The sequence below is a fragment of the Pseudomonas poae genome, from assembly GCA_028869255.1.
Classification (GTDB): Bacteria; Pseudomonadota; Gammaproteobacteria; order Pseudomonadales; family Pseudomonadaceae; genus Aquipseudomonas; species Aquipseudomonas poae_C.
In genome coordinates this window covers 3632809-3690331 of the sequence record CP110972.1, presented here as the reverse complement: position 1 = coordinate 3690331, position 57523 = coordinate 3632809, and the positions used below count along the sequence as shown (strand labels likewise).

The following is a 57523-nucleotide window of genomic DNA, read 5'->3' as shown; positions in this document are numbered from 1 at the left end:
TGACCAGGCGGTCAGCCTTTACCACGCCGTGCGTGAGGCGATTCGCTACAACCCCTACACGTTCAGCCGCGATCCAGACACCTTGAACGCCAGCTTTGCGCTGGCCGCCGGTGAAAGCTACTGCGTGCCCAAGGCCACCTTGCTTGCGGCCTGCGCCCGCCACTGCGGCATCCCGGCGCGCATCGGCCTGGCGGATGTGCGCAATCACCTGTCGACGCCACGCCTGATCGCGTTGCTCAAGAGTGACGTGTTTGCCATGCACGGCTACACCGAGCTTTACCTGAACGGGCGCTGGGTCAAGGCCACGCCGGCCTTCAACAGCCAGCTGTGCGAATTGTTCGATGTGCCGCCGCTGGATTTCGACGGGGTCAACGACAGCGTGTTCCATCCGTTCAATCGCCAGGGCCGGCGCTCGATGGAGTACGTTCTGGACCATGGGCAGTTTCCCGACGTGCCCGAGGCGTTTTACTTCAGCCATATTCAGCAGTGTTACCCGCACCTGTTCGGCGACGACATGCCGAGCCTGCTGGGCGATATGCAGAGCGATTTAAGCCGCGGGTGAACCGGCGTATGCTGCTGGGTTCATCAAGCCATGTTTATCAACAATAAGGCGCGGTCATGCTGAAAATCTGGGGTCGTAAAAATTCATCAAACGTCAGGAAGGCACTCTGGTGCGCCGAGGAACTCGGTCTGGACTATGAGGCAATTGATGCGGGCGGGGCTTTTGGGGTGGTCGACACGCCGCAGTACCGAGCGCTGAATCCCAACGGCCGGGTGCCGATGATCGAAGACGGCGACTTTGTGCTGTGGGAATCCAATACCATCGTGCGCTACCTGTGCGCCAAGCAGCAGTCGAGCTGGTACCCGAGCGATCTGAAAGTGCGGGCCAACGCGGAAAAGTGGATGGACTGGACCACCTCGACCCTGGCCGAACCGTTCAAGGCGGTGTTCTGGGGCATCCTGCGCACCCCTGCGGAAAAACAGAACTGGGACAGCATCAATGCCGGGCGCCAAGCCTGTATCGATGCGCTGAGCACGGTGGATAAAGCCCTCGCCGAGCAACCCTACTTGTCGGGCAACGAGATCGGCATGGGTGATATTCCTTTGGGCAGCTTTGCCTACGCCTGGTTTGAAATGCCTATCGAACGGCCTTCGATGCCCCATCTTGAGGCCTGGTACCAGCGCCTTCAGCAGCGTCCGGCCTACCGCAAAGCGGTGATGACCGCGTTGACTTAATACCCACTATTAATACGGGTGACTGTACTTGTGCGGCGTGGGCAAGCACCATGCTCGCCCTGCGCCGCCGTTGAACTACCTGGGCTGCGCCCTCATCTATTGTTTCTATTCCCTTCTTTGGTGCGTATTCCGATATGAGTTCCGCTCTGTCCATCCGGCAGCTAACCAAAACCTACGGCAACGGTTTCCAGGCCCTGAGTGGTATCGATCTGGACGTTGCCGAGGGTGACTTCTTCGCCTTGCTCGGCCCCAATGGCGCCGGCAAATCCACCACCATCGGCATCCTCTCGACCCTGGTCAACAAGACCAGCGGCAGCGTGAATATCTTTGGTCATGACCTGGACAAATCCCCGGCGGCGCTCAAGCGTTCCATCGGCGTGGTGCCCCAGGAATTCAACTTCAACCAGTTTGAAAAGACCTTCGACATCGTCGTGACCCAGGCTGGCTACTACGGCATCCCGGCGAAAATCGCCAAGGAACGCGCCGAGCAATACCTGACCCAATTGGGCCTGTGGGACAAGCGTGACGTGCCGTCGCGTTCGTTGTCCGGCGGCATGAAGCGCCGCCTGATGATCGCCCGCGCACTGGTGCATGAACCGCGCCTGCTGATTCTCGATGAGCCGACCGCAGGGGTGGACATTGAACTGCGCCGCTCGATGTGGACCTTCCTCACCGAGCTGAACGAGAAGGGCATCACCATCATCCTCACCACCCATTACCTGGAAGAGGCTGAGCAGCTGTGCCGCAACATCGGCATCATCGACCACGGCACCATTGTCGAGAACACCAGCATGCGTAACCTGCTGGGCCAGCTGCATGTGGAAACCTTCTTGCTCGACCTGAAGAACAACCTGTCGGTGCCCCCGCAATTGCTGGGCTACCCAAGCCGCCTGGTGGACAGCCACACCCTGGAGGTGCAGGTGGACAAAGCCATGGGCATCACCGCGCTGTTCACCCAGTTGGCGGCCCAGCAAATCGAAGTGCTGAGCCTGCGTAACAAAACCAATCGCCTTGAGGAGTTGTTCGTGTCCCTGGTGGAGAAAAATCTGGCGAAGGTGGCGGTATGAGTTCCGAACTGCAACCCAACATCGTCGCGCTGCAAACCATTGTCTATCGCGAAGTGAAGCGCTTTACCCGGATCTGGCCACAGACCCTGCTGCCGCCCGCGATCACCATGGTGTTGTACTTTGTGATCTTCGGTAACCTGATCGGCCGCCAGATTGGCGACATGGGTGGCTTCACCTACATGGAGTACATCGTGCCGGGCCTGATCATGATGTCGGTGATCACCAACTCCTACGGCAACGTGGTTTCGAGTTTCTTCGGCAGCAAGTTCCAGCGCTCCATCGAAGAACTGATGGTCTCGCCAGTGTCGCCGCACACCATCCTCATCGGCTACACCCTGGGCGGCGTGCTGCGTGGCTTGATGGTCGGGGTGATCGTGACGCTGCTGTCGCTGTTCTTCACCCACCTGCAAGTGCATCACCTGGGCGTCACCATTCTGGTGGTGGTACTGACGGCGACGATCTTCTCGCTGCTGGGGTTTATCAACGCCGTGTTTGCGCGCAATTTCGATGATATCTCGATCATCCCGACCTTCGTGCTGACGCCGCTGACTTACCTGGGCGGGGTGTTCTACTCCATTACCTTGCTGCCGCCGTTCTGGCAGACCGTGTCGCTGGCCAACCCGGTGCTGCACATGGTCAACGCCTTCCGTTACGGCATCCTGGGCGTGTCGGACATCAAGATCAGCGTGGCGATCACCTTTATGGTGGTGGCGACTGTGGTGTTGTATATCGGGTGTGCGCGGCTGCTGGTGAGCGGGCGCGGCATGCGTACCTGATCGAAAGCGAGCGAAAAAAACGGCCTCTTGATGAGGCCGTTTTTTATTGAGTACACACAGGACAATGTGGGAGCAGGCTTGCCTGCGATAGCAGTTTGTCGATTAGAGAATTGCTGACTGAACCACCGCTATCGCAGGCAAGCCAGCTCCCACATTTTGTACGATGCAAGGATTTAGACCTTCAGCGCCAGTTCGATCAGTGCGTGCAGCTCTTGCACTGTAAGCGGCGCCGTGGAAAACAGAATGCGGAACACCGTCGGCGCCGCCAGCAGGTTGATCAGGTGGTCCACGCTTGGCGGTGAGCCGTGCGGGTAGCGGTCCACAATCGCCTGAAGCTGTCCGCTCAAGATGCTCACGCAGTAGCCCGGGGTCACCATGCACTGCAAATCGCGCATCATGTTGCGCCCCGGCTCCGAACTCATTTCATCCAGGTATTGCTCGCCCCAGGCCCGCAAGTCACCGCGCAGGGTGCCGGTGTTGGCGGGCTCGCTGTCCGGGCGCAGGCGTTCCAGCGCCACGTCGGCGAGCAGGGCGGAGAGGTCGCCCCAGCGGCGGTAAATGGTCGAGGGTGTAACCCCGGCCCGCGCAGCAATCATCGGCACGGTGACACTGGAACGCTCATAGGCTTCCAGCAGTTCGCGCGCGGCGTTATGCACTGATTCTTGAACCCGGGCACTTCGGCCCCCGGGCGCAGGCCTTCTTTTATCGCCATGCGTAAAACCTTAACACAAAGAATTTGCTTTAAGCGCTTGCGGGTAGCACACTCCGCAAAAGCAAAATATTAGCTTTAGCGGAGTGTGCTCATGTCCAGCCCAGTGTCTCATCGTTCCAGCCTGGTGTTCCTCGCGATCACCTTGCTGACCTTTCTCGCCGCCTCCAGCGCGCCGACACCCTTGTATCACTTGTATCAGGAGGGCCTGCATTTTTCCGCGGGCATGCTCACGCTGATCTTCGGTGTCTACGCCATGAGCCTGTTGGCGGCGCTGCTGACGGTTGGTTCGCTGTCGGACCACCTGGGGCGCAAGCCGGTGATCTTTTCGGCACTGGTCCTGAATATGTTGGCGATGTTGCTGTTTATCAATGAGAGCAGTGTGATCTGGCTGATTGCCGCCCGCACTTTGCAAGGGTTTGCCACCGGCATGGCCACCGCCGTGCTGGGCGCGGCATTGCTCGATACCGATCGCCAGCAGGGCCCGCTGGTCAACAGCGTGGCGCCTTTGCTGGGCATGGCGTGCGGTGCAATGGGCAGCAGCCTGTTGGTGGAGTTCGCGCCATTGCCGACCCAATTGATCTACTGGACGCTACTGCTGCTGATGCTGTTGCAGGCCGCGTATGTATGGCGCCTGCCGGAAACCGTGGGCCGTATCCCCGGTGGACTGGCGTCGCTGCGCCCGACCTTGCATGTACCCCCGCAGGCGCGCCGGGCGTTGTGGTTGTCGTTGCCGGTGGATGTGGCGGTGTGGGCGATGGGCGGCTTCTATCTGTCGCTGGCGCCTTCGCTGGTGCGGGCCGCCACCGGTTCGACCTCCAACCTGATCGGTGGCGGCTTGGTGGCGGTGCTGACGTTGAGCGGGGCATTGATGATTTTCACCCTGCGCAATCGCCCGGCCGACAAGGTGCTGCGGCTCGGCGCCGGGTTGCTGGCGATCGGCGTGACGCTGATCCTCGCTGCCGTACACAGCGCCAGCCTGCCACTGTTTTTTATCGCCACCCTGATCGCCGGCAGCGGCTTTGGCGCGGGTTTTCTAGGTGCTTTGCGCAGTGTGGTGCCACTGGCCTTACCGCATGAGCGGGCGGGCTTGATGTCGGCATTCTATGTGCTGAGTTACCTGGCGTTCTGCCTGCCTTCGTTGCTGGCGGGCAATCTGATTCGCAGTTTTGGCCTGATCGCCACCACCGACGGCTACGGTGTAGTACTGATCCTGTTGGCCGTGGGGGCCTTGGCCGCGTTGATCTGGCAGGAGCGGCGCCTGACTTATATAGGTAAAACAGATAACAGTTAGAGATATTACCCGTTATATAGATATTCGATCAGATTCTATGATGGCTTCAACCTCATGCGAGGAAGAGGATTGCCATCATGACCTGCTCGAACACCCTCAGTTACAAACCCTTCAGTCACCTGACCCGTCCCCGGGAAGTGATTCGCCAATTCACCCCCAACTGGTTTGCCGCCACCATGGGCACCGGCGTGCTGGCCCTTGCCCTGGCGCAACTGCCGGTCAACCTGCCGGGGCTGCAGGCCATTGCCGAAGGGCTGTGGCTGTTCACCATTGGCCTGTTTGTGCTGTTCAGTGTTTTGTATGCGGCACGCTGGGTGATGTTTTTTCACGAGGCGCGGCGCATTTTCGGGCACTCCACCGTCTCGATGTTCTTCGGCACCATCCCCATGGGCCTGGCCACGATTCTCAACGGCTTGCTGCTGTTTGGCCTGCCACGCTGGGGCAGTCAGGTCATCCCGTTGGCTCAAGCCTTGTGGTGGCTGGACGTGGCGATGGCCGTGGCCTGCGGTGTATTGATCCCGTTCATGATGTTTACGCGCCAGGAACACAGCATCGACCAGATGACCGCCGTTTGGCTGTTGCCGGTGGTCGCCGCTGAAGTCGCGGCGGCCAGCGGTGGTCTGCTGGCACCGCATTTGGCCGACGCCCATGCGCAACTGGTAATGCTGGTGACCAGCTACGTGCTCTGGGCATTTTCGCTGCCGGTGGCGTTCAGCATCCTGACCATCCTGATGCTGCGCATGGCCCTGCACAAACTGCCCCCCGCCAATATGGCCGCGTCGAGCTGGCTGGCGCTGGGCCCCATCGGTACTGGCGCCCTCGGCATGCTGTTGCTGGGCGGCGACGCGCCGGCGATCTTCAGCGCCAATGGCGTGCAGGGCGTCGGCGAAATGGCCAACGGCCTGGGCCTGGTGGCCGGCATTACTCTGTGGGGCTTCGGTTTGTGGTGGATGCTGATCGCGGTGTTGATCACCCTGCGTTACCTGCGCGCCGGTATCCCGTTCAACCTGGGGTGGTGGGGGTTTACCTTCCCGCTGGGGGTGTATGCCCTGGCTACGCTGAAGCTGGCCGGCCTGTTGCAACTGGGGTTCTTCAGCGTATTCGGCTGCGTGCTGGTGGTGGCATTGGCGCTGATGTGGCTGATCGTGGCCACGCGCACCGTGCAGGGCGCCTATAAAGGCGAGCTTTTTGTTTCGCCCTGCATTGCAGGACTAGCGAATAAGTAAGCGGAGTTAGGTAAAGTCGTGGCCTGAACCAATAACAGGCCACGCAGGAACACGGACGATGAGCCACCCCTCACAATTCACCTTGCTGCGCACGCGGCGTTTTCTGCCGTTTTTCATCACCCAGTTGTTAGGCGCTTTCAACGACAACATCTTCAAGCAATCGCTGATCCTGGCGATTCTCTACAAGCTCAGCATCGACGGTGATCGCGCCATTTGGGTCAACCTGTGTGCGCTGCTGTTTATCCTGCCGTTCTTCCTGTTCTCGGCGCTGGCCGGGCAGTTCGGCGAGAAATTCAACAAGGATGCATTGATCCGCGCCATCAAGATCGGCGAGATCGTGATCATGGCCGTGGGCGCCACGGGATTTCTGTTCAACCACCTGGAGCTGATGCTGCTGGCCCTGTTTGCCATGGGCACGCACTCGGCGCTGTTCGGCCCGGTGAAGTATTCGATCATGCCCCAGGCGCTGCACGACGATGAGCTGGTGGGCGGCAACGGCCTGGTGGAAATGGGCACGTTCCTGGCGATCCTGGCCGGCACCATTGGCGCCGGGATCATGATGTCGTCCACCCACTACGCACCGGTGGTGGCGGTAGCGATTGTTGGCGTGGCGCTGTTGGGCTACCTGGCCAGCCGCAGCATTCCGCGGGCGGCGGCCTCTACGCCAGGCCTGCGCCTGAACTGGAATATTTTCAGTGAGTCCTGGGCCACCTTGCGCCTGGGCCTGGGCCAAACCCCGGCGGTGTCGCGCTCGATCGTGGGTAACTCGTGGTTCTGGTTTGTCGGGGCGATCTACCTCACGCAAATCCCGGCTTACGCCAAGGAGTGGTTGTACGGCGACGAAACCGTGGTAACCCTGATCCTCACCGTATTCTCGGTGGGGATCGCCCTCGGTTCGATGCTCTGCGAAAAACTCTCCGGGCGTAAGGTGGAAATCGGCCTGGTGCCGTTCGGCTCCTTCGGCTTGACCGTGTTCGGCCTGTTGCTGTGGTGGCACTCCGGCGGCTTCCCGCAGAACGTGCAGGCCAACGACTGGCTGGCGGTGCTCGGTTACGGCCAGGCCTGGTGGGTATTGTTCGATATTCTCGGTCTTGGGGTGTTCGGCGGCTTCTATATTGTGCCGCTGTACGCGCTGATTCAGTCGCGCACCGCCGAGAACGAGCGGGCGCGGGTGATCGCCGCCAACAACATCCTCAACGCGTTGTTCATGGTGGTCTCGGCGATTGTGTCGATCCTGCTGCTGAGCGTGGCCAAGCTGTCGATCCCCGAGTTGTTCCTGGTGGTCTCGCTGCTCAACATCGCGGTCAACACCTACATCTTCAAGATCGTCCCCGAGTTCACCATGCGTTTCATGATCTGGCTGCTCAGCCATTCCATGTACCGCGTGGAGCATCGCAACCTGGACCTGATCCCCGATGAAGGCGCGGCGTTGCTGGTGTGCAACCATGTGTCGTTTGTCGACGCGCTGTTGATAGGCGGTGCGGTGCGTCGTCCGATTCGCTTTGTGATGTACTACAAGATCTACCGTTTGCCGGTGCTGAACTTTATCTTTCGAACCGCCGGGGCGATTCCGATTGCCGGGCGTAACGAGGATATCCAGATCTACGAAAAGGCCTTCACGCGGATTGCCCAGTACCTGAAGGAAGGCGAATTGGTGTGCATCTTTCCGGAAGGCAAATTGACGGCTGACGGTGAGATGAACGAGTTTCGCGGTGGTGTGACGCGCATTCTGGAGGAGACGCCGGTGCCGGTGATTCCGATGGCGTTGCAGGGGTTGTGGGGGAGTTTTTTCAGTCGCGATCCGAGCAAGGGCGTGTTTCATCGGATCTGGTCACGGGTGACCCTGGTGGCCGGTGAGCCCGTGGCGGTGGGCGCGGCGACGCCTGCGCAGTTGCAGGAGCGGGTAGGGGTGTTGCGCGGGGCTGCCAGGTAGTTCTTTATTGCTTGTGCCGGCCCCTTCGCAGGCAAGCCAGCTCCCACATTTGGAATGCATTTCAAATGTGGGAGCTGGCTTGCCTGCGATAGCGGTAGTTGTTTAAGCGCTGATCTTAAGGCCGATAAGCCCGCAAATAATCAACGCCACACTGGCCAAGCGGAACAACGCCATCGACTCCCCAAACAGGATAATCCCGGCGATCACCGTGCCCACGGCACCCACGCCCGTCCAGATGGCGTACGCGGTGCCCAGCGGCAATTCCTTCATGGCCAGCCCAAGCAGGCCAAGGCTGATGGCCATGGCGGCGATCGTCAGGGCGGTGGGCAGTGGCTTGCTGAAACCGTCGGTGTACTTCAAACCGACAGCCCAGCCGACTTCAAACAACCCGGCAAAAAACAGAATGATCCAGGACATGCTGACTCCCCTCTATAGCTGGGGTCGTCCCCGGATTTAGCGCGTGAGAGCGTCGCGAGGTCGTCCCCGCGAAGCTCGGTAGAGTGCCGAAAATTGATCAGGTGATCAAGTTTGTGGCGTGTTCTCCAACACGCGGCGGTCTTCCTTTTCGCTCATCCGGCGGAAGTAAGTCGACAGCAATGCCCCGGAAATATTGTGCCAGACGCTGAACAGCGCGCTCGGCACCGCCGCCAACGGCGAAAAGTGCGCGCTGGCCAATGCGGCGCCCAGCCCGGAGTTTTGCATGCCGACTTCCAGCGCCAACGACTTGCGTTGGGCCAATGGCAGTTTGAACACGCGGCCGGTGAAGTAGCCCAGCAGGTAACCGAAGCTGTTGTGCAACATCACCACGGCCATGATCAACAGGCCGGATTCGGCAATCTTCGCCTGGCTGGCGGCCACCACCGCCGCGACGATAATCACGATGCTGACCACCGACACCAACGGCAACACTTCCACCGCATGCCGCACCCGTTCGCCGAGCAGGCGTTGCGCGACCACGCCGAGCACGATCGGCAGCAGCACCACTTGCAGGATCGACCAGAACAACTCCATGAACGACACCGGCAACCAGGCCGAGGCCAGCAGCCAGATCAGCGCCGGGGTCAGCAGTGGTGCGAGGAGGGTGGTGACGGCCGCGATGGCGACCGACAACGCCAGGTCGCCCCGGGCCAGCCAGGTCATTACGTTGGACGAGGTGCCGCTTGGGCAGCAGCCGACCAGGATCACGCCGACGGCAATTTCCGGCGGCAGGTGAAAAGCCTGGCACAGCAACCAGGCGACGCCCGGCATGATCACAAAGTGCGCGACGACGCCCAGCGCGACGCGCCACGGGTGGCGGGCGACCTCGGCGAAATCTTCGAGTTTGAGGGTCAGCCCCATGCCGAACATCACCAGGCCCAGCAGCGGGACGATGGCGCTTTTGAGGCCGATGAACCAGGCGGGTTCGAGGAAGGCGACGACGGCGAAAATCAACACCCAGTAGGCGAAGGTATTGCCGACAAAGCGGCTCAGTGCGGCGAGTGCGCGCATGGGGGTGTCCTTGTTATTGGATTCTTGAAGTGTAAACACATTATCAAATGTGGGAGCGGGCTCGCTCGCGAAGGCGGTGTGCCAGTCAATATATTTTCTGACTGATCCACCGCTTTCGCGACCCCTGGGGGATCTGTCGGTCAAGACACAACATGCAGTGCCGATCGTTCGCGTCGGCAACACAGATGTAGTGATTGGCCCTACGGAAGTCCGAACCTGTTTGTCTGGAAGCTCGGTGTAACTGGTTGCCACACCGTTTGGAATCAGTGGTAATCACCATCGACAGAGATCGCCACTGCGAAAACATTCGCTTGAACTGGAACCTTTAGAAATTTAGGCCCCGTGACCCCAGTGACAAGCTTTAGAAACGCGTTCGTAAGGGAAAATCAATTGCTCCAAACATACCTCACCTCATCCAACGTCACGCCACCACGCACCAGCGTGCGACGGCTGCTAGGCTCTTCTGTTCCACCAAGACCCTTATAGAAACGAACGGCCCTTTCGTTGCCAGATAAAACCCATAAGGTGATGCGTTTATAACCTTGATCAAGCAAACGCTTAAAACCCGTCTGCCACAATTGGGCGCCGATACCCTTGCTCCAATATTCTGCCAAAACGTAGATCGCCATGATTTCTCCCGATGCTGCTTCGGGCGTGTCTTCATCACGGCAAGGGCCCAGCGAAAGCCAACCAATAACGTCTCCCTCTACTTCGGCGACTAAAATGTCAGCGTCTTTGCCTTCAATTGTACGGGCCCAATAGGCCTCTCTTTGAGGCAATGTCGCGCTAAGCGAGGCTAAATAGTCAGCGGGCATCAGATCAAGATAAGCGTGTTGCCAGCTACTGACATGAACTTGAGCGATGCGCTTCGCATCCTGGGATAATGCATCACGAATCATAACCACCCCTCACTAGCGTTGTGTCTCGGATAAAAAATGTGGTTAATCCACCCCGCCCAAGGCCCGTTCTGCTAGTCCTGGCCACTTGGCTGTGGCCAGGAGTCAAGCAGCACTACGGTTGCGAATGACATAGGGAAGCCTAGTGAAGAATAGGGGGCAAAACAGAGTGCGAGAGCGACGCGTTGTCGTCAAACGTTTCTGATCGCGATGGGCTGCTTCTGGCCGATTTTTGCCTGTCGCCACCGTTTGCTTTGGGGCGAGTCCAGCCAGTCATTGAGATCATGTGCACTGGTCACGTCCGATGCAAACGACTGGTCAAGTCGAATGCAAATAGGGGGTCAAGTCCATGCAATTACTCATGTCTGATTCGTAGGGAGTATCACAGGCTTACCTTGATCACCTTTGGTGAAGCTAGCAGCAGGTCGATCGGGGAAGATGGCGTGTGTAAAATGGAGGTAAGCCTAGTTGGACACAGATCCAGATTGGCTCAATCCCCCCCAGCCTGAGCGACAGGGGGGAGGAGTTTTAGGCGTGACCAGTTCTTGGCTCCTAAAAGAAGTCCAAGAAAAAGCCTAGGTAAATCAGCTGCAATGACCCACTTACTAAGCTTTTAGGACTGAGCGGGGGTAGCTTACTGTGGAGTCTCTTCACCACCCAGTGCTTCGATCAGCGCCGGCAGGAAATCACCGAACGTCAGCATCATCAGGGTAAAGCTCGCATCCAGCTGGCCCAGGGCCTCTTCACCGCCGTCCTGTTCCGCCTGATCCTGCAGCAGGTCTTCGAACTTCAGGCGCTTGACGGTCATCTTGTCGTCGAGCATGAAGGACAGTTTGTCCTGCCACGCCAGCGACAGTTGGGTCACGACTTTGCCGGTGGTCAGGTGCAACTGGATCTCTTCGCTGGTCAGGTCCTGGCGTTTGCAGCGCACGATGCCGCCGTCTTCATGGGTGTCGCGCAGCTCACATTCGTCGAGGACGAAGAAATCATCGGCCGGTTTCTGGGTGGTGACCCAGTCGGTCATGATCGCCGTCGGTGCGGTTTTCACCGTCAGTGGGCGTACCGGCAGGGTGCCGATCACTTCACGCAGGGTGGAGAGCAGGTCTTCGGCGCGTTTCGGGCTGGCCGAGTTGACCAGGATCAGGCCCTGTTTCGGCGCGATGGCGGCGAACGTCGACGAGCGGCGGATAAACGCACGCGGCAGGAAGGCCTGGATGATTTCATCCTTGATCTGGTCGCGTTCCTTTTTATAGACCTTGCGCATTTGCTCGGCCTCGATTTCCTCGACTTTCTCTTTCAGCGCGTCACGCACCACGCTGCCCGGCAGGATGCGTTCTTCCTTGCGGGCGGCGATCAGCAGGAAGTCACCGCTGACGTGAACCAGGGGAGCGTCTTCACCTTTACCGAAAGGCGCGACGAAACCGTAAGTGGTCAACTCCTGGCTGGCACACGGGCGCGCCAGTTTGGTGGCCATGGCCGCTTCCAACGCCTCGGCATCAACAGGCAGATCTTGGGTCAGGCGATAGATAAGCAGGTTCTTGAACCACATGGGGTGAGTCTCTCCTTTATACAAAGGGGGGCATTATTCTCTTGATCACGCCGCAGGCCAACCCTGCCTAAGCCATTGGAAGCGCTGAAAAAAAAGATTTAAGAAAGTGCTTGCCAGACTTGGGGTCGCTCCGTAGAATGCGCGCCACACCGAAACGAAGGGTGATTAGCTCAGCTGGGAGAGCATCTGCCTTACAAGCAGAGGGTCGGCGGTTCGATCCCGTCATCACCCACCATTCGCTTCATGTGTTACGCGCAGCGGTAGTTCAGTCGGTTAGAATACCGGCCTGTCACGCCGGGGGTCGCGGGTTCGAGTCCCGTCCGCTGCGCCATATTCGGTAACCTGGAACGCTGAACGCCAGGTCACCACAGAAAGCCCGCTTAATCGCGGGCTTTTTTCTGCCCGAAATATGGCAAAAAATCGAGCGGTGAACTTTTTTTAAATAAAGTGCATTTAAATCAAGACATTACGATTTTTTGGTGTATGATGCGCCCACACCGAAACGAAGGGTGATTAGCTCAGCTGGGAGAGCATCTGCCTTACAAGCAGAGGGTCGGCGGTTCGATCCCGTCATCACCCACCATTCGCTTCAAGTGTTACGCGCAGCGGTAGTTCAGTCGGTTAGAATACCGGCCTGTCACGCCGGGGGTCGCGGGTTCGAGTCCCGTCCGCTGCGCCATATTCGGTAATCTGGAAAGCTGAACGCCAGGTCGCCACAAGAAGCCCGCTCATTGAGCGGGCTTTTTTTTGCCTGCGATTTGACCTCCCCCGCGCTGTTCTTCAGTTTTATCGGCCTGCGCCTGAGCATCCAGGGCATCGACTGGCGCTCATGACGGCTACTTATTGGTTTTTTCTTGCGCGGCTGGCGCGTGGCCAGGTGCTCAAAGCAAAACGAGGCGGTGCCGAACACGGCGATTATGGTCAGTACGAGCATGCCGAGGGTTGAGCTTTCCACGGTGACTTCCTACGTGATGGGGTAGGCGCTCACGGTAGAGGCGCGGCGAAAGCGGCTCAATAGACCCGACGCAAACCTTACGGCGCCGGGCCCATTGTTACGCACTCTTTACGGGGTGTTGCGGCTGTGACGGTAATCGCTGACCGCTTCGTACACCGCTTTGCGCAAGCGGTTGATGCCGCCGATGGGGCGATGCTCGGCCACGCCGAACCAGGGATTGAACGACTGGTTGTCGCATGCCAGGTTCTGTTCGGGCGTGTCGAAATCCTGCGCCGGAATGCGTACCTTGGCCACCGTTTCAAAGGGCGCATCGCTGTCTTTCCATTCGATGCTGGTGTCTTCGATCGGCATGAATTTTTGCGGGTTCTGGCGCTGAATCTGCAACACGAAGCACGCCGGTACATGGTCGGTGGACAGCTGCTGGCTCAAGGCGCTACGCAGAAAATTCGGCAGGTCCTGGTTCTGTTTGGGCAGCACGTACTCCGGGCAACTCTGCGGGTCGGGCGCGACACGAAACTTGGCGTTGGCCTTGCCAAACTTGTAGGGCGATACCGAAAAGTAAGTAGTCTGCGTCGGGCTGGCCGGTGCTGGCGCGAGGGTCGCCAAGGCGATAAACAAGTGGCGTACCTGCCAGCTGCGTGGGTCGAGGGTGGGGAAGAACGCCAGGACTTTCTTGCCATCTGCTTGTGCGCCGATGTTCTGCGCGTATTCCGCCACATCGCTGACAAAGAAGTTCGGGTGGCTGAACATCACGAAGTCCTGCTCGGTGCGCGTTTGCTGGTCGGCCAGCAGTTGTTTGCCCGGCACGTCGAGCAGCTTGAGCGCCATGCCCCGCGCATCACGGATGCTGTCGAACTGCGGGTAGGCGTTGCCGTTGGACAGCCGCATCAGCGCCGACCAGGCTTTGCCCGGCTCGGCAAACACGCCCTGGCGCAAGGCGGGGTCCAGGTCCGGCAGCACACTGACTTCGGCCTTCACGCAGCCATGCGCCTTGGCGTGGGCATCGCGCAGGTAGCGCGTGCCCTCGCGGTGCTGGTCCACGATGCGCACCGCGGTCTGGATAATGCCTTGGGTCATCGCCGCTTCACCCGCCGGTATCTGTTCGTTCGGCGACACCGGGCCGCTGTGCTGCCAGGCGTACCAGGCAGTGGCGGCCAGCCAGCCGAGCAAGCCCAGGCCGATCAGCCACAGCAGGGTCTTGCCGAGAAACGCGCCGAGGCGCAGCCAGAGCCGGACGAGCAGGGAGTGTTGGTTGTATTGGGATCGGATAATCATGGCAAGTGTTGCTCCAGCGGGCCGCCCAGCACTTTGAGGTATTCCAGCAGCGCCCAGCGTTCCTGCGGTAGCAGGCCACGGCCGATGACGCCATCGCCACGTTTGCCGGCACGGAATTCGTGGCCGCTGTTGTGGTTGCCGGTGATTTTGGTATCGAACAGGAAGGCATTCTTGAACCCCTGGGTTTCAAAGCCCAGGTGGCGCGGGTCGTAGTTGACGGTGCCTTTATAGAAGGTGGTGCTGCGTTCGTCCTGGGGCGAGAGCAACTGGTAGATCGTAGGCACTGAACCGTTATGCAGGAACGGCGGGGTCGCCCACACGCCGGCCAGTGGGCGCGCCTTGTAGGCCCGCAACTCGCGTACCCCGATCGGCAGGCCGTAGCCATCCAGGCGCGGGCGTTCGGCTGGGGTGACCCCGGCGGCGCGGTAGGCGTGGTCTTCGACGAAGGCCGTGACGTAGGCCAGGCCCTTGGCCACGGAGATATTTTTCAGGTCCAGGGGCTCGGTCGGCGTGGGGTGCAGTTCGACGTTGAGCTTGGCCAGCTCCGCCGGGTCCCATTGCAGGGCGCTGAGGTCGTAGCGTTGGTCGGCAATATTGCTGGCGGCTCCGGGATCGGTGCCGATGGTGTCCACCGGCAGCATTTTCAGGTGCTGCACCGGGCGACCGTTTTCCTGGGTGACGGTCGGCACGTGGCAGCCGGCGCAGTTCTCGGCGAACAACGCGCGGCCTTGGGCGGCCAGGGGCTTGTCGATGGCGCCGAACAGCTCCTCCGGCCAGGTGGGTGGTTTGAGGCGTTGCAGGGTTTCTTCGATCAGGTTGAGGTCGCGCACCCTCACGCTCGACGGGTAGCGCGCTGCGCCCTGGAGCGGCTGGCCGGCACTGTCGAAGAAGGTCAGGGTCGCACCCACGCCGAGGGATTCGCCGATATTGCGTGCCATCGGTTGTTGGGCCGAGCCGTTCCATTGCACCCAGTCGAAGGTCCAGATATTCCAGAGGAATGGGTAGTCCACCGGTGCATTGGCAATGCGATAGTTTTCCGGAGAAATGGCGTCGCCGAAACTGGCATTGGCGATGCGGCCGAACGCGTCGGTACGGCCAGGGCCTTCCTCAGTGGGGTAGAGGCCGCGATGGGTGTCGTTCCAGGCGACTTTGAGGAACTTGTTCAGCGACTGCTTGAAGTCCTGGCGCAGTTGGCTTTGCTCGGCGTCGTAGCGATCCCCCAGCACCTGGCGGGCGAAGCGCTCGAATTTCCACGGGTTGTAATAGGTTGCTGCAAGGCTGGCGACCAGGGCCTGGCCGAAACTGCCGCCGCGCAGGGTGGGCACACTGGAAGGCAGCACGTGTTGGGCCGAGCCGCCGTCGATACGCAGGGCCTGGCCTTTATAGCGCAGTTCGCCGGTGTGGCAGGCGGCGCAAGTGATATCCAGGTATTCGGCGTTGTCGTCGGCGTTTTTATGCCGGGCGAAACCCACGGGCAGGTTGCCGGGGTTTTGTGCGCTGGGCGCTTGCTTGGGGTCCACCAGGAAACCAAAGCGTGCCAGGTAGTCTGGCGTGGCAAAACGCTGGTTGGAAAACGGCAGTTCCAGGGCGGTGAACCAGTCGTAGTGCAGGCCTTTTACCTGGGTGCCCTGGGGCGTGAAGTAGTAGGTCTGGCGGTCGACGGCACTCCATTGATCCTGGTAATGCACTTGCTCCACGGGCACGTAGTCGGGGAGTTTGGGGTTGACGATGTAGTAGAGCACCACCGCCAGGATCAGACCGAAAATGACGAATATCGTCAATAAAACTCGGGAAAAAATGCGCAAGATAACTATCCTTGTCCAGTTGTGGCTTTCTTATGCCATTGAGTTGCAGGTGCGGCAAGTGGCCAGCAGTCTGCATGCACGCGGTCCGCGATCCATCGCGGACCGCCATAATGAATGAAAATGCGTTTAAACACGTGAACTTATCGGAAGTTTCCTGCTCACATGCCGGTAGCCATTGGTCGTGGCCGCCTGATAAGCTCGCGACTTTATTCGAATGCCCTATTGGCGCATGAACAAGGAAATAGCATGAAACAGCATCGGTTGGCGGCGGCGGTGGCCCTGGTTAGCCTGGTACTTGCGGGTTGTGATTCGCAGACCAGCGTAGAGCTGAAAACCCCGGCGCAGAAAGCTTCCTACGGTATCGGCCTGAACATGGGCAAAAGCCTTGCCCAAGAAGGCATGGATGACCTGGATTCCAAAGCAGTAGCCCAAGGCATCGAAGATGCCGTCGGCAAAAAAGAGCAGAAGCTCAAAGACGACGAGCTGGTTGAAGCGTTTGCCGCACTGCAGAAGCGTGCTGAAGAACGCATGACCAAAATGAGCGAAGATTCGGCAGCCGCCGGCAAGAAATTCCTCGAAGACAATGCCAAGAAAGACGGCGTAGTCACCACCGCTTCCGGTCTGCAGTACAAGATCACCAAGAAAGCCGACGGCCCTCAGCCTAAGCCGACTGACGTGGTGACTGTGCACTACACCGGTAAACTCACCAACGGCACCACCTTTGACAGCTCCGTGGATCGCGGTAGCCCGATTGACCTGCCGGTCAGCGGCGTGATCCCGGGTTGGGTCGAAGGCCTGCAACTGATGCACGTCGGCGAGAAGGTCGAGCTGTACATCCCATCCGACCTGGCCTACGGCGCGCAAAGCCCGAGCCCGGCGATTCCAGCCAACTCCGTGCTGGTTTTCGACCTGGAGCTGCTGGCCATCAAGGACCCAGCCAAGGCTGAAGCCCCTGACGCACCTGCTGCACCAGCCGCCAAAAAGTAATCGGCGCCTGAACACACAACGCCCCGTCTCGACGGGGCGTTGTTGTTTCTGACCCTCAGAAAACGCGCGCTTCCATGTAGGAGCCGGCATGCCGGCGAAAAACGCCCAGCCACTGAATTTCTCCAGGATGTCCGCCTAATCTTAATGTCCATCGCCGGCAAGCCGGCTCCTACAGAAATCTGATCGAACCCATGTTGCGCCGTGGAGTCTGATATAAGACTCGAGTACGGGTAGCCGCACATCAGCGCCAAGTCAATGAAATCTTGGGTTTTTTTAATGTGCGCAAAAAACGCCCGATCTGACTGCAAGCCTTGTAATCCGTGGCTTTCAGCCAGAAAAATAGGCTCTGTTCACAAGGTTATCCACAATTTGTGTGGATAACCTTTTATGTCGCCTGGAACTGGAGTGACAAATGAAACCACCCTTCAATTTCACCCGTTTCCTGCCTATGGCCGCACGCTTGCTGGGCCGTGGGCGTTTGCCGACGCTGCTGTTCGCCGTCGCCGCCAAGGGCTCAAGCCAGGGCAACCGCCTGGGCAAGCTCAAGGATGACCTCAAGCTGCTGCAGGCTTTGTGCCTGGCCTACTGGCGCGGTGAGTACCGGGCGATCAGCCCCAAGGCACTGATTTCGGTGGTGGCGGGGCTGATGTACTTCCTCAGCCCGATTGATGCGATCCCGGACTTTATCCCGATGTTCGGCATGCTCGATGATATCGCCGTGCTTGCATGGGTCATGAAGACCCTGGACGGCGAGCTGAGCGCCTTTCGCGCATGGCGTGAGGCGCAGCGTCCGGAAAAGCTGGCCGTGGTCGAGCGCCTGCCTGCGACGCCAGCTTTGCTGGCCAAGGAAACCTCGCAAAAAAACTGAAGACACGGTTTATCACCCTGCGACCTTTGTGGCTGTTAGGATTACACTCCTAAGGAAAGAGCTTACGTTGTAAGTGTTGTTATCCTACGGGGCACTCATGGATATTCAGATAATTTCACGCGATGGCGAACCCGAATACGCGGTTTTGCCATGGGCGCAGTACCAGGCGCTGCTAAAAGCTGCCGGTCAGCAACAACCCGCACCGCCTTCTTCTGCTACTGCCCAAGCCGCACCCGGCCAGGACCTGCGCCCGCTCGCAGACCTGCGCGGCTTGCGCGAAGCCAAGGGCCTGGCCATCGAGACCCTGGCCCGCACCGTGGGTATCAGCCCCTCGTATCTTGGATTGATCGAAAGTGGTGAGCGCCAGCCGGATGCCGCGATTCGCCGCAGCCTGGCTTGGGAATTGGGCGTTGCAGGTTGGAGGGAAGAATCTTGAGCCTACGTATCAGCCGTCAACACTGGGATGGCTTACTCAATGAGCTGGACCAGGCGCGCCGCCAGCGCCATCTGCTGACATACCGCGCGCTGCTGGAGCGCCTGCAGTTTCCTACGCCGGCCATGCAGACCCTGGCCGCCGCGCTGGAGCACCTGGCCGCGCTGGACGCCAAGGCCGAGCAGCCGTTGCGCAGCTCGCTGGTGATCAGCCAGGGCGCCAGCCGTCTGCCGCGTACCGGTTTCTTTGAGTGCGTGGAGCGTCTGGGGCGCTTCAGTGGGCCCTCTGATGGTGTGGCTGCAGCCTCCTGGCACGCCTCGGAAGTGGTGCGCGTATTCGAATACGAATACCCGGAATCCGCCGAGGCCTAAAGCGCCTGGGTCAGCACGTCCATGCTGTCGATCACATGGATGCTGTAGCCGGCTATGTCCTTGGCATGGTGCTTGGCCTGTGACGCCAGTTCCGCCAACTGGCTGGCATCCAGTTGTGCACAGGCCTGTGGATATAAATGCACCACGCCGATCGACAGCGACAGCAATGCAAACTCCTGGCGCACGCCCTGGCGGTTCAAGGCCACAAAGCACCCGGCATCGAGGTGCTCGGCGCGGTAGAAGCGTCGGCATTGGGTGTGAAAATCATCCAGCAACTGGTTGAGTCGCTTGCGCCAATCCTGCGGCCCCAGCACCAGCAAAAAATCATCCCCGCCAATGTGTCCGACAAAGTCGCGGCTTGGGTCGACGCGGTCGTTGAGGCACTGCGCCAGGCACAGCAACACCTCATCCCCACGCCCGTAGCCATAGATATCGTTGAACGGCTTGAAGCTGTCGATATCCACGTAGCAGATCACCGACTCCCGCTGTTGCTGCAATAACCGTGTGAGGCACTGCTGGATCGGCACGTTGCCCGGCAGCAGCGTCAGTGGGTTGGCGTAGCGGGCCTGCTGGATTTTCAGCTCGGTGATCAGCTTGAGCACGTCGATCACCCGGCCCAGGCCCAGGTAGTCGCCATTGAGCGTGATGATGAAATCTTCTTCAATGCGTTGCCGCGCACGGCTGGTCAACAAGCGGCTGACTTGTTGCAGGGATTGGCTCAGCTCCACGGCCAGAAAATCATCGCTCATCAGGCGGCTGATGGGCTTGCGCGCAAACAGATCGGTGGCGAAAGGCTTAAGCAGGGCGTCGGACAGCGAATGCCGATGCACGATGCCGACCGGGTGACCGCGCCCGTCCAGCACCGCCAGCGAATTGAGGTTGGCCTGGCGGCGGAACGACTCCAGCACCTGAGCGGTGGCCGTGTCCTGATCCACCGCCGGTTGTTCGTTGAGCAGGGCGCTGAGGTCGCTGCCTTCGTCGCTGAGGGCGATATTGGCGCTGTCCGGTTTGGGCAGCATCTGCCGCGCTTCCTGCGGCGGGTGTTCCTGCGGGCGGCAGAGCAGATAGCCCTGGACTAGGTCGACGCCCATTTCCGTGAGCACCGCCAGCTCTTCCGGCAACTCGATACCCTCGGCAATTACCTGGGCGCGTGAGGCCCTGGCGATCTGCAGGATAGAGCCGACAAACTCGCGCTTGAGCGCGTCCTGGTGGATGCCGTCGATAAAGTGCCGGTCGATTTTCACGTAATCAGGACGTAACTCCGACCACAGGCGCAGGCTGGAATACCCAGCGCCCAAGTCATCCAGGGCGATGGCGAAACCCATGTTGCGGTAGTGATGCAGGGCGGTCTGCAGCAGGTCGAAATCGTCGGTGGGCGTTTGCTCGGTGAGCTCGATCACCACCTGGTTCGGCGGGATGCCGAAGTCGCGCAGCAGTTGCAGGGTGCGCCCAGGTTGATGCGCCGTCTCCATCAGGGATTCGGGCGAGATATTGAGAAACAGCTTGCCCGGCAGCTTCTGTTCGCTGAAGCGTCGGCACGCGCTTTCGCGGCAGGCGATTTCCAGTTCACTGAGGCGCCCGGCGTGGCTGGCCACGGAAAACAACGAGACGGGGGAGTGCAGCGGGCTGTTGGAGGGGCCGCGGCTGAGGGCTTCGTAGCCGAGGATGCGCCGTTCGGACAGGCAGATGATCGGTTGGAACAGGCTGTGCAAACTGCCTTGAGCCAGGATAGAGCCCAATGCATTCAGCTGTTCGGTCATGGTCATGGCGATCTCGATCGAAAAAAAGGACCGCAGGCGTTAAGCCTGCGGTCCTACATTTCACGACAGAATGATGTCTATATGATGACACTCCGGGGAGCGACCACATTAAATCGCCATCATTTACTGCTTGGCTACCTGCTTGGTGATTTTCAGGTAGTCCAGCAGGATCCGGCCAGTCTCGGCCAGGTAGGCGTCGTCTTCCGGCTTGGTTTTGTCAGCGTCGGTCGGCAGTGCATCTTCATCTTCTTTCTTCAGCTCTTTGAGTGGATCTTCACCCTTGGCCTTGCGGCGGATGTTTTCCAGTACGAGTTGCTGGTTTTCGATGTCGGTGTGCTGCTTGCGGCGATCCACTTCGTTGAGGCTGACGGTTTTTTCTTCCATCAGTTTCTTGGCCAGGGCCAGCTTGTCGCGGATAAACACGAACTCGGCATCCTTGGCGGAGCGGGTGTCGTGGTCAGCCTTCAACTGCGCCAGGAACGGCTTGAACGGGTCCGACGCAGGCTTGATCGCAGGACGGATGGTGTCCCACGGCATGGCCTCAGGCAGAGCGCTTTCGCCGATTTCCTTGGTGTCGATGATCGACGGGAAATCGATGTCCGGCAGCACGCCCTGATGCTGGGTGCTCTGCCCGGAAACCCGGTAGAACTTGGCCAGTGTCAGTTTAAGCTCGCCGTGGTTCAGCGGCTGAATGGTCTGCACGGTGCCTTTGCCAAAAGTCTGGCCGCCGATGATCAGCGCACGGTGATAGTCCTGCATGGCGCCGGCGAAAATCTCCGAAGCCGAAGCCGAGAGACGGTTGACCAGCAACGCCATCGGCCCTTTGTAGAAGGCACCCGGGTTCTCGTCTTCCAGCACATCAACACGGCCGTCAGCGTTGCGTACCAACACGGTCGGGCCCTTGTCGATAAACAGGCTGGTCAGCTCGGTGGCTTCCTGCAGTGAACCGCCGCCGTTGTTGCGCAGGTCGATGACCACGCCGTCGACTTTTTCCTTCTGCAGCTCGGTCAGGATTTTCTTCACGTCACGGGTGGTGGACTTGTAGTCCGGATCGCCGGCACGGAACGCCTTGAAGTCCAGGTAGAAGGCCGGGATCTCAATCACGCCCAGCTTGTAGTCCTTGCCATCCTGCTTGAGGTTGAGGACTTTCTTCTGCACAGCCTGGTCTTCGAGCTTCACCGCTTCACGGGTGATGGACACGATCTTGCTGGTCTGGTCGTTCGGCGCATTGGTGTGCGGAATCACTTCCAGGCGTACCACGCTGCCTTTCGGCCCACGGATCAGCTTGACCACTTCGTCCAGGCGCCAGCCGACCACATCGACCATCTCTTTGTCGGCCTGGGCCACACCGATGATCTTGTCGGCCGGGGCCACCTGCTTGGTCTTGTCCGCCGGACCTGCCGGCACCAGACGCACGATCTTGACCTGGTCATTATCGCTTTGCAGGACGGCACCGATGCCTTCCAGCGACAGACTCATGTTGATATCGAAGTTTTCCGCGTTATCCGGCGACAGATAATTGGTGTGCGGGTCGTAGGACATCGCGAAGGTGTTGATGTAAGCCTGGAAGATATCTTCGGCGCGGGTCTGGTCCAGACGCGCCAGCTGATTTTTGTAGCGCTTGGTCAACAGCTCCTGGATGGCCTTGGGCTCCTTGCCGGCGATCTTCAGGCGCAGCACTTCGTCCTTGACGCGTTTGCGCCACAGGTCGTCGAGCGCGGCGGTGCTGGTCAGCCAAGGGGCGTCCTTACGGTCCACCAGAAGGGTTTCCTTCTGGGTGAAGTCGAGCTTGTCGACGCCCTTGTCCAGTTCACCCAAGGCGAAGTCCAGACGCGCTTTGACGCGATCCAGGTAGCGCTTGTAGATGGTGAAGCCGGGTTGCAGATCGCCGCTCTTGAGGAAGTCGTCGAACTGGGTCTTCCACTTGTCGAACTCAGCGATATCGCTGGCCAGGAAGTAGCTGCGCGACGGATCCAGCAGCTTGAGGTAGCTGTCGTAGATGATCACCGAGCGAGCGTCGTCGAGCGGCGGCTTGCTGTAGTGATGGCGCTTGAGCAACTCGACGACGTTAAGGCTGGCAATCACCTCATCGCGATCAGGCTGAAGATTGTCCCAGCTGTTGGCTGCGAACGTATTGGTCGACATCGACGCGAAGCCGAGACCAATGAAAAAAGCGAGGGCGGTGCTGGGGAACAAATGCTTCATGCTGATTCGACGCGGGGGCAATTGATAACGCATATTAGGCCGTCTTTGAGGGAGCCGGTTCCATATGATCCGGTCGCATAATGCAAAAAGCCCGGCGCTACAGCTACGGGCTCAGTCCAGACTCACTATGGAGGCACTGTGAAAGCATTGCAAGGCGTTGAAGGTCGTGTGGAGTGGTTAGAAGAACCCAGTCCTACCTGCGATGTAGGCCAAGTTCGCATTCGGGTGTCGGCCGCCGGCCTTAATCGCGCCGATTTATTACAGCGTGCGGGGCTCTATCCACCCCCGCCGGGCGCTAGCCCTGTGCTGGGCCTGGAGTGTTCCGGGGTGATCAGCGAAGTCGGTGCGGGCTCGTCCTGGCAGGTGGGGGATCGCGTTTGCGCGCTGCTGGCCGGGGGCGGCATGGCCGAAGAAGTGGTGGTGGATGCGCGGCACGTGCTGGCGGTGCCGGAAGGTTTGTCGCTGGTCGAAGCGGCAGCATTGCCTGAGGTGTATAGCACCGCGTGGCTCAATCTGTTCCAGCTGGCGGGCCTCAAGCCGGGTGAAAAAGTGTTGCTGCATGCCGGTGCCAGCGGCGTGGGCTCGGCGGCGATCCAGTTGTGCAAGGCGTTTGGCAGCCCGTGCTGGGTCAGCGTCGGCTCAGCGGAGCGCCTGGCCTACTGCGAAGAACTCGGTGCCCAGGGCGGCGTGGTACGTACCGACGGTATTGAAGGGCTGCGCGATTTTGGGCCGTTCGATGTGATCCTGGACCCGGTTGGCGGTAGCTATGCGGCACTCGACCTCAAACTGCTGGCCCTGGATGGCCGTTGGGTATTGATCGGCCTGATGGGCGGCCGCGAGGCGCAGCTGGACTTGGCCCAGGTGCTGGGCAAGCGCATTCAGTTGCTGGGCTCGACCCTGCGCAGCCGCAGTGATCAGTTCAAGGCAGACCTGTTCAGCGACTTGAGCCAGCATGTCTGGCCACTGTTTGTTGAAGGCCGCCTGAGCCCGCAACTGGCCAAGACCTTCCCGATCAAGGACGCCGAGGCGGCGTTTGCCGAACTGGCGACTAATCAGATTTCCGGGAAGTTGGTGTTGGTGATTGACGAAACGCTGACCTGATTTCAACTTGAAGTGCGGTCAATGTGGGAGCGGGCTTGCTCGCGAAAGCGGTGTGTCAGATGAAACATTCTTCACTGATACACCGCTTTCGCGAGCAAGCCCGCTCCCACAGTTGGTCTTGGGTGAATCAGACCCAGTGGTGAATCGGCCAACCGGCCTTTTGTGCATGCTCACGCAACACCGGGTCCGGGTTCACCACTTGCGGGTGATCCACCTTGAGCAACAATGGCAAGTCATTGCGTGAATCCGAATAGAAGTACGCCCCCTCCAGGCTTTCACCTTCCTGCTCCAACCATTCCAGCAGGCGCGTGATTTTGCCTTCGCGGTAAGTCAGTACACCCACGGTCTGGCCGCTGTACACGCCGTGGCTGACCTCCAGATCAATCCCCAGCACTTCATCTATGCCGATACGCGCCGCAATCGGCGTGACCAAATGAGTGCCCGAGGCGGAAATCACCAGAATCCGGTCACCATTCGCGCGGTGCCGGGCGATGGTTTTGGTGGCGTCGCTGTAGATCAGCGGTTCGATGATGTCCTCGACCCATGGCTCCACCAGGTGGTCGATTTCTTCCGGGGTGCGGCCGATCATTGGCTCCAGGCTGAAGTCCATGAAGTCTTCCATGGCCAGCTTGCCCTGGCTGTAGGCGTCCATCAGCTCCGTGTTCCTGCGCATGAACGACTCGGGGTCGACCCACCCCAGGCGGCCCATCTGCTCGCTCCACAGGGTGGCGCAGTCGCCGTGGATCAGGGTGTCGTCCAAATCAAAAATTACCAATGCCATCCGTCACGCTCTCTCAGATTTCGTTGCTGCTCAGGCTACTTCACACAGCGCGCTGGGGTCGATGGAAAGTGCCAGGCGCTGACCGTCGGGGTGCAGATCGTCGGCCGAACGGTTGAGCACGTCCACCACCAATTCCACGCCACGGGCTTCGATGCGGTAGCGAATCACGTTGCCCAGCAGGCTGTGGCTGCGCACCAGCGCGTCGAGTTCGCCGCTGCGGCTGAGTTCGATGGCTTCCGGACGAATCGCGATGCGCCCGCTGATCGGGCGCTGCAGCAACTGGCTGGCCTTGTCCGCATCCAGCAGGTTGTAGTTGCCGATAAACCCGGCGGCGAACACGTCCACCGGCGCGGTGTAGAGGGTTTCGGCGTCACCGCTTTGCACGATCTTGCCCTGGTTCATCAGGAAGATCCGGTCGGACATGGTCAGGGCTTCTTCCTGGTCATGGGTCACGAAAATCGTGGTCAGCCCCAGTTCGCGCTGGATCTGGCGGATCTGTTCGCGCAGGTGCTTGCGAATCCGCGCATCCAGTGCCGACAGCGGCTCATCGAGCAGCAACAGGCGCGGGCGGGTCACCAGCGAGCGGGCCAGGGCCACGCGCTGGCACTGGCCGCCGGACATCTGGTGCGGGTAGCGCCCGGCGAGGTCCTTGAGTTCGACCAGTTGCAGCACTTCCTGCACGCGCTTATGGCTGTCGTCGGCGTTGACCTTTTGCATGCGCAGGCCAAAGGCGACGTTCTGTTCCACGGTCATGTTGGGGAACAGTGCATAGCTCTGGAACACCATGCCGATGTTTCGTTTCTGCGGGCTCAGAGGGACGATATCCTGCCCATCCAGCAGAATTTTCCCACTGTCTACCGAGGTCAGGCCGGCGATGCAGCGCAACAAGGTGGACTTGCCGCACCCGGACGGGCCGAGCAGGGTGACGAACTCGCCCTTGGCGATTTCGCAGTTGATATCACTGAATACCGGTGTGCCGGCGTAGCCTTTTTGCAGGTGTTGGACGCTGACGAAGCTCATTGGCTTTTGTCCTTGTTCAAGATATTGGCGGCCCAGGTCAGCACCAGCACAAAGAAGAAATAGGAAATCACGACGGCACTGGTGAAGTGCCCGCTGCTGTTGCGCATGTTGTTCAGGTACACCTGCAGGGTTTCGTAGCGGGTGCCCACCAGGATGTTGGCGAACACGAACTCACCGAACAGGAACGAGAACGACAGCAGCAGCGCTACCATCAAGCCTTTGCGCAGGTTCGGCAGCACCACCAGGATCGCCGCCTGCCAGGTGCTGGCACCCAGTAGCTGCGAGGCGTCCATCAGGTCGCGCAGGTTGATCGCTTGCAGGTTGTTGGTGATCGCCCGGTACATGAACGGCAGGGCCACGGTGAAGTAGCAACCGATCAGAATCCACGGCGTGCCCACCATCGCAAATGGCCCGGAGCCGTAGAGTTGCAGCAGGCCCACCGAGGACACCACCGGCGGCACCGCAAACGGCAGCAGGATCAGGATGTTCATCAGCGCATCCAGCCTGGGGAAGTGGTAATGCACCACAAACAGCAGCGGCAGAATCAACACCACCGACAGGATCAGTGCCCCCACGCAGACCAGCAGCGATTGCCCGAAGGCCATCAGAAAGCGTGGGTCACTCCACAGCTGCACGTACCATTTCACGGTAAAACCGGCGGGCAGGATGGTGGCCGACCAACTGCTGGCAATGGAGTAGACGAAGGTGCCGATCAACGGCAGCACCAGGATCGCAAACAACAGGTACACCACCACGCGGTGGTAGAGGGAGGCCGGGCCGGCTTCAGCGCGAGACATGGTAGCTCCTCTTGAGCAGCAGTTGATGGACCACGGTGACCAGGGTCATCAGCGCTACCAGCACCACGGCCAGGGCGCTGGCCAGGTTCGGGTCGAGTGACACATCCCCCGACACCAGGCCGGCGATACGAATCGGCAGCACGTTGAAGTTACCGGTAGTCAGGGCGTAGACCGTGGCGTAGGCGCCCAGGGCATTGGCCAGCAGGATCACGAACGTACCCAGCAGGGCCGGTGTGAGCACCGGCAGGCCGATATGCCGCCAGAAGTCCCAGCCATTGGCGCCGAGCAAGGCCGCCGACTCGCGCCAGTCCTCGCGCAAGGCGTCGAACGCCGGGTAGAGCAGCAGCACGCCGAGGGGAATCTGGAAGTAGGTATAGAGGATGATCAGCCCGGTTTTGGAATACAGGTTGAAGTCCTGAATGATCCCCGCCTGCTTGAGCATGATGGTAATGCTGCCGTTGAACCCCAGCAGGATGATGAACGCGAAGGCCAGGGGCACGCCGGAGAAATTGCTGGTCATGTTGGCGAAGGCAGTGACGAAATTGCGCAGTGGCGAGTCCACCTTGCGCAGCGAGTAACTGCCCAGCACAGCAATGATGATGCCGAAGATGCTGGAGTAGAAGCTGATCTCCAGGCTGAACTGGATCGCTTGCAGGTAGAACTTCGAACTGAAGATACGTGTGAAATTATCCAGGCCCCAGCCGGTTTCTTCGGTTTGCAGGCTGTTGATCAGCACCCAGACCAGCGGGGCGATTTCAAACACGATAAAGAACAGCGCGAAAGGCACCAGGCATAGCAGCGCCAGCCATTTGCCGCGGGTCATGGCGTTCACTTCAGCAGCTCCCGGCATACAGGTTTGTCGTGGGGCACGCCCAGCAGTTCGCAGACGGTGCCGCAGAGGTCGGTCTGTTTCGGCGCGGCGCCGGCCTCCAGGCTGAAGGCATCGCCGAACACAAACAGCGGTACTTCGCGTTCTTCCGGCAGCAGGCCGTTGTGCGAGCGATCGTTGTTCATGCCGTGGTCGGCGGTCACCAGCACCTGGTAGCCGGCATCGAGCCAGCCTTGCAGGTAGTCGGCCAGGATGATGTCGGCCGAGCGTGCGCTGTTACGGTATTGGGGGGTGTCGAGGCCGTGCTTGTGGCCGGCGTCGTCGATGTTCATCGGGTGCACCACCAGGAAGTTCGGCGCGTGTTTGAGCCGCAGGCTCTCGGCGTCGGCAAACAGGTGCGAATCCGGGTAATGGTCATTCCAGTAGAAATGCCCGTGCTGGATCGCCAGCGCCTTGTCGTCAGTGTGACGATCACGGGCGGCGAGGAAGGGCGTGCGGTTATACAACTCGCTGACCCAGTGATAAGCCGCCGCCGCCGTGGTCAACCCCGCGGCAGTGGCGTAATGAAAGATGCTGCGCTGGTTGGACAGGCGCGAGACGTTGTTGTGGACGATGCCGCTCTGGATCGGAGGCACGCCGGTAAGGATGCATTCGTACAACGGGCGGGACAGGGCGGGCAGTTCACACTCCAGCTTGTAGAGGGCTGCGCGTCCTGCGCCGACATAGGCCTGCAAGTGCCCCATGGCGTGTCGGGCAACCTCGAAGTTCAGGCCGTCGAGCACGACAAGGATGACATTGTGCTTCATGGGGGCTGGCGCTCCGCAACAGATGGGCTTGGATCTTTTTTCGGTTGGAACCGGATCAAAGTGTGGGAGGCTGGCTGGCCTGCGATGGCGGCGTATCAGGCAACATAAATGTTGAATGTTCGACCGCTATCGCCGGCAAGCCAGCGCCCACCCTGAGTGCATTTCAGGCGGTTACTTCATTTCTACGATGACCTGCTCGTTCCACAGCTGTGGCAGCTTTTTGGACGTGGCTTCCCAGGCATCGGCATCCTTGATCGGCTGCGGGTTGGCCTTGGTGTACTGCTCGCCCGGGATCAGGTTCTTGGCGATATCGGCCGGCAGTTTCAGGTCGGTTTCAGCCCGGATCGGACGCGCATTGCCCTTGGCCAGGTTGAGTTGGCCGGCATCGCTGAAGATGTATTCGCGGGTCAGCTTGGCGGCGTTCGGGTGCTTGGCGTATTTGTTGATGATGGTGGTGTAGCCGGATTTCACCGAACCGTCCGAGGGGATCAGCACCACGTAGTCATCCGGGTTGGCCATCTTGGCCTTGTAGCTCAGGCCGTTGAAGTCCCAGACGATGCCCACTTCGACTTCGCCTTTTTCCATGGTGGCGATGGTCGGGTTGGACAGCCCGAGACGGCCTTGCTGGGCGATCTTGGTGAAGAACTGCAGGCCGGGAGCGATGTTTTTCTCATCGCCTTTATTGGCGATTGCCGCAGCCAGTACTGCGTTGGACGCCTGGGCCGCGGTGCTTACGTCACCGACGGAAACCTTGTATTTGCCGGTCAGCAGGTCCGCCCAGCTTGTTGGCACTTCGGAACCGTGCAGCAGCTTCTTGTTAACGATAAAGGCGATGGTGCCGGTGTAGGCCAGGGCCCAGTGACCGTCTTTGTCTTTGGCCCAATCCGGCACCTGGGCCCAGGTGGACGGTTTGTACGGCTGGGTGACTTCCTGTTTCACCGCAATCGGGCCGAAGGCTGCGCCCACGTCGCCGATATCGGCGCTGGCGTTGTCTTTTTCAGCCTTGAACTTGGCGATTTCCTGGGCCGAGCTCATGTCGGTGTCGATGTGCTTGAGGCCGTAGGTCTTGGCCAGGTCGTCCCAGGTGCCTTTCCAGTTGGCCCAGTCATCGGGCATGCCGACGCTGTTGACGGCGCCTTCCGCTTTCGCGGCGGCTTCCAGTGTCTTCAAATTAGGAGTAGCTAGAGCGGTATCAGCGGCCATGGCGGCGGTGCACATGGCAATGGTCGAGCCTAACAGTGATGCCAGGAAAAGCTGTTTCATCCGAAGCTCCTTTGGGCGTTTTCAACGCTGCGTTTTTGTCGACGTTTGCGGTGGTGTTGGTCTAGGTCAGCAATACCTGAGCCAATCTAGGCGGGATGGATGACAGTTTCATGTCGATGTCGTTTTTAAATCGCTTATGTCGCTGAGTGCAGACTTAGCGTAGACCATGTCAAAGGCCCCGCAGGCGCTGGACTTGGCCGATGTATTGCAGGGTGTGGTAAAGGCGTTCGACACGGACTGTCATCTGTCGGTCATCTGTAATGCCTAGGCTGGCACGTAAGAGCAGAAGCCCGAATACAGCGCGTTTCATGCACCTTTGCGGTGCTGGTCTAGTCCAGATAGGTAACGTTGATGCGTGATGAGGCAATCAAGGCGGTGACCTCCATCGGTCTGGCGCTGCAAGAGCAGATCGACCACGGCCTGTTGCCGCCTGCAAGCAAACTGCCCGCCGAGCGCAAACTCAGCGAGTTGTTTGGTACCACTCGAATTACCGTGCGGGAAGCCTTGTTACAACTGGAGGCCCAAGGCCAGATTTATCGCGAGGAGCGCCGCGGCTGGTTTGTCTCGCCGCCACGGCTGGCCTACAACCTGATGCAGCGCAGCCATTTTCACGCAATGGTCAACGACCAGGGGCGGGTGGCGTCGACTGAAGTGATTTCTGCGCGGCTGCAACCGGCGTCGGCGGCGGTGTGTGCATGGCTGCAATTGCCGGCGCTGTCGAGTGTGATTCAGATCTGCCGGAGCCGGCGGATTGACGGGCGTTTGGTGTTGTACGTGGAGCACTACCTGAACCCGCAGTATTTTCCGGGGATTTTGGCGTGCGATTTGAATCAGTCGATGACCGAGTTGTATGCGCGCAAGTACGATTTGCACTACGGGCGGGTGCGTTTCGAAATTGTCCCCACCTCACTGCCGGTGGAAGCCGCCGCCGCGTTGCGCGTGTCGGTAGGCAGCCCGGGCTTGCGCATCGCCCGGGTCAACTATGACCAGCATCAGCGGTTGATCGACTGCGACCTGGAGTTCTGGCGACATGACGCCATCCACGTCGGCGTGGATGTGGTTTGACCCTGAGGCGAGCGAGCTTATTGTGATGAGCCGGCTGGTTGTGGCGAATCGGCTTGTTGTGGCGAGCGGGCTTGTTGTGGCGAGCGGGCTTGCTGTGGCGAGCGGGCTTGCCCGCGTTGGGGTGCGAAGCAGCCCCAAAATCTGCAACCGTGATTTGTCTGTACATGCGCGGCGGTCGTATTAGGGCTGCTGCGCAGCCCAACGCGGGCAAGCCCGCTCGCCACAGCAAGCCCGCTCGCCACGAGGGTTTGTGTGTTCAGGGGTGAGGGTTTTGATCACCTGATCCACATTGGTTTGCAGCTCTGATACCGGGTCCGCGCCGTCGACGTTCAGCACCAGCAGCTTCGAGCCGCCGGCCGTGATAGCGGCTTTCACCGCTTCACTCGGCTGGCGATGATGCAGCACCACGGCCACGTCGTTGTCTTTCAGCTCGGTACTGAGTTTGTGCAGGGCCTCGGGCGTCCAGTCGGCGTCGGGGCGTGCGTCGGTGCGGAGCACTTCCAGGTTCAGGCTGCTGATCAGATAGGCGAAATGATCGCTCAAACTGACCACGCTCAGGTTATCGGCCTTGGCCAATCGCGCTTCGCTGTCGGCGGTGAGCTTGAGCAGGCGCTGCTTGAGGGCGGCCAGGTTGGCGTCGATCTGCGGTTTGGCGCCGGGCGCCAGGCGGCTCAGGTCGGCGGCCATGACGTCGGCCATACGTCCCATGTTGTTGCTCGATTGCCACGGCTGGCTGTTCAGGCCGTCGCTGCTGCCCGGCTGCACGGCGATCCCCGGCAAGCCGCCGTCCACCGGGCGTGCGGCGTCCACCTCGACGATGCGGATATTGCTGCGGCGCGCCACCGGGTAGAGCGGGTCATCCGCCCACAGCGAGCGCAGGCCGATGGCCGCGTCGGCGTCCAGGGCCAACGCGCTCAGCGCCGGTGCACCACGGCCGGTGAAGTAGGACACCTGCCGCGAACCCGGCAGGTTGGCCGGTGCGGCACGTTCAAGCTGTACATCAGTGCCTTTGAGCAGCAGCTCGGCAAGCCCATACGTGATCGGCAGCGAGGCCAGGACCTTGACCGGTTTGGCTGCATGAGCAGCCGGTTTGGCCGCTTCGGCCGCCATCAAGGGCGCGGTGAATAAACAGGCGATGGCCAGGGCCAGAGGATGAAGAACGGAGCGCATTATCCAAGATTCCCTTTGAGGCTGGGCACGGTGCCACGTGCGATGGCGGCGAGCGCGAAGAAAATACCGGCCATCAGAATGATCGCGGCGCCGGAGGGGATAGGCAGGTCGAAAATGATCGGCAACAAAATACCGCACAGGGTACTCACGGTGGCGATCGCCACCGAAACCCAGAAAAACCCCTTGAGCGACTGGCTCAGCAGGCGTGCTGCTGCGGCCGGAATCACCAGCAGCGCGCCCACCAGGATCGCACCGATCACCTTGACCGCCGCCACGGTGATCAGTGTCACCAGGATCACGAACAGGTAATCCAGGGTCTTCACCGCCACCCCCGCACGGCCGCCAGTTGCGGGTTGAAACTGGCGAGCATGATGCGGTTGTACAGCGGCAGCGCCAGGGCCATCACCAGTGAGCCGACGATCGCCAGCACCAGCAGGTCATTGCCATTGACCGTCAGCACCGAGCCGAACAGCACGTTTTCGAGGATATGCACGTTGATCTTGCCCGCCAGGATCAGCAGCAGGCTTGCGCCCAGGGCCAGGGACACCGAAAGGAACACGCCGATCAAGGTGTCGGGCGCGAGGCCGGTGCGGTTGCGCAGGTAGTTGAGCAAAATGCCGAACAACAGGCAGTAGCCGAACAGGCTGCCATAGGGCCCGGTGTAGGGTTCACCGAGCAGGATGCCCACGGCCACGCCGGTCAGCGCGGCATGCCCGACCGCTTCGGAGAAAAACGCAAAGCGCTTGACCACCACCAGCGTGCCCAGGCCGCCCAGAACCGGGCCGATCAGCAAACCGGCGAGCAGCGCGTTGACCACAAAACCATAGGCCAGCGCCTCCGGCAGGTAACCGGAAGAGGCCCAGCCCTGGACCATCAAGCGAAACGCTTCATAACTCATTGCGCCGGGCTCCGAGGGTGGGTGGAAAACAGGCTCAGCAGGCGATCCGGGGTCAGTGCCTCTTTGGGCGTGGCGTCGAACAGCACGCGACGGTTCAACCCGGTGACGCGGTCCGCCAGGCGTCCCACGGCTTCAGGTCGTGCTCGATCCACAGCACGGTAATCCCGGCCAGGCGCCAGTCATTGAGCAAGCGCTCGAACACCTGGATACCGGCTTCATCGAGGGCCGACATCGGTTCATCCAGCACCAGCAGTTGCGGCGCGGGGATCAGGCCCTGGGCCAGCAATACGCGCTGACGCTCACCGCCGGACAGCGCGCCCATGCGCCGCTTGCGTTTGTCCTGCATGCCGACTCGTTCCAGGGCCTCGCCAATCGCGGCGGCGTAATGCCGGGACAGGCCGAGAAACGCAGGGCGTCGCTGACACATGGCAGCCATAAAATCGTCGACCGTCATCGGCAGGCCGCGGTCGAACTCCAGCGCCTGCGGCACATAGCCGATGGTGCCGGGAATGGTCGGCCACTGCAGGCTCAACCGCCCCTGGTGCGGCGTTTGCCCCAGCAGGGTCTTGATCAGCGAGCTTTTGCCGCCGCCGTTCGGGCCGACCAAGGCGTGGATGCTGCCGGGTTGAACCTGGAAGCTCACCCCATCAAGGATCACGGTACGACCGAGTGTCAGCGAGACCTTGTCGAACTCGAGCGTCGGGCCGACGCTGGCCACTTTAAGCTGCTGCGCCGCCGTCATGTCCCGGACTCCTGAATCGCCCGCACCACCGTGTTGAGGTTGCCGGTCATTTCCACTTCGTATTTTTCAGCGCTGTATTCGCCGTAGGAGATATGCGACAGCGGGTAGAGCTTGACCCCTGATTCACGCTGGATGGTGTCGACGTAGGTGGACGGGAAATCCATCTCCGAGAAGATCACTTTCACGTCCAATGCGCGCAGTTCATCAATGGTTTTTTTCAACTGGCTGGGGCTTGGCTCGATACCGTGCGCCGGTTCGACCACGGCGGTGACTTCCAGGCCGAACTCACGCAGCAGGTAGTCGTAGGCCGCGTGCACCGTGGCCACGCGCAAATCCGGGTTGGGTGCGCTGGTCAGCTTGGCCAGCGCATCGGCGCGCATCTGGCGCAGGCGTTTGCCGTAGGCGCGGGCGTTCTGGGTGTAGGTCTTGGCGTTGTCCGGGTCGAGCTTGCCCAGCTCGCGGGCGATGTTGTTGACCTGGGCAATCGACGCGCTGATCGACAGGAAGGTGTGCGGGTTGACCACCTTGCCCGCACCGCGTGCGGCATTGCCGGTGGCGGCCAGCAATGGCACGTTGGCGTTGGCCTCTATCACCGGGATATCCGGGCGCTCGCTGGTGGCGATCATGCGGTCGGCGAAGTCGTCATGGCCGACGCCATTGAGCACGATCACGTCGAGGGTGCCGATGCGCTTGATGTCTTCGGCGCGTGGTTCGTAGGCATGGGGGTTGAAACCGGCCGGAATCAGCGGCACGACCTCGGCCTTGTCGCCGACGATATTCGCCACGTAGCTGTAATAAGGGTGCAGGGTGATGCCGATGCGCAGGCGTTTGGCTGCCTCGGCATTGGCCAAGGGAGCGAGCATCAGGCTGAACAGGCCAACCAGCAACAGGCGCAACAGGGGAGATGAAATAGACATGGGCAATCGGTCTTCTCGTTCAGTGACGGTGCTGGCGGGTGACGCCGGCATCGAATTGCGCGACCACCTGCTGCCAGCCGGCTGCGATCAGCGCCTGGTCAGTGAGGTCGGAAGGGGCGGCAAGGTCGGCCTGGCGGTTGAGCCAGATATCCGGCTCGGTGCCGTGCACGCGCATCAGCAACGAGCCGCTGGTGCCGGGCGTGCGGCTCAAACCCAGGTAGGCCGAGGGCGCCAGCAACTGCCAGCGATGATCGCCACGGCTGACCGAGCTGGCGTCCTGGCGAAGGGCGCAAAGCCTTCTTCGGCCAGTTGCTCGGGCGTGGGCAGCGCATTTTGCTCGGCCTGCAGCAGCTGGATTTCATCCAGGGTCACCCGCAGGTCGGCATAGATACCTTGCTCGGCGGCGCTGAGGTCGCGGCGGGCGTCCAACTGGTGGCTGGGCACCGCAGTCACTTCCTGGGACTCGCCGTGCAGCGCCACTACCGTACCGGCCACCGCCAGGATGATCAGGCACAGCAGCAGCACGTAGAGGGTTTCGTGCCCGGCACCGGCGGGGCGTACAACCTGTGTCGTACTCATTGAGGCTGGATATCCGCTTGGTCGATTTCAACCACGTGCCCCGGGCCTGCGTCAAACAGCACATAGAACTCGGCCGAGGGTTTCTTGAAGGTCAGGGTCGAATCCTGGCCCAGCTTGCCGGGCAGCAGGATGGTTTCGTCATAGCCGATCACATCCAGCGTCACGCCGGGGGCGCCGCTGCCGTCGGAGAAACCGCCGGTGCACTGGATCTGCTCGCCGGCGATTTCCTTGCACTCGCACATCGGGTTGTGGCCCAGGGCAGTGGTACTGAAGCCGGCGCCCAGCAGCAGCGCAATGCAGACACGGGAAAGACGCGTCAAAGTCATGGTTTAACTCCTTGCTTGTTCAGCCAGGCAATGGTGGCAGGCGAGGCCTGGCTCAGCGGGATGGAACCCTGGTGCATCGTGCCGTCCCAGCCTTCCATGGTGACCCATATTTCGGCGTCGACGGGCGTGCGTTCCGGCACGGGCAGGGCGGCGCCCATGCGATACGGCGTGCCGAAGAAGATCACCCCGGCGGCGCGCAGGCTGCGCGGTTTGCCGATACGCAGGTAAGTGGCCTTGACCTGTTCGGCGCAGGTTTCGCACAGGGCGGCGTTGAAGAATTTCATCGGGCCGGCCGGGTCCGGGCGCGGGCCCTCGTTGCGGAACTCGGCGAGCTTCAGGCTCCAGGGGCCGACCTGCACATCGCCGGCTACGCGCTCGCCGATACCGGTGTCACCGCGAAACAGTGCGGCGTCGGCAAAATATTTGGGCATAAAGCCCAGGGGCACCAGCAACAGCAGAATATTGATGTGGAACCGCCATTTCAGCCAAAAGGCCCGCAGCGGCGAAGGCGGTGTAGCGGCAGCGACCTTGCTCATTGATTGGCCTCCGAGGTTTCAGCCTGCATGGCGGGGAGGGACGCGGGCTGACGGTGCGTCTTGGCTTCGCGTTTGAGGGCATGGAGCGTGGCCAGGGCCGTGCGCTTGGTCCAGATCAACAGGCCGCTCAGGACCATCATGCTCAGCACCAGGCCGAAGAACGCCCAGATCAGCTTGATCCACAAACCGCCAAAGTCACCGGTGTGCAGCGGGCGCATGGATTCGGTGACGAACTCCAGCGTGGTGCGGTCGGACAGCAAGTGCGACACGGCTATTTCGCCGTTATACGGGTTGAGCTGCGCCGTCTGGAACATCAGCGGGTACCAACCGCGCCCACCAATCTGCAAGTGACTGTACGCATTGAGCGGCAGGAACACAAAGGTGGCGTCCAGCCCGGGGATGCGCTGGGTGGCGATTTTGATTGCTTCGTCGAGGGGGATCATCGGTGCCGGCACGCCGGGGGCGGACGTCGGTACTTTCTCCCGCGCAATCACCGGCACGATGGGCTCGCTGGAAATTGAAATCTGGTTATCGCCGAGGATCGCCTGGATCAGGAACCAGGTGCCGGTGATGGAAATGACCGCGATAAACCAGATCGACCAGATGCCGCTCAGGCGGTGGAAGTCGCCCCAGAAGATCCGTGCGCCGTGGCGAATGCGCAGGGTCGGCTTGAAGAAGCCTTTCCAGAAACGCTTGTACACCACCAGCCCGGTCACCAGCGACGCCAGCAACGGCAAGCCGAGCGCCGACACCAGGTACCAGCCCCAACTGAAGCCATTGGTGAACGGCACCAGCCACCAGCCGTGCAGGGCGCGGGTAAATTGCTTGAAGTTGAAGGACGGGCTGATGCCCTGGATCACGCCGGTGTAGGGGTTGACGTAAACCTCCACAGAGCGCCCATCGGGGTAGCTGAGGTCGACACTGAGCGCAAAGTGCGATTCATCCGGGCGGATGATCGACTGCACGATCACCTGGGGTTCGGCGCGCTTGATGGTGCTGATTACCTGGTCGAAGCTCAGCGGTTCGGCATCATCCGAAGGCTTGCTCGCACGGATATCCGGGTTGGCCAGCCAGACGATTTCCTGGCTGACCACCGCCAGGGTGCCGGTGACACAGACGATCAGTACAAAAAACCAGATGGGCAAGGCCAGCCAGCTATGTACGAGAAACCAGAGTTTGGAGCGTGACTTCTTCGACATGTGAATGAGGGTCTTGATCGGAGGGGGCGATGGAGGCCCGGAAAAGGCCAGTCGTAGCTTTTGCTGACGCGACAGGCTGTATCTAAGTTAAGACGGATGAGAATCGAAAATCCCTAAGCCAAACATGCAAGTAAATGTTTCAGATTCACATTCACAAGGTTTTAGTGCCTGGATCGAACACGAAACATGTTCCAAGCCATCACCGAGGCGGCATTGATGGGGCTGGGTGGCTGCGTAGGATGGGGCTATGCCGTTGAGTCAGCGCCAACAGAAGTGAGCCCAGGAAAAATGACTGCCAGAACCCTCTACGACAAACACATCGACTCGCACACGGTGTGCCCCCTGGATGACCAGGGCCATGTGCTGCTTTATATAGACCGCCAGGTGATCAACGAATACACCAGCCCCCAGGCATTCAGCGGCCTGCGCGAGGCCAGGCGTGGCGTATGGCGCCCCGGCACTGCGTTGGCGGTGGTCGACCATGTCAACCCCACCACCCCCCAGCGCAGTGCGGCGATGCCCGATGCGGGTGGTGCGCGGCAAGTGTCGTACCTGGCGGAAAACTGTCGGGATTTCGGCATCGAGCTGCTCGATATCCTCGACAAGCGCCAGGGCATTGAGCATGTGATCGCCCCGGAGCAGGGCTTTATCCTGCCGGGCATGGTGATTGCCGCCGGTGACAGCCACACCACCACCTACGGTGCCCTGGGCGCTTTCGGGTTTGGTATCGGCACGTCGGAAATCGAACACCTGCTGGCTTCGCAGACCCTTGTGTACAAACGCCTGAAAACGATGCGCGTAACGGTCCAGGGCGCGCTGGCCAAGGGCTTGACCTCCAAGGACGTGATCATGGCGCTGATCGGCAAGATCGGCGCGTCCGGTGCGACCGGCTATGCCATCGAGTTTCGCGGCTCGACCATCAATGCGTTGAGCGTCGAGGCGCGCATGACCATCTGCAACATGGCGGTGGAAGCGGGCGCGCGTGGTGCATTCATGGCCCCGGACGACAAAGTCTTCGCCTACCTCAAGGGCAAACCCCGCGCACCGACGGGTGAATTGTGGGAGCAGGCGCTGGTGAGCTGGCGCCAATTGTATTCGGACGCCGACGCTGTGTTCGACCAGGAAGTGCAGCTTGACGCCGGCGCCCTGGAGCCCATGGTCACCTGGGGTACCAGCCCCGACCAGGCCGCGCCCATCGGCGCCCGCGTGCCGGACCCGCAGGACATCAGCGACCTGATCCTGCGCCAGGACATGCGCCGCGCCCTCAACTATATGGGGCTGGAAGCAGGCATGCCGCTGAGCGACATCGTGATCAGCCACGCCTTTATCGGTTCCTGCACCAATGCGCGCATCGAAGACCTGCGTGACGCCGCCAGCGTGGTACGCGGCAAACACGTGGCGCAGCATGTACGGGCGATGATCGTGCCGGGCTCCACCGAAGTGCGCGACCAGGCCGAGGCCGAAGGGCTGGCGGCGATCTTTATCGACGCCGGTTTTGAATGGCGCCAGTCGGGCTGCTCGATGTGCCTGGCGATGAACGACGATGTGCTGGCCCCCGGCGACCGCTGCGCCTCCAGCACCAACCGCAATTTCGAAGGCCGCCAGGGCGCCGGTGCGCGCACCCACCTGATGAGCCCGGCGATGGTCGCGGCCGCCGCCATCACCGGCCGCCTGACCGATATTCGCCACTTTGGAGACCGCCCATGAGCCTGCAACCGTTCACCCTGGTCACCGGCAAGGCCGCCCCGATGCTGGCGGCGAATATCGACACCGACGTGATCATGCCCAAGCAGTTTCTCAAGGGCATCGACCGCAGCGGCCTGGACCGTGGGCTGTTCTTTGACCTGCGCTTTTTGCCCAGCGGCGAACCCAACCCCGGCTTCGTGCTGAACCAGCCCGCCTGGCAGGGCGCGAGTTTTATGGTGGTGGGGCCGAACTTCGGCTGTGGGTCGAGCCGTGAGCATGCGGTGTGGGGCCTCAAACAGATGGGTATTCGCGCCCTGATCGGCAGCAGCTTTGCCGGGATTTTCTATGACAACTGCCAGCGTAATGGGGTGTTGTTGATCACCCTGGACGAGGCCGTGCTGCACACGCTGGGGCAGACGGTCAGCCAGCCGGAACACGCGCAGATCAGTGTCGACCTGCAACAGCAGGAGATTCGTTTGGCGGAGGGTCAGGTGATTGCGTTCCAGATTGATAACTTGCGCAAGACCGCGCTGTTGCTGGGCCTGGATGCGATTGGCAGCACCTTGCAGCGCAGCGAGCAGATCAAAGCCTTCGAACGCCAGCACCTGCAAGCCAACCCCTGGCTTAACTGAAGAAATGTAATTCAAGTGTGGGAGCTGGCTTGCCTGCGATAGCGGTATATCAGTGACAGAGATACAGGCTGACCCTCCGCCATCGCAGGCAAGCCCGCTCCCACACTCGATTGGGTGTGCAGATTTAAATCGACAAGCCCTTGAAATGCTCCTGCAAAAACTCCACGCACGCCCTCAGCTTCCCGGAGTACGCCAACCGTGTCGGGTACACCGCCCACACGTTCGCGCTCTGGGTATAGCCGTGCAGCACCTGCACCAGCTTGCCCTGTTCCAGCAGCGGTTTTACGTCCCACATCGAGCGCAGCAACACCCCGCGCCCATCCAATGCCCACTGCAACACAATCTCGCCATTGTTCGACGACAGCGGCCCGCGCACGCGCACGCTTTCCTGGGCGCCGTCGCGTTCCAGGTTCCAGATACCAAACGCGTTGTCGCGCTCCTTGAGCACCAGGCAATCATGCTGCTCCAGGTCGCTCAGTTGCTGCGGCGTACCCCGGCGCTGCAGGTACGCCGGCGCCGCGCACAGCACCCGGCGATTGCTCACCAGGCGCCGGCCGATGTGCTGGCCGGGGATGTCATCGCCCACGCGAATTTCCAGGTCGAAACCTTCGCTGACGATATCCACCACGCGGTCGAACAGGTCCAGGCGGATTTCCAGCTCCGGGTACTGCTCGGCCAGTAGCGACAGGGCCGGTGCCACATGGTTGCGGCCAAAGCCGAACGTGCTGCACAGGTGCAGGTGCCCACGCGGGCTATCGTGGGCGTCTGAGAGTTCATCGCAAAGTTGCTGGAAGTCTTCCAGGATACGCACGGCCCAGCGCTGCACCCGTTCACCGTCTTCGGTCAGGGCGATGCGCCGGCTGGTGCGGTGCAGCAGGCGGGTGGCCAGGGTGGTCTCGAGGATCTGGATGCGCTTGCTCACATACGCAGGCGACAACCCCAGCTCATCGGCGGCGGCAGCGAAGCCGGCCTTGCGGATCACGGTCAGGAACACCCGCAGGTCTTCGGGTAGGGGCACGGTATCTTTCTTGTTAGTCATCACAAACAGGCGTGGCGGCGTGAGCCGCCAGAATAGCACCGGTTGGGCGCACCTTCCGGCACGCGCGGGTTTTGCCATTTACGCGGCAGCGATCTTGGCCTGCGCCGCAGCCCGGGCGTCGCGGCCGCGCTTGAGGGCGATGGCACCCAAAGCACCAATGGGCACCACCCGGCTGATAATGCCGACGATGCTGAGGAACACCTCGCTGGCCGGGTTGATCACCCCCACCAGTGGCCGGCCTTTTTCACCGATCATCACCAGGCCGACCCCGAACAGCATGGAGATGTTTCACATCGTGCATGCTGGTGATGCCGCAGACCACGGTGCAGAAGATGATCGGGCCGATGATCATCTTGATCAGCTTGATAAACCCATCGCCCAGCGGTTTGAGGTCGATACCGATTTGCGGCCATACGTGGCCGATCAACACACCCAGCGCGATGGCAATGAGCACCTGGATATACAGGGTTCCCAGCAGTTTTCGGAGTGTCATTGTTATTATCTCGAAGCGGTTTTTGGGCAAAGTTGCCCCGTCACAGGCTTTTTCAAGCCAGTGAGGCGGGGCGCTCAGGTCAGCGGTTGATAGGGCTCAGCGAAGGAAGGTCAGGACTTCGCTCAGCAACAGGTCAGGGGCTTCTTCGGCGATGTAATGGCCGGCGGGCAGAGCCTTGCCACGCACGTCGGTGGCGACTTTCTGCCATTCCTTGAGCGGCTCGAAACAGCGCCCGACGGTGCCTTCGGCGCCCCACATCACCAGCAGCGGCAGGTTCAGGTGGTTACCGGCGTCGATATCCGCCTGGTCGTGCTCAAGGTCGATACCGGCGGCAGCACGGTAATCCTCGCAGAGGCCCGTGGCGGCGCCCGGCAGTTTCAGGCAGCGCAGGTATTCGGCGAAGGCTTCGTCGGTGAACGGCTTGAGCCCAGCGCTGCGGCTGCCCATCACGCTGCGCAGGTACAGCTCGGGGTTGCTCTCGATCAGGGCTTCGGGCAGCGGGGCCGGGCGGATCAGGAAGAACCAGTGCCAGTAGGCACGGGCAAAGGCTTCGTCGGTTTGCGCGTACATCGACAGGGTCGGCGCGATATCCAGCAACACCATGCGCTGCACGGCCTGCCGGTGGTCCAGCGCCAGGCGATGCGCCACGCGGGCCCCACGGTCGTGAGCGAGCACCGAGAACTGCTCGAAACCCAGGGCCTTCATCAGTTCGAAGGCGTCCCGGGCCATTTCGCGTTTTGAGTAGTTGGTGTGGTGGTCATTGGCTGGCGGCTTGCTGCTGTCGCCATAACCGCGCAGGTCGGCGGCGACCACGGTGAAGTGTTCGGCCAGTTGCTCGGCGACTTTGTGCCAGATGACATGGGTTTGCGGGTGCCCGTGCAGCAGGAGCAGACCGGGACCGGTACCGCCTTTGCGGTAGCTGATGTCCACGCCGTTGACGTGGCACTGGTCTTTTTGGAATCCGGCGAACATGGAATGACTCCTTGTGATGATTGCCTGCATCGTGGAATCACATGGCGTTCGCGGCAAGGGGGAAAGCGTGTAGGGGGTGTTCATGAAGTGTGTAGGAGCTGGCTTGCCTGCGATGGCATCACCGTGGTCTGGCTGATGGACCGAGGTGCCCGCATCGCAGGCTAGCCAGCTCCTACAGTGATCGGGTTTGCAGGTCAGGAGTGTGTAGTGGGCTCCAGCAACTGCGCGCCTGGCCCGTGCTCGCCGAGCTGATCATCCTGATTGCGCAGCGGGCACGCCTCCAGCGACAGACACCCACAACCAATACAACCACTGAGCTTGTCGCGCAGCAGCATCAGTTTATTGATGCGCTCATCCAGGTCCTCACGCCACAACGCCGACAAACGTTCCCAGTCTTGAGTGGTCGGCGTGCGGCCGTCCGGCAACGTCTGCAACGCCTCACCAATTGTCGCCAACGGAATCCCCAAACGCTGGGCGATTTTGATCACCACCACGCGCCGCAACACATCCCGTGGATAGCGCCGCTGGTTGCCGGCATTGCGATTGCTCTTGATCAGCCCCTTGGTTTCGTAGAAATGTAGGGCCGTAACGGCCACACCGCTGCGCGCCGCGAGTTGGCCGACGGTGAGTTCCTTGTTGAGCATAAACGGCTCCGATTAAGTGCTTGACCTTGACTTAACTAGAGGTTTTACCCTGCCGGGCATCGAATCGCAAGATTCTGCCTACAGAGAAAGGGGAGTGTTCATGCAGGTATCAGAGAAGAATCGCAGCTTCACTCAATTGATCGAATTTCAGATCGAGCCCCGGCAGCAGGTCGCCCTGGTGGCGGCCTTGTCCATCCAAAGCGAACGCCTGGCCCAGCGCCACGGCGGCTTTATCAATGCGAGCGTGCAGGTCAGCGAAGATGGGCGGCGGGTGCTCAATTACCTGCAATGGCGCTCCCGCGAGGATGGCGAGGCGGCCTTTAAATGCTTTGAGCATGGCGAGGAAGATTTCTGGACGCTGATCCGCGCCCACCAGGCCACGGCCGTGACCTTCGGTTCGTTTCAGGTGCTGCGCAGTTTCGAGCGCAGCCATGACAACGCGCTGCACTGCCGCCTAAATGGATAGGTGCAGCATCCGCTCGCCTTGCACGTTTTCGCCGGGGCGGCGCTTGTTCACCGCCAGCTCGCCGATCTTGATCAGCCGGGTACGTGTGACGTTGCGGCTCAGGCCCAGCAGGTTGGCGGTGTGCACCTGGTTGTAATGGCTGAAGCGGTAGGCGGCGCGCAATAAGGCATCTTCGACCTTTTCATGCAGGGCGCCGGCCTGCTCTTCGAACAGCTTTTGAAAGGCGCGTGCCAGCAATGCCTCGGCGCTGTGGTCGGTGCCGTGTGGGCTATCGTCCTGACGCTCGATGCGCATGTTCGACAGGCGCAAATCATCGCGCTCGATCACGCCGTTACGGCAGATCAGCAGGGTGTGGTGAATCACGTTTTCCAGCTCGCGGATATTGCCCGGCCAGCTGTAGCTCTTGAGCTTGTGTTCGGCCTCGCGGCTGATGGTGATCGGGCCGTAACCGAGGCGCTGGCTGTAGGCTTCGATAAAGTGCCGGGTCAGCGGCAGGATATCGCCGGGGCGCTCGCGCAGCGGGCTGAGTTCCAGGCTGACCACATCGAGGCGGTAGTAGAGGTCTTCGCGGAAATGCCCGGCGTTGATGGCTTTTTCCAATTGCACGTTGGTCGCGGCCAATACCCGCACATCAATCGGAATACTCTTGCGCGAGCCCAGGCGCACCACTTCGCGCTCCTGTAGCACGCGCAGCAATTTGACCTGGATGGCCATCGGCAGATCGCCGATCTCATCCAGGAACAAAGTGCCGCCGTCGGCCTCCTCGAACCAGCCCGCCTTGGCGCTGAGGGCGCCGGTAAACGCGCCTTTTTCATGGCCGAACAGCTCGGCTTCGACCAGGGATTCGGAGAACGCCCCGCAGTTCACCGCCACGAACGGCCGGTTGCGCCGGGCGCTGAGGTTATGAATATGGCGCGCCACCAGCTCTTTACCGGTGCCGGTCTCGCCGATGATCAGCACACTGGCTTCGCTCGGCGCCACTTGCTGGATGTGGTCGAGCAGCGCCTGGGATTTCGGGTCTTCGAAGACCTGGGCGGTGGCGCGGATCGAGGTCGCAAGGGCGGGCGAGGGCGGTAAGGTTAAAAGCTGCATGGGCACCTCTCTCAGGAGTAGAACGTCGGGATCGGCAGGGACTGGTTCAACGCCCAGTCCCCCAGTTCGTGGAGTTTGTAGTCCACCGGGTCGTGCAGGGTTTGCGTGCGCAGGTTGCGCCAATGGCGATCCAGGCGCAGCGAAGCATGGGTTGAGCGTGCGCCGGTGACTTCAAAAAAACGGCTGCACAGGTCCAGGCCCTGGCGGGTGGCGGCAACCTTGGCGGTGGCGATGGCGATGGCCAGTTGGCCGCGCTCGTTTTCGCTGAGGTTGGGGCCTTTGGCCCACGCCTGGTCGAGCAGCTCGGCGGCGCGTTCCACCAGCAGGCGCACGCCTTCCAGCGCAACCCAGAACTCGCCATAGTGATGCAGCACGTACGGGTCCTCGCGCACCTCGATGGCCGAGGATTTGTGCCAGGAACGGGTCTCGGTCAGGGTGTAGTTGCGCGCTTCCTCGAAGGCGCCTTCGGCAATGCCGAGGAACATGTGCGTGAAGGTCAGCTGGGCGATCAACGGGCGCAGGCACGCGAACGGCGTGCTCAGCGGGCCCGGGTCGAGCAGCAATTCCGACTCCTCGACACGCACCCGCTCAAAGCTGGCGCTGCCGCTGTCGGTCTGGCGCTGGCCGATATTATTCCAGTCGTTGTGCAGGGTGATGCCGCTGCGTCCGCTCGGGATAGCGGCGATCAGCAGCTTGCCGCCGGCGCTTTCATCCACGGCCGAGGCGATCAGCATTTCCGAGTCGCTGGCGCCGGAGCAGAAGCTCTTCTTGCCGGAGAACTCGCGCCAGCCACCGAAGTCCTTGACCACGGTGCGCGTGTCCAGCGGGTTGAGGGCATTGCCCCAGAACCAGTTTTTGCGTGCGGTCTGTTCGAACCAGGGTTGCCATTGGTCCGGGCGCGCAAACAGGCGCACGGTGGCGAGCATCAAGTGGTGAAAACCGAAGACGTGGGCGATGGAGCTGTCGACCTTGGCAAATTCGCGCACGATGCCCAGGGTGTCGCTCCAGCGTGCGCCGAGGCCGCCGTACTGGGTGGGAATGCTCAGGGCCAGCAGGCCGCTCTGGCGCAGGGCGTCACGTTCGGCTTTTGGGTGCCGCCGCGCTCGTCGCGTTCGACGGCGGTGAGCGCAAATTCGGCGGCCAGCAGTTTGGCGGTCTGCAGGGGGAGGGCAGGACGCTGTGGGGTTTGGCTGTCACGCGGGGTTCCTCAATGTCTAGTTGGCAATGAAGGCTGAATGTGGGAGCGGGCTTGCTCGCGAAGGCGTCAGTTCAGTCAATTGGCTTGTCGCCTGACACACTGCTTTCGCGAGCAAGCCCGCTCCCACATAAAGCCGATCTCACTGCACTCAGGCCTTTGTCGTCGGCAGTACATCGTTGGCAATCATTTCGCCAAACGGGCCAGTGAGGTTGGTGATGCCGCGCCCGGCAAGGCTCGCGTAGGGTTCCGGCAGCAGCGGGAACACCAGTTCGGCAAAGCGATAGGCTTCTTCCAAGTGCGGGTAGCCGGAGAAGATGAAGCTCTCTATCCCCAGGTCCGCGTATTCCTTGATGCGCTCGGCCACTTGCTGCGGGTTGCCCACCAGCGCGGTGCCGGCGCCGCCACGCACCAGGCCGACACCGGCCCACAGGTTGGGGGCGATTTGCAGGTTGTCGCGGCGCCCGTCGTGCAGGGCGGCCATGCGGCGCTGGCCTTCGGAGTCAAAACGCGAGAAGGATTTTTGCGCGGCAGCGATGGTTTCGTCGCTGATGTGCTCGATCAGTTTGTCGGCGGCTTTCCAGGCGTCTTCTTCGGTTTCACGCACGATCACATGCAGGCGGATGCCGAACTTCACGGTGCGCCCGTGGCGAGCGGCGCGTTCGCGTACATCCGCAAGCTTTTCGGCAACGGCGGCCGGCGGCTCGCCCCAGGTCAGGTACACGTCCACTTGTTCGGCGGCGAGGTCGTGGGCGGCGTCGGAGGAACCGCCGAAGTACAGTGGCGGATAAGGCTTCTGCACCGGTGGGTAAAGTGCCTTGGCATTTTGCACACGCAGGTGTTTGCCTTCGAAATCCACGGATTCGCCCTGCAACACGCGGCGCCAGATACGTAGGAATTCGTCGGAGACTTCATAGCGTTCGCTGTGGTCGAGGAAGCTGCCATCGCCACGGTTTTCGTCCGGGTCGCCACCGGTGACCACGTTGATCAGCAAGCGGCCATTGGACAGGCGATCCAGAGTGGCCGCCATGCGTGCGGAGACGGTGGGCGAGATAATCCCCGGGCGAATTGCCACCAGGTAACGCAGGCGCTCGGTGAGCGGCACCAGTGCCGAAGCGATCACCCAGGAGTCTTCGCACGAGCGCCCGGTAGGAATCAGCACGCCGAAGTAACCCAGGTTGTCAGCCGCCTGGGCAACTTGTTTCAGATAGTTGAGGGTGACCGGCCGTGCACCTTGGTTGGTGCCCAGGTAGTGACCGTCGCCATGCGTCGGCAAAAACCAGAAAACATCCATGACAAATCCTTAAGCGATTTTCAGCAGAGAGGGGGAGTGCGCGGCAAATAAAGGTGCCGCGCGTTCTGCCGCCAGTTGAATACGGGCTTTCAATAACTCACTGGTTATTTGGTAATCGGTGAAGTCGGCCTCGGTGGCGTACACACCGATCGGCAACGTCAGGGCCTGGAAGAAACTGAACAGTGGGCGCAGCTGGTGATCGAGGACCAGCGCATGGCGTTCACTGCCGCCGGTGGCTGCGAGCAATACCGGTGTGTTGATCAGCGCGTTGAGGTCGACCAGGTCGAACAGGTGCTTGAGCAGGCCAGGGTAGGAGCCGCGATAGACCGGCGCGGCGACGATCAGCAGGTCGGCCTGTTCAATGGCCAACAGTTGCGCTTCGACCTCGGCGGGCAACTCATCGCGTGACAATGCGCCGCCCAATGGCCGGGCAATATCGCCCAGTTCGATCAGGGTGGTCTGGATCGGCAGCAAGGTGGCCAGTTCGGCCAGCACGGCTTGGGTCAGCACGAGGGTACGGGACGGGCGCCAGGTACCGCCGGAGAGGGCAACGACATTCAGGGGGACGGGTCATGAACAGTTCCTTTTTCAACAGGGGTTCTTAGCAGGTGTGGTGCAAGGTGTGGAGCAAGAGCTGTACCAACGGCTGCAGCCCTTGATTGGCCGGGCTGCGGCTGCACTGCTGAAAAAACCGGTGTTGCCTGACTGGTGATTTGTTGAATGGCTGTTGCGTGGGCAACAGTTGCGTGGCGAACAGTACCGGTCAGATGTGGAGCCAGTTATAGAGGGTTACATTTATTCCGTAAATGAACGTATTTCCATATTTATAGATCATAAGTGAATATGAAGAGCGGCCTATCGGAGGTCTCTCGATAGTTGATAGCAACTATCAAGGCAGGTGATTTTTCACTGCGAAGGGGCGGGAGTAGCCTGTGTTCATTGACTTAAAACCTCCTTCGCAGAGCCTTCGCCATGAACCGATTTCTCGCTGTTTGCTTACTGATCGTCACTGCTGTGCTGGCCGGATGTGCCACTCATCCTGCACCTGAATTGCGCCCCTACACGGCGGAAGAAACCAAACAGTTGGCCCTGGAGGCACTGAGCCGCCGTGGCTTGTCGTTTGATGAATACCAACAGCAGCGCGCCGCACTGACCGGCCAGCCACAGAAGCCGTTTGGGTTTGATCGCCAGGGCGAAATGAATGCCGAGCGCAGCGTGATGTTGCATGGCCGCCCCAGTTGAGCCGGCGCCCAGCGGCAAAAAAGCCCGAGGATTCCCTTAAGGAACCTCGGGCTTTTTGTTTTCCATGGGGTGACTTCAGCCTCTTAAGCTCAATTTCAGGAGCGTTCCTACGCACATTTAAATAAAGTGGTCCTTCTTTAATGGCATTCGATCCGGTAAACCTGACGACCTCTGTTCCGGCCGATGCCCCTGAGACGCTGTTCTCGGGAACCTGCTCTGCGAGTCTTAACTGTCATGAATAAACGTCCGCTGTACTTCGACTACGCCGCCACCACCCCGGTGGATGAGCGGGTCATCCAGGTGATGGTCGAGTGTCTGGGCTTCAACGCCAATTTCGGTAACCCCGCGTCCAGCTCCCACGCGTTCGGCCAAGCGGCCCGGCAAACGGTCGAGCAGGCGCGTCGCCAGGTCGCCGAGCTGGTTGGTGCCCACCCTGAGCAAATCGTCTGGACCTCCGGTGCCACAGAATCCAACAACCTGGCCATCAAGGGCGTGTTCCAGGCGCGGGGCGTGACGGGTGGGCATATCATCACCAGCCAGATCGAACACAAGGCCACGCTGGACACTGCACGGCAGTTGCAGGAAGCCGGTGTGGCGGTGACCTATCTGGTGCCGGATGCGGATGGCTTGATCAGCGCCGATGCGGTGAGCCAAGCCTTGCGCGAGGACACGTTCCTGGTGTCGCTGATGCTGGTGAATAACGAGTTGGGCACCCTGAATGACATCCCGGCCATCGGTGCCCGTGTGCGTGAACACGGTGCGTTGCTGCACGTGGATGCGGCGCAGGGCGCGGGCAAGGTGGCGATTGACCTGGCACAATGGCCGGTGGATTTAATGTCGTTTTCCGCCCACAAACTGTATGGCCCCAAGGGCATCGGCGCATTGTACGTCGGGCCACGGGCGCAGCAGAAAGTGTTGGCGCAGATTCACGGCGGCGGCCATGAAGGCGGCTTGCGCTCCGGCACCCTGGCGACCCACCAGATCGCGGGCATGGGCACTGCGTTCGCCCTGGCGGCGGCCGCTTTCAATGAGGAGAAGGCAGTGATCGTGGCGTTGCGTCAGCGGTTGCTGAGCCAGCTGGAGGCAGTGGGCGGAGTACGCCTCAATGGCAGCCCGAGCCAGCGCATCCCCCACACCCTCAGCCTCACGTTTGGCGAGGGCGAATTCAATCCCGCCGCGCTGAGCGCAGGCATCGCGTTTTCCGCGACCTCGGCCTGCAACTCGGCCAGCAATGCGCCGTCCCACGTGCTGCTCGCGTTGGGCCATGATGCGCGCAGCGCCGGCCGCACGATTCGCTTGAGCCTGGGCCGCTTTACCACCGAACAGGACATCGACCAGGCCGTGCAGTTGATCAAGGCCGCACTCGCCAGTGCCCCCGCGTTCTGGGCGAGCAACACATAATAATTATTGGTGATTAGCAGGAGACACAATGAGTACGCAGTCCTTGACCCATGGAACGGTTCCCCAGCGCCTGGCGCACACCCGTGAACTGATGAGCCGCGAGGGCATTCACGCCCTGCTGGTGCCGTCGGCCGACCCGCACTTGTCCGAGTACTTGCCGGGTTACTGGCAGGGGCGTCAATGGTTGTCGGGTTTTCATGGCTCGGTGGGAACGTTGATTGTCACCGCAGATTTCGCCGGTGTGTGGGCCGACAGCCGCTACTGGGAACAGGCGACCAAGGAACTCAAGGGCAGCGGCATCGAGTTGGTGAAACTGCAACCGGGCCAACCCGGCCCGCTGGAGTGGCTGGCCGAGCAAACCCCTGAAGGCGGCGTGGTCGCGGTGGACGGCGCAGTAATGGCCGTGGCCTCGGCGCGTACCCTGGGCGGCAAGCTGGCGGAACGCGGCGCACGCCTGCGTACTGATATCGACTTGCTGAATGAAGTCTGGCAAGACCGCCCAACGTTGCCGAACCAACCGATCTATCAACACCTGCCGCCGCAAGCCACGGTCAGTCGTGGCGAAAAGCTCGCCGCACTGCGCGCCAGCTTGAAAGAGAAGAACGCGGATTGGCATTTTATCGCCACCCTGGATGACATCGCCTGGTTGTTCAACCTGCGCGGCGGTGACGTTTCGTTTAACCCGGTGTTTGTGTCCTTTGCCTTGATCAATCAGCAGCAGGCCACCTTGTTTGTGGCGCTGAGCAAAGTCGATGCGGCGCTGCGGGCTGTACTGGAGCAGGAGGGTGTCACCCTGCGCGACTACAGTGAAGTGGCCGATGCATTGCGCGCCGTGCCGGCGGGGGCCAGCGTGCAGGTCGACCCGGCCCGTGTGACGGCGGGCTTGCTGGAAAACCTCGATGCCGGGGTCAAGCTGATCGAAGGGCTCAACCCGACCACGCTGGCCAAATCGCGCAAGAGCCTGGCCGACGCGGAGCATATCCGCCAGGCCATGGAACAGGATGGCGCGGCATTGTGCGAATTCTTCGCCTGGCTGGACAGCGCCCTGGGGCGCGAGCGCATCACCGAACTGACCATCGACGAACACCTGACCGCTGCGCGCACCCGTCGCCCGGGTTATGTGTCGCTGAGTTTCAACACCATTGCTGCGTACAACGCCAATGGCGCGATGCCGCATTACCACGCCACTGAAGAAGAGCATGCGCTGATCGAAGGCGATGGTTTGCTGCTGATCGATTCGGGTGGCCAGTACCTGGGCGGCACCACAGATATCACGCGGATGGTGCCCATCGGTACGCCGAGTGAAGAACAGAAACGCGATTGCACCCGGGTGCTCAAGGGTGTCATTGCCTTGTCCCGTGCGCAGTTCCCCAAGGGCATTCTGTCGCCGTTGCTGGATTCGATCGCGCGTGCGCCGATTTGGGCTGAAGGCGTGGACTACGGCCACGGTACCGGGCACGGCGTAGGGTATTTCCTCAATGTGCACGAAGGCCCGCAAGTGATCGCCTACCAGGCCGCCACGGCACCACAAACCGCGATGCAGCCGGGCATGATCACTTCCATTGAACCGGGTACTTATCGCCCCGGGCGTTGGGGCGTGCGTATCGAAAACCTGGTGTTGAACCGTGAGGCGGGCAAGACCGAATTCGGTGAGTTCCTCAGGTTCGAAACCCTGACCTTGTGCCCGATCGACACCCGCTGCCTGGAGCCGTCGCTGCTCACGGCGGATGAGCGCGAGTGGTTCAACGCCTACCACGCCGAAGTGCGTGAACGCTTGAGCCCGCTGCTTACTGGCGCGGCGCTTGAATGGTTACAGCTGCGCACTGCGGCTATTTGATCGGTTGCAGTTCAGGCGCCTCGGTCAGGGCGCCATGAACGCCTTGACCCGGGCCGACTGCCGACGATTGGGCGCCGTCACCGAATGGGTTGGCACATAAAGTGTTGACCCGGGGAGCGGACTGCTCGGGCGATTACTTGCAGATGACGATCATGCTGCGGCTGGTGTAGCCGGCAGGATTGAGGCCGAAGGGGTAGTCCCCTGGCTCCTCGGAATTGTCACCGGACTTGGCGATAACCCGGTAGCCCTTGGCGCCACACGAATTGGTTGCACTGGTGTAGCACTGATCCCAGGAGGACGACAGGCCGGAACAGTTGATATGCAGCCCTTTTTTGCCCCGTTTCACTTCTGTCTTGGTGGTCGCCGCGCAGCCAGCAATAGCTACGACCATGAACAGTATCAAAATTCGCTTCATTCCTATCCTTAATAGCCGCTTCACATGCTTGAAGCTGGCTCTACTCGCTCTCGAGTATAGCGTTCGCGCTCTCCCTGGCGAAAATCTCCATGAATGACATTCGTTTGCAGCTTAAACATGGCCTAAATGAGCGGCAAATACCAGAGCTACATTCAAAGATGCTTCAATCCGCTGGAACCAGTGGCGCTGACTCTTTACGCATCGTTACCGTTGCGCCTACGGAGGCCAGAATGATGCAGGTGATGGCCAGCCATTGCGCCAGGGACAAGTGCTCGTGCAGGAACAGCAGCCCGGAGAGCGCGCCGAACGCTGGTTCGATGCTCATGAGGGTGCCGAAAGTGCGGGCGGGCAGGCGAGTCAGCGCGACCATCTCCAGGGTGTAGGGCAGGGCGGTGGACAAAATGGCAACGCCAATTGCGACGGGAATCAAGGCAGGGCTCAGCAGCGCAGCGCCCGCATGGACGATGCCGATAGGCGCGACAAACAAGGCTGCGATCATCACGCCGAGGGCAGCGGTTTGCACGCCGTTGTCGTTACCCGCCTTCTGTCCGTACAGAATGTAGAGTGCCCAGCAGACACCAGCCCCCAGTGCATACGCCGCGCCGAGCAAGTCGATACCGCTGCTGGCTTCGCCGATGGGGATCAGCAACAGCAAGCCGATGATTGCCAGCGCAATCCACAGGAAGTCTACCGCCCGCCGTGAGGCGTAGATCGCTACGGCGAGCGGCCCTGTGAACTCGAGTGCGACCGCAATGCCCAGAGGGACGCTGCGCAATGACATATAGAAGAGAAAGTTCATGCCGCCCAGGGCCATCCCGTAGACGATCACGGTGCGCAGGGATTTGGCTGTCAGCGTGGCGCGCCATGGGCGTAATAGAAGCAGCATGATCACACTGGCGAAAATCAGGCGCAGGGCGGTGGTGCCTTGGGCGCCGACCACAGGGAACATGCTCTTGGCCAGCGAGGCGCCGGACTGGATGGAGGCCATGGCGATCAACAGCAGGCCGACAGGAAACAATGCCGAGGCCAGGCTGCGAGGGGAGGTGGTCATTGGAGGTGTTCGTCCGAGGTCATATTAAGAGAAGCAGAGGGCGCTATGATGCTTAACTGTTTGGCGTTGAGCAATATATTGCTCAATTATCCTTTTGCAGCACGCTATCACGCTATATAGAAGGGATTTACCGGCTCACGGCTCGATTGATAGAAAAACCAAATTAAGGGTTGACGGCAGATTCTGGAAGTCTATAATTCGCCCCACTTCCGGCGCAGTCGAAACGGAAAACTCCTTGGTAAACAAAGAGTTATGCGAGATTCGACAGCGAGATGCTTCAGTTCATCGAAGCCCAGAAGGAGTTGGTAGGGCAGTGTTGTTTGGCTCTATTAACGTTTCGATCTTCTCGGTCGAAAGCGGAGAAAAAGAGGTGTTGACAGCAGCGTGTAACGCTGTAGAATTCGCCTCCCGCTAACGAGAGATCGGAAGCGCAAGTGGTTGAAGTTGTTGAAGAAATCTTCGAAAACTTCTGAAAATAATCACTTGACAGCAAATGAGGCTGCTGTAGAATGCGCGCCTCGGTTGAGACGAAAGATCTTAACCAACCGCTCTTTAACAACTGAATCAAGCAATTCGTGTGGGTGCTTGTGGAGTCAGACTGATAGTCAACAAGATTATCAGCATCACAAGTTACTCCGCGAGAAATCAAAGATGTAACCAACGATTGCTGAGCCAAGTTTAGGGTTTCTTAAAAACCCAAAGATGTTTGAACTGAAGAGTTTGATCATGGCTCAGATTGAACGCTGGCGGCAGGCCTAACACATGCAAGTCGAGCGGTAGAGAGAAGCTTGCTTCTCTTGAGAGCGGCGGACGGGTGAGTAATGCCTAGGAATCTGCCTGGTAGTGGGGGATAACGTTCGGAAACGGACGCTAATACCGCATACGTCCTACGGGAGAAAGCAGGGGACCTTCGGGCCTTGCGCTATCAGATGAGCCTAGGTCGGATTAGCTAGTTGGTGAGGTAATGGCTCACCAAGGCGACGATCCGTAACTGGTCTGAGAGGATGATCAGTCACACTGGAACTGAGACACGGTCCAGACTCCTACGGGAGGCAGCAGTGGGGAATATTGGACAATGGGCGAAAGCCTGATCCAGCCATGCCGCGTGTGTGAAGAAGGTCTTCGGATTGTAAAGCACTTTAAGTTGGGAGGAAGGGCAGTTACCTAATACGTGATTGTTTTGACGTTACCGACAGAATAAGCACCGGCTAACTCTGTGCCAGCAGCCGCGGTAATACAGAGGGTGCAAGCGTTAATCGGAATTACTGGGCGTAAAGCGCGCGTAGGTGGTTTGTTAAGTTGGATGTGAAATCCCCGGGCTCAACCTGGGAACTGCATTCAAAACTGACTGACTAGAGTATGGTAGAGGGTGGTGGAATTTCCTGTGTAGCGGTGAAATGCGTAGATATAGGAAGGAACACCAGTGGCGAAGGCGACCACCTGGACTAATACTGACACTGAGGTGCGAAAGCGTGGGGAGCAAACAGGATTAGATACCCTGGTAGTCCACGCCGTAAACGATGTCAACTAGCCGTTGGAAGCCTTGAGCTTTTAGTGGCGCAGCTAACGCATTAAGTTGACCGCCTGGGGAGTACGGCCGCAAGGTTAAAACTCAAATGAATTGACGGGGGCCCGCACAAGCGGTGGAGCATGTGGTTTAATTCGAAGCAACGCGAAGAACCTTACCAGGCCTTGACATCCAATGAACTTTCTAGAGATAGATTGGTGCCTTCGGGAACATTGAGACAGGTGCTGCATGGCTGTCGTCAGCTCGTGTCGTGAGATGTTGGGTTAAGTCCCGTAACGAGCGCAACCCTTGTCCTTAGTTACCAGCACGTAATGGTGGGCACTCTAAGGAGACTGCCGGTGACAAACCGGAGGAAGGTGGGGATGACGTCAAGTCATCATGGCCCTTACGGCCTGGGCTACACACGTGCTACAATGGTCGGTACAGAGGGTTGCCAAGCCGCGAGGTGGAGCTAATCCCATAAAACCGATCGTAGTCCGGATCGCAGTCTGCAACTCGACTGCGTGAAGTCGGAATCGCTAGTAATCGCGAATCAGAATGTCGCGGTGAATACGTTCCCGGGCCTTGTACACACCGCCCGTCACACCATGGGAGTGGGTTGCACCAGAAGTAGCTAGTCTAACCTTCGGGAGGACGGTTACCACGGTGTGATTCATGACTGGGGTGAAGTCGTAACAAGGTAGCCGTAGGGGAACCTGCGGCTGGATCACCTCCTTAATCGACGACATCAGCTGCTCCATAAGTTCCCACACGAATTGCTTGATTCATTGAAGAAGACGATAAGAAGCAGCCCGAAATTGGGTCTGTAGCTCAGTTGGTTAGAGCGCACCCCTGATAAGGGTGAGGTCGGCAGTTCGAATCTGCCCAGACCCACCAATTTTGTGTGGGAAACGCCTGTAGAAATACGGGGCCATAGCTCAGCTGGGAGAGCGCCTGCCTTGCACGCAGGAGGTCAACGGTTCGATCCCGTTTGGCTCCACCACTACTGCTTCTGAAGTTTTGAAAGCTTAGAAATGAGCATTCCATCAAATTGATGGTGAATGTTGATTTCTAGTCTTTGATTAGATTGTTCTTTAAAAATTTGGGTATGTGATAGAAAGATAGACTGAACGTTACTTTCACTGGTAACGGATCAGGCTAAGGTAAAATTTGTGAGTTCTCTTAATTGAGAAATTCGAATTTTCGGCGAATGTTGTCTTCACAGTATAACCAGATTGCTTGGGGTTATATGGTCAAGTGAAGAAGCGCATACGGTGGATGCCTTGGCAGTCAGAGGCGATGAAAGACGTGGTAGCCTGCGAAAAGCTTCGGGGAGTCGGCAAACAGACTTTGATCCGGAGATGTCTGAATGGGGGAACCCAGCCATCATAAGATGGTTATCTTGTACTGAATACATAGGTGCAAGAGGCGAACCAGGGGAACTGAAACATCTAAGTACCCTGAGGAAAAGAAATCAACCGAGATTCCCTTAGTAGTGGCGAGCGAACGGGGACTAGCCCTTAAGTGGCTTTGAGATTAGCGGAACGCTCTGGAAAGTGCGGCCATAGTGGGTGATAGCCCTGTACGCGAAAATCTCTTAGTCATGAAATCGAGTAGGACGGAGCACGAGAAACTTTGTCTGAATATGGGGGGACCATCCTCCAAGGCTAAATACTACTGACTGACCGATAGTGAACTAGTACCGTGAGGGAAAGGCGAAAAGAACCCCCGGAGAGGGGAGTGAAATAGATCCTGAAACCGTATGCGTACAAGCAGTGGGAGCCCACTTTGTTGGGTGACTGCGTACCTTTTGTATAATGGGTCAGCGACTTATTTTCAGTGGCGAGCTTAACCGAATAGGGGAGGCGTAGCGAAAGCGAGTCTTAATAGGGCGTCTAGTCGCTGGGAATAGACCCGAAACCGGGCGATCTATCCATGGGCAGGTTGAAGGTTGGGTAACACTAACTGGAGGACCGAACCGACTACCGTTGAAAAGTTAGCGGATGACCTGTGGATCGGAGTGAAAGGCTAATCAAGCTCGGAGATAGCTGGTTCTCCTCGAAAGCTATTTAGGTAGCGCCTCATGTATCACTGTAGGGGGTAGAGCACTGTTTCGGCTAGGGGTCATCCCGACTTACCAAACCGATGCAAACTCCGAATACCTACAAGTGCCGAGCATGGGAGACACACGGCGGGTGCTAACGTCCGTCGTGAAAAGGGAAACAACCCAGACCGTCAGCTAAGGTCCCAAAGTTATGGTTAAGTGGGAAACGATGTGGGAAGGCTTAGACAGCTAGGAGGTTGGCTTAGAAGCAGCCACCCTTTAAAGAAAGCGTAATAGCTCACTAGTCGAGTCGGCCTGCGCGGAAGATGTAACGGGGCTCAAACCATACACCGAAGCTACGGGTATCACGTAAGTGATGCGGTAGAGGAGCGTTCTGTAAGCCTGTGAAGGTGAGTTGAGAAGCTTGCTGGAGGTATCAGAAGTGCGAATGCTGACATGAGTAACGACAATGGGTGTGAAAAACACCCACGCCGAAAGACCAAGGTTTCCTGCGCAACGTTAATCGACGCAGGGTTAGTCGGTCCCTAAGGCGAGGCTGAAAAGCGTAGTCGATGGAAAACAGGTTAATATTCCTGTACTTCTGGTTATTGCGATGGAGGGACGGAGAAGGCTAGGCCAGCTTGGCGTTGGTTGTCCAAGTTTAAGGTGGTAGGCTGAGATCTTAGGTAAATCCGGGATCTTAAGGCCGAGAGCTGATGACGAGTTAACTTTTAGTTAACGAAGTGGTTGATGCCATGCTTCCAAGAAAAGCTTCTAAGCTTCAGGTAACCAGGAACCGTACCCCAAACCGACACAGGTGGTTGGGTAGAGAATACCAAGGCGCTTGAGAGAACTCGGGTGAAGGAACTAGGCAAAATGGCACCGTAACTTCGGGAGAAGGTGCGCCGGTGAGGGTGAAGGACTTGCTCCGTAAGCTCATGCCGGTCGAAGATACCAGGCCGCTGCGACTGTTTATTAAAAACACAGCACTCTGCAAACACGAAAGTGGACGTATAGGGTGTGACGCCTGCCCGGTGCCGGAAGGTTAATTGATGGGGTTAGCTAACGCGAAGCTCTTGATCGAAGCCCCGGTAAACGGCGGCCGTAACTATAACGGTCCTAAGGTAGCGAAATTCCTTGTCGGGTAAGTTCCGACCTGCACGAATGGCGTAACGATGGCGGCGCTGTCTCCACCCGAGACTCAGTGAAATTGAAATCGCTGTGAAGATGCAGTGTATCCGCGGCTAGACGGAAAGACCCCGTGAACCTTTACTATAGCTTTGCACTGGACTTTGAATTTGCTTGTGTAGGATAGGTGGGAGGCTTTGAAGCGTGGACGCCAGTCTGCGTGGAGCCAACCTTGAAATACCACCCTGGCAACTTTGAGGTTCTAACTCAGGTCCGTTATCCGGATCGAGGACAGTGTATGGTGGGTAGTTTGACTGGGGCGGTCTCCTCCTAAAGAGTAACGGAGGAGTACGAAGGTGCGCTCAGACCGGTCGGAAATCGGTCGTAGAGTATAAAGGCAAAAGCGCGCTTGACTGCGAGACAGACACGTCGAGCAGGTACGAAAGTAGGTCTTAGTGATCCGGTGGTTCTGTATGGAAGGGCCATCGCTCAACGGATAAAAGGTACTCCGGGGATAACAGGC

Annotated in this window: 46 protein-coding genes, 6 tRNA genes, 2 rRNA genes and 7 pseudogenes (2 of these 61 running past the window's edge); 27 read left to right on the top strand and 34 right to left on the bottom strand. The window is 59.9% G+C overall.

The features are described from left to right. The 4 genes from LRS56_16545 to LRS56_16530 form a co-directional block, all read left to right on the top strand. Positions 1–562: the 3' portion of a transglutaminase family protein gene (locus LRS56_16545; protein WDU60497.1), read on the top strand. Its footprint begins 98 nt before the window's first position; the window shows 562 of its 660 coding nt (coding positions 99–660); its start codon lies off the left edge, out of view; the stop codon is at positions 560–562. Between the two features lie 56 nt (positions 563–618). Then, positions 619–1236, top strand: a complete 618-nt coding sequence (locus LRS56_16540; protein ID WDU60496.1) for a glutathione S-transferase — start codon at positions 619–621, stop codon at positions 1234–1236. Between the two features lie 134 nt (positions 1237–1370). Continuing rightward, on the top strand, positions 1371–2303 hold the full coding sequence (locus tag LRS56_16535) for an ABC transporter ATP-binding protein (protein ID WDU60495.1): 933 nt from the start codon (positions 1371–1373) through the stop codon (positions 2301–2303). Then, positions 2300–3079, top strand: coding sequence for an ABC transporter permease (locus LRS56_16530; GenBank protein WDU60494.1), 780 nt, complete (start codon positions 2300–2302; stop codon positions 3077–3079). Before LRS56_16535 ends, LRS56_16530 begins: the two co-directional genes overlap by 4 nt. A gap of 173 nt (positions 3080–3252) precedes the next feature. Here LRS56_16530 and LRS56_16525 read toward each other — a convergent pair. Further along, positions 3253–3791 (bottom strand): annotated as a pseudogene (locus tag LRS56_16525) (TetR/AcrR family transcriptional regulator). 91 nt (positions 3792–3882) lie between these two features. Between LRS56_16525 and LRS56_16520 the strand changes: the two are divergent. The 3 genes from LRS56_16520 (at position 3883) to LRS56_16510 (ending at position 8241) form a co-directional block, all read left to right on the top strand. After that, a complete protein-coding gene (locus LRS56_16520; GenBank protein WDU60493.1) occupies positions 3883–5082 on the top strand; it encodes an MFS transporter in 1200 nt (399 codons plus the stop codon). Between the two features lie 77 nt (positions 5083–5159). Then, the gene (locus tag LRS56_16515; GenBank protein ID WDU60492.1) at positions 5160–6308 is read left to right on the top strand and encodes a TDT family transporter; all 1149 of its coding nucleotides are present in this window, start codon (positions 5160–5162) and stop codon (positions 6306–6308) included. Positions 6309–6366: 58 nt separating this feature from the next. Beyond that, positions 6367–8241, top strand: a complete 1875-nt coding sequence (locus tag LRS56_16510) for an MFS transporter (protein WDU60491.1) — start codon at positions 6367–6369, stop codon at positions 8239–8241. 102 nt (positions 8242–8343) lie between these two features. Here LRS56_16510 and sugE read toward each other — a convergent pair whose 3' ends face one another. The 4 genes from sugE to rdgC all read right to left on the bottom strand — a co-directional run bounded on the left by sugE (position 8344) and on the right by rdgC (position 12174). Next, a complete protein-coding gene (sugE, locus tag LRS56_16505; protein ID WDU60490.1) occupies positions 8344–8658 on the bottom strand; it encodes a quaternary ammonium compound efflux SMR transporter SugE in 315 nt (104 codons plus the stop codon). A 105-nt stretch (positions 8659–8763) separates the two neighbouring features. Beyond that, a complete protein-coding gene (locus tag LRS56_16500) occupies positions 8764–9729 on the bottom strand; it encodes a bile acid:sodium symporter family protein (GenBank protein ID WDU60489.1) in 966 nt (321 codons plus the stop codon). A gap of 386 nt (positions 9730–10115) precedes the next feature. After that, the gene (locus LRS56_16495; protein WDU60488.1) at positions 10116–10628 is read right to left on the bottom strand and encodes a GNAT family N-acetyltransferase; all 513 of its coding nucleotides are present in this window, start codon (positions 10626–10628) and stop codon (positions 10116–10118) included. 631 nt (positions 10629–11259) lie between these two features. After that, positions 11260–12174 (bottom strand): recombination-associated protein RdgC, encoded by a 915-nt coding sequence (rdgC, locus tag LRS56_16490; protein WDU60487.1) that lies wholly within the window; start codon positions 12172–12174, stop codon positions 11260–11262. Positions 12175–12333: 159 nt separating this feature from the next. Between rdgC and LRS56_16485 the strand changes: the two genes are divergently transcribed. The 4 genes from LRS56_16485 (at position 12334) to LRS56_16470 (ending at position 12853) form a co-directional block, all read left to right on the top strand. Beyond that, positions 12334–12409, top strand: a tRNA-Val gene (locus LRS56_16485). A gap of 19 nt (positions 12410–12428) precedes the next feature. Further along, positions 12429–12505, top strand: a tRNA-Asp gene (locus tag LRS56_16480). A 176-nt stretch (positions 12506–12681) separates the two neighbouring features. After that, positions 12682–12757 (top strand) — tRNA-Val (locus tag LRS56_16475). A 19-nt stretch (positions 12758–12776) separates the two neighbouring features. Continuing rightward, positions 12777–12853 (top strand) — tRNA-Asp (locus LRS56_16470). Positions 12854–13237: 384 nt separating this feature from the next. On the opposite strand, the gene LRS56_16465 is transcribed toward LRS56_16470, so the two are convergent. Further along, complete coding sequence (locus tag LRS56_16465; protein ID WDU60486.1) at positions 13238–14404, bottom strand: catalase family protein; 1167 nt, start codon at positions 14402–14404, stop codon at positions 13238–13240. Then, positions 14401–16209, bottom strand: a complete 1809-nt coding sequence (locus LRS56_16460) for a di-heme-cytochrome C peroxidase (protein WDU60485.1) — start codon at positions 16207–16209, stop codon at positions 14401–14403. Before LRS56_16460 ends, LRS56_16465 begins: the two co-directional genes overlap by 4 nt. Positions 16210–16455: 246 nt before the next feature. On the opposite strand from LRS56_16460, the gene LRS56_16455 reads away from it, so the two are divergent. The 4 genes from LRS56_16455 (at position 16456) to LRS56_16440 (ending at position 18868) form a co-directional block, all read left to right on the top strand. Then, a complete protein-coding gene (locus LRS56_16455; protein WDU60484.1) occupies positions 16456–17196 on the top strand; it encodes an FKBP-type peptidyl-prolyl cis-trans isomerase in 741 nt (246 codons plus the stop codon). 412 nt (positions 17197–17608) lie between these two features. After that, positions 17609–18064, top strand: coding sequence for a YkvA family protein (locus LRS56_16450; protein WDU60483.1), 456 nt, complete (start codon positions 17609–17611; stop codon positions 18062–18064). A gap of 97 nt (positions 18065–18161) precedes the next feature. Beyond that, complete coding sequence (locus tag LRS56_16445; GenBank protein WDU60482.1) at positions 18162–18500, top strand: helix-turn-helix transcriptional regulator; 339 nt, start codon at positions 18162–18164, stop codon at positions 18498–18500. Further along, positions 18497–18868 carry a hypothetical protein gene (locus LRS56_16440; GenBank protein WDU60481.1) on the top strand — a complete coding sequence of 124 codons (372 nt, stop codon included), beginning with the start codon at positions 18497–18499 and terminating at the stop codon, positions 18866–18868. The genes LRS56_16445 and LRS56_16440 overlap by 4 nt, the downstream gene beginning before the upstream one ends. Here LRS56_16440 and LRS56_16435 read toward each other — a convergent pair. After that, entirely contained in the window at positions 18865–20634 is a 1770-nt protein-coding gene (locus tag LRS56_16435; GenBank protein WDU60480.1) for an EAL and GGDEF domain-containing protein, read from the bottom strand. The two genes, LRS56_16440 and LRS56_16435, sit on opposite strands and share 4 nt — an antisense overlap. 117 nt (positions 20635–20751) lie before the next feature. Further along, positions 20752–22833 (bottom strand): carboxy terminal-processing peptidase, encoded by a 2082-nt coding sequence (locus LRS56_16430; GenBank protein WDU60479.1) that lies wholly within the window; start codon positions 22831–22833, stop codon positions 20752–20754. A gap of 138 nt (positions 22834–22971) precedes the next feature. Here LRS56_16430 and LRS56_16425 point away from each other — a divergent pair, with 138 nt between their 5' ends. Next, positions 22972–23934: a zinc-binding dehydrogenase gene (locus LRS56_16425; protein ID WDU60478.1), complete on the top strand. Its 963-nt coding sequence runs from the start codon at positions 22972–22974 to the stop codon at positions 23932–23934. Between the two features lie 127 nt (positions 23935–24061). Here the strand turns inward: LRS56_16425 and LRS56_16420 are convergent, their stop codons facing one another. The 6 genes from LRS56_16420 to LRS56_16395 form a co-directional block, all read right to left on the bottom strand. Then, positions 24062–24715, bottom strand: a complete 654-nt coding sequence (locus tag LRS56_16420; GenBank protein ID WDU60477.1) for an HAD-IB family hydrolase — start codon at positions 24713–24715, stop codon at positions 24062–24064. Between the two features lie 30 nt (positions 24716–24745). Further along, entirely contained in the window at positions 24746–25735 is a 990-nt protein-coding gene (locus LRS56_16415; GenBank protein ID WDU60476.1) for an ABC transporter ATP-binding protein, read from the bottom strand. After that, on the bottom strand, positions 25732–26532 hold the full coding sequence (locus LRS56_16410; GenBank protein ID WDU60475.1) for an ABC transporter permease: 801 nt from the start codon (positions 26530–26532) through the stop codon (positions 25732–25734). The genes LRS56_16415 and LRS56_16410 overlap by 4 nt, the downstream gene beginning before the upstream one ends. Next, positions 26519–27355: an ABC transporter permease subunit gene (locus LRS56_16405; GenBank protein ID WDU65764.1), complete on the bottom strand. Its 837-nt coding sequence runs from the start codon at positions 27353–27355 to the stop codon at positions 26519–26521. Before LRS56_16405 ends, LRS56_16410 begins: the two co-directional genes overlap by 14 nt. A gap of 5 nt (positions 27356–27360) precedes the next feature. Beyond that, positions 27361–28167 (bottom strand): alkaline phosphatase family protein, encoded by an 807-nt coding sequence (locus tag LRS56_16400; GenBank protein ID WDU60474.1) that lies wholly within the window; start codon positions 28165–28167, stop codon positions 27361–27363. 171 nt (positions 28168–28338) lie between these two features. Beyond that, positions 28339–29430 carry an ABC transporter substrate-binding protein gene (locus tag LRS56_16395; GenBank protein WDU60473.1) on the bottom strand — a complete coding sequence of 364 codons (1092 nt, stop codon included), beginning with the start codon at positions 29428–29430 and terminating at the stop codon, positions 28339–28341. Between the two features lie 351 nt (positions 29431–29781). Between LRS56_16395 and LRS56_16390 the strand changes: the two genes are divergently transcribed. Next, complete coding sequence (locus LRS56_16390; GenBank protein ID WDU60472.1) at positions 29782–30495, top strand: UTRA domain-containing protein; 714 nt, start codon at positions 29782–29784, stop codon at positions 30493–30495. A gap of 258 nt (positions 30496–30753) precedes the next feature. Here the strand turns inward: LRS56_16390 and LRS56_16385 are convergent. The 8 genes and pseudogenes from LRS56_16385 to LRS56_16350 all read right to left on the bottom strand — a co-directional run bounded on the left by LRS56_16385 (position 30754) and on the right by LRS56_16350 (position 36862). After that, positions 30754–31665 (bottom strand): annotated as a pseudogene (locus LRS56_16385) (zinc ABC transporter substrate-binding protein). Further along, a pseudogene (locus tag LRS56_16380) lies at positions 31665–32539 on the bottom strand (metal ABC transporter permease). The pseudogenes LRS56_16385 and LRS56_16380 overlap by 1 nt, the downstream one beginning before the upstream one ends. A gap of 20 nt (positions 32540–32559) precedes the next feature. After that, positions 32560–33305, bottom strand: a pseudogene (locus LRS56_16375) (metal ABC transporter ATP-binding protein). Continuing rightward, positions 33302–34222, bottom strand: coding sequence for a metal ABC transporter substrate-binding protein (locus LRS56_16370; protein ID WDU60471.1), 921 nt, complete (start codon positions 34220–34222; stop codon positions 33302–33304). Before LRS56_16370 ends, LRS56_16375 begins: the two are co-directional and overlap by 4 nt. Before the next feature lie 19 nt (positions 34223–34241). After that, positions 34242–34801, bottom strand: a pseudogene (locus LRS56_16365) (DUF6162 family protein). Further along, positions 34798–35127: a hypothetical protein gene (locus tag LRS56_16360; protein WDU60470.1), complete on the bottom strand. Its 330-nt coding sequence runs from the start codon at positions 35125–35127 to the stop codon at positions 34798–34800. Before LRS56_16360 ends, LRS56_16365 begins: the two are co-directional and overlap by 4 nt. Continuing rightward, positions 35124–35663, bottom strand: a complete 540-nt coding sequence (locus LRS56_16355; protein WDU60469.1) for a thiamine pyrophosphate-binding protein — start codon at positions 35661–35663, stop codon at positions 35124–35126. The genes LRS56_16360 and LRS56_16355 overlap by 4 nt, the downstream gene beginning before the upstream one ends. Next, entirely contained in the window at positions 35660–36862 is a 1203-nt protein-coding gene (locus tag LRS56_16350) for a PepSY domain-containing protein (protein WDU60468.1), read from the bottom strand. Before LRS56_16350 ends, LRS56_16355 begins: the two co-directional genes overlap by 4 nt. A gap of 288 nt (positions 36863–37150) precedes the next feature. Here LRS56_16350 and leuC point away from each other — a divergent pair, with 288 nt between their 5' ends. After that, a complete protein-coding gene (gene leuC, locus LRS56_16345; GenBank protein WDU60467.1) occupies positions 37151–38569 on the top strand; it encodes a 3-isopropylmalate dehydratase large subunit in 1419 nt (472 codons plus the stop codon). Next, positions 38566–39180: a 3-isopropylmalate dehydratase small subunit gene (leuD, locus tag LRS56_16340; GenBank protein ID WDU60466.1), complete on the top strand. Its 615-nt coding sequence runs from the start codon at positions 38566–38568 to the stop codon at positions 39178–39180. The genes leuC and leuD overlap by 4 nt, the downstream gene beginning before the upstream one ends. A gap of 124 nt (positions 39181–39304) precedes the next feature. Here the strand turns inward: leuD and LRS56_16335 are convergent, their stop codons facing one another. From LRS56_16335 to soxR, 5 genes and pseudogenes are all read right to left on the bottom strand, one after another. After that, positions 39305–40219 carry a LysR substrate-binding domain-containing protein gene (locus LRS56_16335; protein WDU60465.1) on the bottom strand — a complete coding sequence of 305 codons (915 nt, stop codon included), beginning with the start codon at positions 40217–40219 and terminating at the stop codon, positions 39305–39307. A gap of 78 nt (positions 40220–40297) precedes the next feature. Next, complete coding sequence (locus LRS56_16330; GenBank protein WDU60464.1) at positions 40298–40498, bottom strand: cation:dicarboxylase symporter family transporter; 201 nt, start codon at positions 40496–40498, stop codon at positions 40298–40300. A gap of 28 nt (positions 40499–40526) precedes the next feature. Further along, positions 40527–40712, bottom strand: a pseudogene (locus LRS56_16325) (cation:dicarboxylase symporter family transporter). A 96-nt stretch (positions 40713–40808) separates the two neighbouring features. Beyond that, positions 40809–41684: an alpha/beta hydrolase gene (locus LRS56_16320; protein ID WDU60463.1), complete on the bottom strand. Its 876-nt coding sequence runs from the start codon at positions 41682–41684 to the stop codon at positions 40809–40811. Between the two features lie 194 nt (positions 41685–41878). After that, positions 41879–42328 (bottom strand): redox-sensitive transcriptional activator SoxR, encoded by a 450-nt coding sequence (gene soxR, locus LRS56_16315; GenBank protein WDU60462.1) that lies wholly within the window; start codon positions 42326–42328, stop codon positions 41879–41881. A gap of 100 nt (positions 42329–42428) precedes the next feature. Here soxR and LRS56_16310 point away from each other — a divergent pair, with 100 nt between their 5' ends. Beyond that, entirely contained in the window at positions 42429–42794 is a 366-nt protein-coding gene (locus LRS56_16310; GenBank protein ID WDU60461.1) for an antibiotic biosynthesis monooxygenase, read from the top strand. On the opposite strand, the gene LRS56_16305 is transcribed toward LRS56_16310, so the two are convergent. The 4 genes and pseudogenes from LRS56_16305 to msuE all read right to left on the bottom strand — a co-directional run bounded on the left by LRS56_16305 (position 42783) and on the right by msuE (position 46936). Beyond that, positions 42783–43886, bottom strand: a complete 1104-nt coding sequence (locus tag LRS56_16305) for a sigma-54 dependent transcriptional regulator (protein WDU60460.1) — start codon at positions 43884–43886, stop codon at positions 42783–42785. The genes LRS56_16310 and LRS56_16305 overlap by 12 nt on opposite strands. A gap of 11 nt (positions 43887–43897) precedes the next feature. Continuing rightward, positions 43898–45048, bottom strand: a pseudogene (locus LRS56_16300) (acyl-CoA dehydrogenase family protein). 184 nt (positions 45049–45232) lie between these two features. Next, positions 45233–46375 carry an FMNH2-dependent alkanesulfonate monooxygenase gene (gene ssuD, locus LRS56_16295; protein ID WDU60459.1) on the bottom strand — a complete coding sequence of 381 codons (1143 nt, stop codon included), beginning with the start codon at positions 46373–46375 and terminating at the stop codon, positions 45233–45235. A 9-nt stretch (positions 46376–46384) separates the two neighbouring features. Beyond that, a complete protein-coding gene (msuE, locus tag LRS56_16290) occupies positions 46385–46936 on the bottom strand; it encodes an FMN reductase (GenBank protein ID WDU65763.1) in 552 nt (183 codons plus the stop codon). A 411-nt stretch (positions 46937–47347) separates the two neighbouring features. On the opposite strand from msuE, the gene LRS56_16285 reads away from it, so the two are divergent. From LRS56_16285 to LRS56_16275, 3 genes are all read left to right on the top strand, one after another. Next, positions 47348–47617 (top strand): hypothetical protein, encoded by a 270-nt coding sequence (locus LRS56_16285; GenBank protein WDU60458.1) that lies wholly within the window; start codon positions 47348–47350, stop codon positions 47615–47617. Positions 47618–47851: 234 nt separating this feature from the next. Further along, positions 47852–49018: an aminotransferase class V-fold PLP-dependent enzyme gene (locus tag LRS56_16280; GenBank protein ID WDU60457.1), complete on the top strand. Its 1167-nt coding sequence runs from the start codon at positions 47852–47854 to the stop codon at positions 49016–49018. 28 nt (positions 49019–49046) lie between these two features. Next, entirely contained in the window at positions 49047–50855 is a 1809-nt protein-coding gene (locus tag LRS56_16275) for an aminopeptidase P family protein (protein ID WDU60456.1), read from the top strand. A 133-nt stretch (positions 50856–50988) separates the two neighbouring features. On the opposite strand, the gene LRS56_16270 is transcribed toward LRS56_16275, so the two are convergent. Both LRS56_16270 and rhtA read right to left on the bottom strand, forming a co-directional pair. Next, positions 50989–51270, bottom strand: coding sequence for a hypothetical protein (locus tag LRS56_16270; protein ID WDU60455.1), 282 nt, complete (start codon positions 51268–51270; stop codon positions 50989–50991). Positions 51271–51433: 163 nt separating this feature from the next. Next, positions 51434–52321 (bottom strand): threonine/homoserine exporter RhtA, encoded by an 888-nt coding sequence (gene rhtA, locus LRS56_16265; GenBank protein ID WDU60454.1) that lies wholly within the window; start codon positions 52319–52321, stop codon positions 51434–51436. A 708-nt stretch (positions 52322–53029) separates the two neighbouring features. On the opposite strand from rhtA, the gene LRS56_16260 reads away from it, so the two are divergent. The 4 genes from LRS56_16260 to LRS56_16245 all read left to right on the top strand — a co-directional run. Then, positions 53030–54566, top strand: a 16S ribosomal RNA gene (locus LRS56_16260). A gap of 82 nt (positions 54567–54648) precedes the next feature. Next, positions 54649–54725 (top strand) — tRNA-Ile (locus tag LRS56_16255). Between the two features lie 30 nt (positions 54726–54755). After that, positions 54756–54831: transfer RNA gene (locus tag LRS56_16250), tRNA-Ala, on the top strand. Between the two features lie 248 nt (positions 54832–55079). Continuing rightward, positions 55080–57523, top strand: a 23S ribosomal RNA gene (locus tag LRS56_16245) (it continues 448 nt past the right edge of the window). The 16S and 23S rRNA genes sit together here with 2 tRNA genes alongside, the layout of an rRNA operon.

Bases quoted from the DNA above. Each gene is read 5' to 3' on its own strand.
- leuD (WDU60466.1), top strand. From the start codon at position 38,566: ATGAGCCTGCAACCGTTCACCCTGGTCACCGGCAAGGCCGCCCCGATG.
- LRS56_16305 (WDU60460.1), bottom strand. From the start codon at position 43,886: ATGCAGCTTTTAACCTTACCGCCCTCGCCCGCCCTTGCGACCTCGATC.
- rhtA (WDU60454.1), bottom strand. From the start codon at position 52,321: ATGACCACCTCCCCTCGCAGCCTGGCCTCGGCATTGTTTCCTGTCGGC.
- LRS56_16535 (WDU60495.1), top strand. From the start codon at position 1,371: ATGAGTTCCGCTCTGTCCATCCGGCAGCTAACCAAAACCTACGGCAAC.
- LRS56_16285 (WDU60458.1), top strand. From the start codon at position 47,348: ATGAACCGATTTCTCGCTGTTTGCTTACTGATCGTCACTGCTGTGCTG.
- LRS56_16445 (WDU60482.1), top strand. From the start codon at position 18,162: ATGGATATTCAGATAATTTCACGCGATGGCGAACCCGAATACGCGGTT.
- LRS56_16435 (WDU60480.1), bottom strand. From the start codon at position 20,634: ATGACCATGACCGAACAGCTGAATGCATTGGGCTCTATCCTGGCTCAA.
- LRS56_16320 (WDU60463.1), bottom strand. From the start codon at position 41,684: ATGTTCGCCGGATTCCAAAAAGACCAGTGCCACGTCAACGGCGTGGAC.
- leuC (WDU60467.1), top strand. From the start codon at position 37,151: ATGACTGCCAGAACCCTCTACGACAAACACATCGACTCGCACACGGTG.
- LRS56_16390 (WDU60472.1), top strand. From the start codon at position 29,782: ATGCGTGATGAGGCAATCAAGGCGGTGACCTCCATCGGTCTGGCGCTG.
- LRS56_16520 (WDU60493.1), top strand. From the start codon at position 3,883: ATGTCCAGCCCAGTGTCTCATCGTTCCAGCCTGGTGTTCCTCGCGATC.
- LRS56_16495 (WDU60488.1), bottom strand. From the start codon at position 10,628: ATGATTCGTGATGCATTATCCCAGGATGCGAAGCGCATCGCTCAAGTT.
- LRS56_16510 (WDU60491.1), top strand. From the start codon at position 6,367: ATGAGCCACCCCTCACAATTCACCTTGCTGCGCACGCGGCGTTTTCTG.
- LRS56_16330 (WDU60464.1), bottom strand. From the start codon at position 40,498: ATGCTGTTCGGGGTCGGCCTGGTGATGATCGGTGAAAAAGGCCGGCCA.
- LRS56_16420 (WDU60477.1), bottom strand. From the start codon at position 24,715: ATGGCATTGGTAATTTTTGATTTGGACGACACCCTGATCCACGGCGAC.
- LRS56_16275 (WDU60456.1), top strand. From the start codon at position 49,047: ATGAGTACGCAGTCCTTGACCCATGGAACGGTTCCCCAGCGCCTGGCG.
- LRS56_16280 (WDU60457.1), top strand. From the start codon at position 47,852: ATGAATAAACGTCCGCTGTACTTCGACTACGCCGCCACCACCCCGGTG.
- LRS56_16360 (WDU60470.1), bottom strand. From the start codon at position 35,127: ATGACTTTGACGCGTCTTTCCCGTGTCTGCATTGCGCTGCTGCTGGGC.
- LRS56_16530 (WDU60494.1), top strand. From the start codon at position 2,300: ATGAGTTCCGAACTGCAACCCAACATCGTCGCGCTGCAAACCATTGTC.
- LRS56_16400 (WDU60474.1), bottom strand. From the start codon at position 28,167: ATGAAGCACAATGTCATCCTTGTCGTGCTCGACGGCCTGAACTTCGAG.
- soxR (WDU60462.1), bottom strand. From the start codon at position 42,328: ATGCTCAACAAGGAACTCACCGTCGGCCAACTCGCGGCGCGCAGCGGT.
- LRS56_16370 (WDU60471.1), bottom strand. From the start codon at position 34,222: ATGTCTATTTCATCTCCCCTGTTGCGCCTGTTGCTGGTTGGCCTGTTC.
- LRS56_16500 (WDU60489.1), bottom strand. From the start codon at position 9,729: ATGCGCGCACTCGCCGCACTGAGCCGCTTTGTCGGCAATACCTTCGCC.
- LRS56_16270 (WDU60455.1), bottom strand. From the start codon at position 51,270: ATGAAGCGAATTTTGATACTGTTCATGGTCGTAGCTATTGCTGGCTGC.
- LRS56_16335 (WDU60465.1), bottom strand. From the start codon at position 40,219: ATGACTAACAAGAAAGATACCGTGCCCCTACCCGAAGACCTGCGGGTG.
- LRS56_16540 (WDU60496.1), top strand. From the start codon at position 619: ATGCTGAAAATCTGGGGTCGTAAAAATTCATCAAACGTCAGGAAGGCA.
- LRS56_16350 (WDU60468.1), bottom strand. From the start codon at position 36,862: ATGTCGAAGAAGTCACGCTCCAAACTCTGGTTTCTCGTACATAGCTGG.
- LRS56_16405 (WDU65764.1), bottom strand. From the start codon at position 27,355: ATGACCCGCGGCAAATGGCTGGCGCTGCTATGCCTGGTGCCTTTCGCG.
- LRS56_16415 (WDU60476.1), bottom strand. From the start codon at position 25,735: ATGAGCTTCGTCAGCGTCCAACACCTGCAAAAAGGCTACGCCGGCACA.
- LRS56_16515 (WDU60492.1), top strand. From the start codon at position 5,160: ATGACCTGCTCGAACACCCTCAGTTACAAACCCTTCAGTCACCTGACC.
- LRS56_16455 (WDU60484.1), top strand. From the start codon at position 16,456: ATGAAACAGCATCGGTTGGCGGCGGCGGTGGCCCTGGTTAGCCTGGTA.
- rdgC (WDU60487.1), bottom strand. From the start codon at position 12,174: ATGTGGTTCAAGAACCTGCTTATCTATCGCCTGACCCAAGATCTGCCT.
- ssuD (WDU60459.1), bottom strand. From the start codon at position 46,375: ATGGATGTTTTCTGGTTTTTGCCGACGCATGGCGACGGTCACTACCTG.
- LRS56_16310 (WDU60461.1), top strand. From the start codon at position 42,429: ATGCAGGTATCAGAGAAGAATCGCAGCTTCACTCAATTGATCGAATTT.
- sugE (WDU60490.1), bottom strand. From the start codon at position 8,658: ATGTCCTGGATCATTCTGTTTTTTGCCGGGTTGTTTGAAGTCGGCTGG.
- LRS56_16395 (WDU60473.1), bottom strand. From the start codon at position 29,430: ATGAAACAGCTTTTCCTGGCATCACTGTTAGGCTCGACCATTGCCATG.
- LRS56_16355 (WDU60469.1), bottom strand. From the start codon at position 35,663: ATGAGCAAGGTCGCTGCCGCTACACCGCCTTCGCCGCTGCGGGCCTTT.
- LRS56_16430 (WDU60479.1), bottom strand. From the start codon at position 22,833: ATGAAGCATTTGTTCCCCAGCACCGCCCTCGCTTTTTTCATTGGTCTC.
- LRS56_16465 (WDU60486.1), bottom strand. From the start codon at position 14,404: ATGATTATCCGATCCCAATACAACCAACACTCCCTGCTCGTCCGGCTC.
- LRS56_16410 (WDU60475.1), bottom strand. From the start codon at position 26,532: ATGTCTCGCGCTGAAGCCGGCCCGGCCTCCCTCTACCACCGCGTGGTG.
- LRS56_16450 (WDU60483.1), top strand. From the start codon at position 17,609: ATGAAACCACCCTTCAATTTCACCCGTTTCCTGCCTATGGCCGCACGC.